This is a genomic window from Paenibacillus urinalis, assembly GCF_028747985.1.
Classification (GTDB): Bacteria; Bacillota; Bacilli; order Paenibacillales; family Paenibacillaceae; genus Paenibacillus; species Paenibacillus urinalis.
Genome location: NZ_CP118108.1, coordinates 15001 through 72671, shown reverse-complemented (window position 1 = coordinate 72671; position 57671 = coordinate 15001). Strand labels below are relative to the sequence as shown.

54 protein-coding genes, 2 rRNA genes and 1 riboswitch (2 of these 57 only partly in view) are annotated in these 57671 nt (G+C 46.6%); of the genes, 2 read left to right on the top strand and 54 right to left on the bottom strand.

The window, feature by feature from the left end:
* From pabA to pth, 28 genes are all read right to left on the bottom strand, one after another.
* Positions 1-152, bottom strand: the 5' end (the start) of a protein-coding gene (gene pabA, locus PUW25_RS00330; protein WP_047914133.1) for an aminodeoxychorismate/anthranilate synthase component II. 424 nt of this gene lie to the left of the window's left edge; only the first 152 of its 576 coding nucleotides appear in the window; it begins with the start codon at positions 150-152; its stop codon lies beyond the left edge, outside the window.
* 127 nt (positions 153-279) lie between these two features.
* Entirely contained in the window at positions 280-1851 is a 1572-nt protein-coding gene (locus PUW25_RS00325) for an anthranilate synthase component I family protein (RefSeq protein ID WP_274337861.1), read from the bottom strand.
* 235 nt (positions 1852-2086) lie between these two features.
* Positions 2087-3025: a cysteine synthase A gene (cysK, locus tag PUW25_RS00320; RefSeq protein WP_047914135.1), complete on the bottom strand. Its 939-nt coding sequence runs from the start codon at positions 3023-3025 to the stop codon at positions 2087-2089.
* A 320-nt stretch (positions 3026-3345) separates the two neighbouring features.
* Positions 3346-4287, bottom strand: coding sequence for a peptidyl-prolyl cis-trans isomerase (locus PUW25_RS00315; RefSeq protein ID WP_274337860.1), 942 nt, complete (start codon positions 4285-4287; stop codon positions 3346-3348).
* Between the two features lie 25 nt (positions 4288-4312).
* Positions 4313-5197, bottom strand: a complete 885-nt coding sequence (gene hslO / locus PUW25_RS00310; protein WP_274337859.1) for an Hsp33 family molecular chaperone HslO — start codon at positions 5195-5197, stop codon at positions 4313-4315.
* A gap of 288 nt (positions 5198-5485) precedes the next feature.
* The gene (locus tag PUW25_RS00305; protein WP_076315630.1) at positions 5486-6253 is read right to left on the bottom strand and encodes a type III pantothenate kinase; all 768 of its coding nucleotides are present in this window, start codon (positions 6251-6253) and stop codon (positions 5486-5488) included.
* A gap of 6 nt (positions 6254-6259) precedes the next feature.
* A complete protein-coding gene (nadC, locus tag PUW25_RS00300) occupies positions 6260-7123 on the bottom strand; it encodes a carboxylating nicotinate-nucleotide diphosphorylase (RefSeq protein ID WP_274337858.1) in 864 nt (287 codons plus the stop codon).
* Entirely contained in the window at positions 7116-8729 is a 1614-nt protein-coding gene (gene nadB, locus PUW25_RS00295; RefSeq protein WP_274337857.1) for an L-aspartate oxidase, read from the bottom strand. The genes nadC and nadB overlap by 8 nt, the downstream gene beginning before the upstream one ends.
* 54 nt (positions 8730-8783) lie before the next feature.
* The gene (nadA, locus tag PUW25_RS00290; RefSeq protein ID WP_047914141.1) at positions 8784-9722 is read right to left on the bottom strand and encodes a quinolinate synthase NadA; all 939 of its coding nucleotides are present in this window, start codon (positions 9720-9722) and stop codon (positions 8784-8786) included.
* Positions 9723-10023: 301 nt separating this feature from the next.
* Positions 10024-12078, bottom strand: coding sequence for an ATP-dependent zinc metalloprotease FtsH (gene ftsH / locus PUW25_RS00285; RefSeq protein ID WP_047914142.1), 2055 nt, complete (start codon positions 12076-12078; stop codon positions 10024-10026).
* A gap of 98 nt (positions 12079-12176) precedes the next feature.
* Positions 12177-12716, bottom strand: a complete 540-nt coding sequence (gene hpt, locus PUW25_RS00280; protein ID WP_047914143.1) for a hypoxanthine phosphoribosyltransferase — start codon at positions 12714-12716, stop codon at positions 12177-12179.
* A gap of 65 nt (positions 12717-12781) precedes the next feature.
* Positions 12782-14206 (bottom strand): tRNA lysidine(34) synthetase TilS, encoded by a 1425-nt coding sequence (tilS, locus tag PUW25_RS00275; RefSeq protein ID WP_274337856.1) that lies wholly within the window; start codon positions 14204-14206, stop codon positions 12782-12784.
* A 50-nt stretch (positions 14207-14256) separates the two neighbouring features.
* Positions 14257-15189 carry a serine/threonine protein kinase gene (locus tag PUW25_RS00270; protein WP_338000051.1) on the bottom strand — a complete coding sequence of 311 codons (933 nt, stop codon included), beginning with the start codon at positions 15187-15189 and terminating at the stop codon, positions 14257-14259.
* Positions 15173-15919: a VWA domain-containing protein gene (locus tag PUW25_RS00265; RefSeq protein WP_274337854.1), complete on the bottom strand. Its 747-nt coding sequence runs from the start codon at positions 15917-15919 to the stop codon at positions 15173-15175. Before PUW25_RS00265 ends, PUW25_RS00270 begins: the two co-directional genes overlap by 17 nt.
* A gap of 104 nt (positions 15920-16023) precedes the next feature.
* Entirely contained in the window at positions 16024-18528 is a 2505-nt protein-coding gene (gene spoIIE / locus PUW25_RS00260; RefSeq protein WP_047914146.1) for a stage II sporulation protein E, read from the bottom strand.
* 364 nt (positions 18529-18892) lie between these two features.
* Entirely contained in the window at positions 18893-19423 is a 531-nt protein-coding gene (locus PUW25_RS00255; protein ID WP_047914147.1) for a S1 domain-containing RNA-binding protein, read from the bottom strand.
* A gap of 183 nt (positions 19424-19606) precedes the next feature.
* Complete coding sequence (locus PUW25_RS00250; protein WP_274337853.1) at positions 19607-19951, bottom strand: FtsB family cell division protein; 345 nt, start codon at positions 19949-19951, stop codon at positions 19607-19609.
* 33 nt (positions 19952-19984) lie between these two features.
* A complete protein-coding gene (yabQ, locus tag PUW25_RS00245; protein WP_274338503.1) occupies positions 19985-20554 on the bottom strand; it encodes a spore cortex biosynthesis protein YabQ in 570 nt (189 codons plus the stop codon).
* Positions 20551-20835 (bottom strand): sporulation protein YabP, encoded by a 285-nt coding sequence (gene yabP / locus PUW25_RS00240; RefSeq protein WP_047914150.1) that lies wholly within the window; start codon positions 20833-20835, stop codon positions 20551-20553. The genes yabQ and yabP overlap by 4 nt, the downstream gene beginning before the upstream one ends.
* A gap of 127 nt (positions 20836-20962) precedes the next feature.
* Entirely contained in the window at positions 20963-21238 is a 276-nt protein-coding gene (locus PUW25_RS00235) for an RNA-binding S4 domain-containing protein (RefSeq protein ID WP_047914151.1), read from the bottom strand.
* On the bottom strand, positions 21239-21511 hold the full coding sequence (locus tag PUW25_RS00230; RefSeq protein ID WP_047914152.1) for an HU family DNA-binding protein: 273 nt from the start codon (positions 21509-21511) through the stop codon (positions 21239-21241). It lies immediately after the preceding gene.
* 298 nt (positions 21512-21809) lie between these two features.
* Entirely contained in the window at positions 21810-23309 is a 1500-nt protein-coding gene (gene yabN / locus PUW25_RS00225) for a bifunctional methyltransferase/pyrophosphohydrolase YabN (RefSeq protein WP_047914153.1), read from the bottom strand.
* A gap of 84 nt (positions 23310-23393) precedes the next feature.
* Positions 23394-25049 carry a putative polysaccharide biosynthesis protein gene (locus PUW25_RS00220; RefSeq protein WP_274337851.1) on the bottom strand — a complete coding sequence of 552 codons (1656 nt, stop codon included), beginning with the start codon at positions 25047-25049 and terminating at the stop codon, positions 23394-23396.
* Positions 25050-25187: 138 nt separating this feature from the next.
* A complete protein-coding gene (gene spoVT, locus PUW25_RS00215; protein ID WP_047914155.1) occupies positions 25188-25730 on the bottom strand; it encodes a stage V sporulation protein T in 543 nt (180 codons plus the stop codon).
* A gap of 360 nt (positions 25731-26090) precedes the next feature.
* The gene (locus PUW25_RS00210) at positions 26091-27263 is read right to left on the bottom strand and encodes a peptidylprolyl isomerase (protein WP_047914156.1); all 1173 of its coding nucleotides are present in this window, start codon (positions 27261-27263) and stop codon (positions 26091-26093) included.
* Positions 27250-30774, bottom strand: a complete 3525-nt coding sequence (gene mfd, locus PUW25_RS00205) for a transcription-repair coupling factor (RefSeq protein WP_047914157.1) — start codon at positions 30772-30774, stop codon at positions 27250-27252. The genes PUW25_RS00210 and mfd overlap by 14 nt, the downstream gene beginning before the upstream one ends.
* Positions 30775-31025: 251 nt before the next feature.
* Complete coding sequence (locus PUW25_RS00200; protein ID WP_047914159.1) at positions 31026-31256, bottom strand: anti-sigma-F factor Fin family protein; 231 nt, start codon at positions 31254-31256, stop codon at positions 31026-31028.
* Between the two features lie 164 nt (positions 31257-31420).
* Entirely contained in the window at positions 31421-31981 is a 561-nt protein-coding gene (gene pth / locus PUW25_RS00195; RefSeq protein ID WP_047914160.1) for an aminoacyl-tRNA hydrolase, read from the bottom strand.
* Between the two features lie 150 nt (positions 31982-32131).
* Here pth and PUW25_RS00190 point away from each other — a divergent pair, with 150 nt between their 5' ends.
* Positions 32132-32332 (top strand): hypothetical protein, encoded by a 201-nt coding sequence (locus PUW25_RS00190; protein WP_047914161.1) that lies wholly within the window; start codon positions 32132-32134, stop codon positions 32330-32332.
* An 83-nt stretch (positions 32333-32415) separates the two neighbouring features.
* Here the strand turns inward: PUW25_RS00190 and PUW25_RS00185 are convergent, their stop codons facing one another.
* The 13 genes from PUW25_RS00185 to PUW25_RS00125 form a co-directional block, all read right to left on the bottom strand.
* On the bottom strand, positions 32416-33369 hold the full coding sequence (locus PUW25_RS00185; protein ID WP_047914162.1) for a ribose-phosphate diphosphokinase: 954 nt from the start codon (positions 33367-33369) through the stop codon (positions 32416-32418).
* A gap of 96 nt (positions 33370-33465) precedes the next feature.
* Entirely contained in the window at positions 33466-34866 is a 1401-nt protein-coding gene (gene glmU / locus PUW25_RS00180) for a bifunctional UDP-N-acetylglucosamine diphosphorylase/glucosamine-1-phosphate N-acetyltransferase GlmU (RefSeq protein WP_047914163.1), read from the bottom strand.
* A gap of 261 nt (positions 34867-35127) precedes the next feature.
* The gene (gene spoVG / locus PUW25_RS00175) at positions 35128-35412 is read right to left on the bottom strand and encodes a septation regulator SpoVG (protein ID WP_047914164.1); all 285 of its coding nucleotides are present in this window, start codon (positions 35410-35412) and stop codon (positions 35128-35130) included.
* Positions 35413-35601: 189 nt separating this feature from the next.
* Complete coding sequence (purR, locus tag PUW25_RS00170; RefSeq protein WP_047914165.1) at positions 35602-36435, bottom strand: pur operon repressor; 834 nt, start codon at positions 36433-36435, stop codon at positions 35602-35604.
* Between the two features lie 116 nt (positions 36436-36551).
* Positions 36552-37406, bottom strand: coding sequence for a 4-(cytidine 5'-diphospho)-2-C-methyl-D-erythritol kinase (gene ispE / locus PUW25_RS00165; protein WP_047914166.1), 855 nt, complete (start codon positions 37404-37406; stop codon positions 36552-36554).
* Positions 37407-37546: 140 nt separating this feature from the next.
* A complete protein-coding gene (locus tag PUW25_RS00160) occupies positions 37547-37729 on the bottom strand; it encodes a small, acid-soluble spore protein, alpha/beta type (protein ID WP_047914167.1) in 183 nt (60 codons plus the stop codon).
* Between the two features lie 230 nt (positions 37730-37959).
* Positions 37960-38238, bottom strand: a complete 279-nt coding sequence (gene veg / locus PUW25_RS00155) for a biofilm formation stimulator Veg (RefSeq protein ID WP_047914168.1) — start codon at positions 38236-38238, stop codon at positions 37960-37962.
* A 259-nt stretch (positions 38239-38497) separates the two neighbouring features.
* Positions 38498-39403, bottom strand: coding sequence for a sporulation peptidase YabG (gene yabG, locus PUW25_RS00150; RefSeq protein ID WP_274337850.1), 906 nt, complete (start codon positions 39401-39403; stop codon positions 38498-38500).
* Between the two features lie 105 nt (positions 39404-39508).
* Positions 39509-40396, bottom strand: coding sequence for a 16S rRNA (adenine(1518)-N(6)/adenine(1519)-N(6))-dimethyltransferase RsmA (rsmA, locus tag PUW25_RS00145; RefSeq protein WP_047914184.1), 888 nt, complete (start codon positions 40394-40396; stop codon positions 39509-39511).
* Positions 40397-40400: 4 nt separating this feature from the next.
* Positions 40401-40946 (bottom strand): ribonuclease M5, encoded by a 546-nt coding sequence (gene rnmV / locus PUW25_RS00140; protein WP_047914170.1) that lies wholly within the window; start codon positions 40944-40946, stop codon positions 40401-40403.
* A 166-nt stretch (positions 40947-41112) separates the two neighbouring features.
* Positions 41113-42339, bottom strand: a complete 1227-nt coding sequence (locus tag PUW25_RS00135) for a resuscitation-promoting factor (protein ID WP_274337849.1) — start codon at positions 42337-42339, stop codon at positions 41113-41115.
* Between the two features lie 277 nt (positions 42340-42616).
* Positions 42617-42863, bottom strand: a riboswitch (cyclic di-AMP (ydaO/yuaA leader).
* Positions 42864-43090: 227 nt separating this feature from the next.
* Positions 43091-43861: a TatD family hydrolase gene (locus PUW25_RS00130; protein ID WP_193746115.1), complete on the bottom strand. Its 771-nt coding sequence runs from the start codon at positions 43859-43861 to the stop codon at positions 43091-43093.
* 38 nt (positions 43862-43899) lie between these two features.
* Positions 43900-45180 carry an HD domain-containing protein gene (locus tag PUW25_RS00125; protein ID WP_047914172.1) on the bottom strand — a complete coding sequence of 427 codons (1281 nt, stop codon included), beginning with the start codon at positions 45178-45180 and terminating at the stop codon, positions 43900-43902.
* Between the two features lie 359 nt (positions 45181-45539).
* Between PUW25_RS00125 and PUW25_RS00120 the strand changes: the two genes are divergently transcribed.
* Positions 45540-45794, top strand: a complete 255-nt coding sequence (locus PUW25_RS00120) for an AbrB/MazE/SpoVT family DNA-binding domain-containing protein (RefSeq protein WP_047914173.1) — start codon at positions 45540-45542, stop codon at positions 45792-45794.
* Between the two features lie 202 nt (positions 45795-45996).
* On the opposite strand, the gene rsmI is transcribed toward PUW25_RS00120, so the two are convergent.
* From rsmI to PUW25_RS00055, 13 genes are all read right to left on the bottom strand, one after another.
* Positions 45997-46887 carry a 16S rRNA (cytidine(1402)-2'-O)-methyltransferase gene (gene rsmI / locus PUW25_RS00115; RefSeq protein WP_047914174.1) on the bottom strand — a complete coding sequence of 297 codons (891 nt, stop codon included), beginning with the start codon at positions 46885-46887 and terminating at the stop codon, positions 45997-45999.
* A 60-nt stretch (positions 46888-46947) separates the two neighbouring features.
* On the bottom strand, positions 46948-47697 hold the full coding sequence (locus PUW25_RS00110) for a tRNA1(Val) (adenine(37)-N6)-methyltransferase (protein WP_047914175.1): 750 nt from the start codon (positions 47695-47697) through the stop codon (positions 46948-46950).
* A gap of 120 nt (positions 47698-47817) precedes the next feature.
* Positions 47818-48186 carry a DNA replication initiation control protein YabA gene (gene yabA, locus PUW25_RS00105; RefSeq protein WP_047914186.1) on the bottom strand — a complete coding sequence of 123 codons (369 nt, stop codon included), beginning with the start codon at positions 48184-48186 and terminating at the stop codon, positions 47818-47820.
* A gap of 28 nt (positions 48187-48214) precedes the next feature.
* Positions 48215-49015, bottom strand: coding sequence for a PSP1 domain-containing protein (locus PUW25_RS00100; protein ID WP_047914176.1), 801 nt, complete (start codon positions 49013-49015; stop codon positions 48215-48217).
* Between the two features lie 146 nt (positions 49016-49161).
* Positions 49162-50136, bottom strand: coding sequence for a DNA polymerase III subunit delta' (gene holB / locus PUW25_RS00095; RefSeq protein WP_090727830.1), 975 nt, complete (start codon positions 50134-50136; stop codon positions 49162-49164).
* A gap of 331 nt (positions 50137-50467) precedes the next feature.
* Complete coding sequence (locus PUW25_RS00090; protein ID WP_047914177.1) at positions 50468-50911, bottom strand: YaaR family protein; 444 nt, start codon at positions 50909-50911, stop codon at positions 50468-50470.
* 36 nt (positions 50912-50947) lie between these two features.
* Positions 50948-51277: a cyclic-di-AMP receptor gene (locus PUW25_RS00085; protein WP_047914178.1), complete on the bottom strand. Its 330-nt coding sequence runs from the start codon at positions 51275-51277 to the stop codon at positions 50948-50950.
* Between the two features lie 324 nt (positions 51278-51601).
* A complete protein-coding gene (gene tmk, locus PUW25_RS00080; RefSeq protein WP_047914179.1) occupies positions 51602-52237 on the bottom strand; it encodes a dTMP kinase in 636 nt (211 codons plus the stop codon).
* Positions 52238-52295: 58 nt separating this feature from the next.
* Complete coding sequence (locus PUW25_RS00075; RefSeq protein WP_274337848.1) at positions 52296-53798, bottom strand: aminotransferase class I/II-fold pyridoxal phosphate-dependent enzyme; 1503 nt, start codon at positions 53796-53798, stop codon at positions 52296-52298.
* Positions 53799-53956: 158 nt separating this feature from the next.
* The gene (locus PUW25_RS00070) at positions 53957-54148 is read right to left on the bottom strand and encodes a sigma factor G inhibitor Gin (RefSeq protein WP_047914181.1); all 192 of its coding nucleotides are present in this window, start codon (positions 54146-54148) and stop codon (positions 53957-53959) included.
* Positions 54149-54989: 841 nt separating this feature from the next.
* On the bottom strand, positions 54990-55316 hold the full coding sequence (locus PUW25_RS00065) for a hypothetical protein (RefSeq protein WP_143042164.1): 327 nt from the start codon (positions 55314-55316) through the stop codon (positions 54990-54992).
* A 278-nt stretch (positions 55317-55594) separates the two neighbouring features.
* Positions 55595-55711 (bottom strand): 5S ribosomal RNA (gene rrf, locus PUW25_RS00060).
* 116 nt (positions 55712-55827) lie between these two features.
* A 23S ribosomal RNA gene (locus PUW25_RS00055) occupies positions 55828-57671 on the bottom strand; it runs 1088 nt beyond the window's last position.

The window sequence follows — 57671 nt, the reverse complement described above, 5'->3', positions numbered from 1 at the left end:
GGCGAGATCAATATATGATCAGGCGCAAGCGCCTCAATTCCTTCCAGGTCTATCTCGTCATTACGACGAACCTCAATTTCCTCACCTAGCTCACCTAAATACTGTACGAGGTTATACGTAAAAGAATCGTAATTATCAATAACTAGAATCATAATCTAAGTAACCTCCTCTAATCTCTTCTCAACTAAGCACTTGTAGAGCAAATGCGACTCACGTTAGAAACGGTACATCACATTAGTGTGTATGTTCCTATAGGTGTGACTGTTTGCACCTATGCTTTTAACTCGTATGCATAGATCCAGCTTCTTCACTGTATTGTACAGCTTTCATCACGGCGCGTGCTTTGTTCTTCGATTCCCGGTACTCCCGATAAGGATCGGAATCAATCACAATTCCTGCCCCGGCCTGAATGTAACCTATCCCATCTCTTACCGTCAAGGTCCTGATAACGATGTTCAGCTCCATATCTCCATGGTAGCCAATCCAGCCGATCGAACCAGTATAGGGCCCTCGTCTGACAGGCTCCAGCTCCTCTATGATCTCCATCGTTCGAACCTTGGGAGCGCCGGTAATCGTTCCTCCTGGAAAGGCGGCTGCAATGACATCGAAGGCATTTTTCCCGTCCGCAATCGTTCCTTCGACTTGAGATACGAGATGCATGACATGGGAGTAATACTCAATCGTCATTAATTCAGGGACCCTTACCGAACCGTACTGCGCAACACGTCCGATATCGTTTCTTTCTAAGTCAACAAGCATGATATGCTCGGCCCGCTCCTTCTCGGTATGCAGCAGCTCGTTTGCCATCTGCTCATCTTCTTCGGGTGTCTTTCCTCTTCGTCTCGTGCCTGCAATCGGCCTTGCTACCACTTGTCCATGATCAAGCTTGACTAGGAGCTCCGGAGAACCGCTCACCAGCTCGAATTCTGGAGTACGTACATACCCCATATACGGAGATGGATTAAGCACACGCAGCCACTCATATACATCCTCCGGGGAGGTGTGAAGCTCCTTTTGCTGACGTAGAGACAGATTCACCTGAAATACATCGCCTTGACTGATATAATCCTGGACTTTGCGTACCGCCTGCTCGAATGCCTCCTGGGCAAAGGAGGACTCCCAGTCTGTCGTAACGTCAATAGATGCATCTCCCTGCTGCGACGCCAGCTTCATCCGATCTAACCGCTGCTCCAGCTCAGTCCTGTATTTTAAGCCACTTGCCGCTTCAATTATCTTCTCAGCTCTTACCATCATTCGTTCAGCCTGGAGTTCGGCTTGTTGAAATTGCTCTTCAAGAGAAAGCTCCGCCTGTTTAAGTACATAAACGGCACTGAAGAGCATCTTGCTCTCGTGATCGATCATCCACACTTCATCAAACCGCATCCACATATAATCAGGGAGCTCGGGATCGTCCTTCGCTACTACAGGCAGCTTCTCAAGCGAGCGAGCTATGTCATAACTCAAGTAGCCGACAATGCCACCAGAGAAAGGCGGTATCCCTTCAACACGCGGAGCAGTATAAGGACTCAGCCACTCCTCAAGTATGGACAGAGGATCTCCCTCCAGAGGTTTAGACAGCTCTGCTTCGGCTGTATCCGTAAGCTCCTCTGTCTGTGCCCTATTCCCCTTGCCTGTAATAACAGATACAGGATTAAGGCCCAGATACGTATACCTTCCGTCTTTGCCGCTCTCTAATACAAAAGCATATGGAGAAGCCTGTTCCCAAGCGGGCTTCCATGAGCCAACTCTGTCGTCTCCAGGAAATGGCTTGCAGATAACATAAGGAAGTATAGTCCAATCGCCCTTGCTCCAGGCCTGCCAGTGTTCATATGTCGTTATTACTTTATTCATGTAAATCTATATCCCCCAGCCGCCTGATCTATTGTTTGTAAGTATACTAGAGCGTGCTGCTTTTTGGAAAGAGCCGCATTGCACCATTCTTAAATTTCAGAGCATCCATAAAGAGGATGGAAATAAAAAAAGACTGCAGGCAAACTCAATTAAGCAGTTTGTCTACAGTCTGCCTCATCTCTTAGGATGACCTAAGAAGTGAGTAAAGTTGCATGATTCAAAGTTCGGATTACGATTAGCCTTCGAAGTTGTACAGCGGTGTGCTCAAGTAACGCTCACCATTACTTGGTACGATGGCAACCACACGCTTGCCAGCTCCAAGCTGCTTAGCTACTTGAAGAGCTGCGCGAATGGCTGCACCAGAGGAGATTCCCGCAAGAATACCCTCTTCTTTAGCTACTTGGCGTGCCGTTTCAAAGGCATCATCGTTCTCAATATGAACGATTTCATCATAGATGTCCCGATTCAAAATTTCTGGAATAAAGTTAGCACCAATTCCTTGAATCTTGTGAGGTCCAGGCGTTCCTCCAGCAAGAATTGGAGATGCTGCAGGCTCAACAGCTACGATCTTGATGTCCGGGTACTCTTGCTTCAGCACTTCGCCAGCACCTGTAATCGTTCCGCCAGTACCAATTCCTGCAACGAATGCGTCCAGTGTTCCGCCGATGGAGCCAATGGCTTCCACAATCTCAGGTCCTGTCGTTTCACGGTGAATCTTCACGTTCGCTTGGTTCTTGAACTGTTCTGCCATGAAGTAGTTCGGATTCTCTTGAACGATCTCTTCTGCTTTCTTAACAGCACCGTTCATTCCTTCTGACCCTGGTGTCAGTACAAGCTCTGCACCATATGCGCGAAGCAGATTGCGGCGCTCCAAGCTCATTGTTTCAGGCATAACAATAATAACACGGTAGCCTTTTGCTGCTGCTACCATTGCGAGGCCAATACCTGTGTTACCGCTTGTTGCTTCAACAATAGCATCACCTGGTTTAATGCGCCCTTGCTTCTCAGCCTCTTCTACCATGCTGATGGCGATACGGTCTTTAACGCTGGCACCTGGGTTCTGGTACTCGAGCTTAACATAAATTTCTGCGCTTCCCTCAGGCACGACGCGATTTAGACGCACAAGGGGTGTGTCTCCGATCAGTTCAGTAACGTTGTTAACAACTTTAGCCATGATAATTGACCTCCTTGAGATAGATGAAATATGAAAAAATGCTGCTGCTTCTTGGTTGTTAAATTCATTCGGGCAGGCACGCTTTAGTACAAGGTTAACCTTAAATAGCGTGTCATGAGTCTGAATTTATAAAGAATTCATACAAGATTGATAAAAATCATTTATATTCCGAGTAAATCAGTAGGTATTTCAAAGTTAATCTTATCAACCTTAGCTGCACTTGTCAATATTGCTCAAAAAAAATACTTTGACTTGGGCCTTTAGCCGGTTGTCAATGTATTTTATAACCAGATTAGTGTCTTTACTAAACTAAGCCTAGACTAGGATGCCTTATCCAGCTCTACCAGAATCTCAGCTCCATGTTTATCCCGAAGCGACTTCTCCACTTCAGAGAGCGGCCCTGCTTCATTAAGCGCGAGCATCCGCCGAATATCCTCCATTGCCTGCTCACGAGTCATCGCGTTCTCTTCGTTAATATCGTTAAGCCGGATAATAATATAAGCGTCATCTATGAGAATAGGACCGGCAGCCTCACCAATGTCAAGTTCCCTGGCAACCTCCATCATCGCCTCAGGCTGAAATGGATCATCCTCATCAATCAGTCCAAGCCTGCCATTCGTATCCTTGCTGTATTCATCCGTCGACAGCTCCTGAGCCAGCGCTTCAAAGCTCTCTCCCTGCTCCAGTCGTGACATGACCTGCTCCGCAGTCTCTGCATCATTCACTTGAACCATGGAGAGGTCGAGCTGTCTGCTTGGGGTATAGCTGTCCAAATGCTCTTCATAGTACTGCTCAACTTCTGTTTCACTGACTTCGATACCAGCAGTAGCGATTTTCTCGAGCAGAATGTGATAGGTAGCCTCTGCCTTCAGGTCATCTATACTAAGACCGAATTGAGTGAACATCTCCTTGTAGTAAGCTTCCTCTGAGGTGTAGCCTTCCATCGTCTCCTCCAGTTCAGCCTCGACCTCTGCTTCGGTTATCGTTAAACCCTTCTCCTTGGCTTCTTCCAACACCGCACGACGATTCAGCATCTCAGTAAGCATGTTCTTCCCGTATCTTGCCTTGAGCAAGTTCACCCATTCTTCCTCTGAAACATCCTGTCCGGCAATCCGGGCTACAGTCTCCTCCTGATCCTGCGTCTGAGAATCGGCTTCGTCAGAAGCCGTGTTCAATCCCTGAAGGATGAAAGTACCCATCATTACAACTGAAGCGGTCAAGACAACAACGGTTACCCACAGTCCTTTTTCCTGTTTCCTCATCCCATCTCATCTACCCCATAATGGATTAGCTTTTGGCTTGCTCAAGTATTGCTTCCAGGTCCTCTTTCTCAAATTGATAAGCTTCATTGCAGAAGTGACATACAACCTCTGCCTTGCCTTCCTCGATCAAGTTTGTCAGTTCTTCTTCTCCCAAGGAAATCAGTGTCTGCTCAACGCGCTCACGAGAGCACTGACATTTGAACTCAATATCCATTTGATCCCGAATTTCCACATCCGGTAAGATCCGGCGCAGCATATCCTCTACTTCTAGTCCCTGCTCAAGCAGAGTGGTTACAGGAGGCAGCGAACCAAGGGAATTCTCAATCTCTGTGATCTCGGTATCGTTTAACCCCGGCAGCAGCTGGATAATAAAACCGCCCGCAACAATGACCGAGTTATCTGTATCAACAAGCACACCCAGACCCACTGCAGACGGCGTTTGCTCTGAAGTTGCGAAATAATACGTAAAGTCTTCAGCAAGCTCGCCGGAAACAATCGGGATACTCCCCCGGTAAGGCTCCTTCAAACCAAGATCCTTGATTACATGAATGTAGCCTGTAGTACCGACCGCTCCGGCCACATCGAGTTTGCCCATACTGTTGCTCGGCAAGTGAATATGAGGTTCATTTACGTAGCCGCGAACCTCTCCCTTCGCATTCGCATCAGCGACGATCTGCCCGACAGGGCCTTCACCCTTAACTTGCACTGTTAGCTTCTCTTCTCCCTTGAGCATAGCACCCATCATTGCCGCAGCAGTTACTGTGCGTCCCAAAGCTGCCGTTACGACCGGAAAAGTATCATGTCTTCTGCGAAGCTCTTCAACCAGTTGGGTTGTGCTCACCGCAAAAGCGCGTACACGTCCTCCTAATGCCGTTCCACGTACTAGATAGTCCTTCTTGTTGTTGTCCATGGCTGTATAAATGCCTCCTTAATATTAGATATATCCTAAAAAAGATTGACTCAGATTATGCAAATCCCGAAAGCTGCAACGCCTATAACTTCTATAATCTAGATTTGACGATGACCATTGTCTCACAAGACAGGCAGCCAGTTCTTGGCTGCCCTGTATGTTTATCATGCAACGACGTCAATTCAATCATGCTTCGTTATTTCTTTATTGTAATCGAAAAAGATAATGGAATAAAGGCAGCCAAGCTCTTGCCTCCTTCCATTATCTTTTTATAGAGAACAGGTATAATTATCCCTTGTTTCTTTCATATATAATTCGAAGCCCTTCCAGGGTGAGCATGGGATTTACCTCTTCGATCGTTCTGGTCTCACTTGCGATCAGCTCTGCCAGTCCGCCTGTTGCAATGACCTTGGGCTCAGCCTTCATCTCGTCCTTGATGCGCTCCACGATTCCATCCACTTGTCCGGCATAGCCGAATATAATTCCGGCCTGCATTGCATGAACGGTGTTGCGCCCAATCACTTTCTTGGGCTTCTCCAGTTCAATCCGGGGCAGCTTGGATGCACGCTGATATAGCGCCTCTGTAGAGATTCCAATTCCCGGGACGATGGCCCCTCCCAAATAGTTGCCCTCTGCATCAATACAATCAAAGGTAGTGGCTGTACCGAAATCGACAACAACCAGCGGACATTGATAACGATCGATAGCCGCTACGGCATTTACGATACGATCTGCACCAACCTCGCGCGGGTTCTCATAACGGAGATTAAGCCCTGTCTTAATACCCGGCCCTACCAGCAGCGGTTTTTTGCCTACATATTTGATGCACATCTCCTCCAGCACATTCACGAGCGGCGGGACAACAGAAGAGATAATCACGCCTTCTATATCGGAAGCAGAGATGCCTGACATCTGAAACAAGTTATGGATCATGACTCCATACTCATCTACAGTCGACTGCCTGGAGGTACTTATGCGAAAATGGTGAAGAAGCTCCTTCTTCTTGTAAATACCGAGTACAATATTGCTGTTTCCTACATCTACGACAAGAATCAAAGAGGATTATCCTCCTTTCTTTTCATTCAGATCTAAACTGATATCCAGGCTTTCAAAAGAGTAGGTTAGTCTGCCGACTGAAATAATATCCACTCCCGTCTCAGCAATACCACGAATCGTAGCAAGCGAAACATTGCCCGAAGCCTCTATTTTAACATGAGGTGACCGGCTGTGGATACGCTGAGTTGCTTCACGCATCATCATGAGGTCCATATTGTCCAGCATAATGATGTCAGCACCTGCTTCCAAGGCTTCGTCCAGCTGTTCAAGCGACTCGACTTCGACCTCAATCGTCATGGTATGGGGGATCGCTGCTCTTGCACGTTGGACGGCCTCTATGATCCCGCCTGCTCCCTTGATGTGATTATCTTTGATCATAACCGCATCGTACAGTCCAAACCGGTGATTATGACCGCCGCCAACCCGGACTGCATATTTCTCAAGCAGACGATGACCCGGTGTTGTTTTCCGCGTATCGACCAGCCTTGTGCTGAGTCCATCCAGGGCATTCACATAGGTACGAGTTCTTGTCGCAATACCGGACATTCTCCGCAGCAAATTCAGAGCCAGCCGTTCTCCCGTCAGAAGACGGTGCGTGCTTCCTTCCACTTCTGCTAGGATCGTTCCCTTCGTCACTGCATCGCCATCCTGGACGCAAGCCTTAAACGTGAGCTCAGGATCTACAATTTGAAATACAAGCTCAGCGACTGTAATTCCGGCAACGATCCCTTCATCCTTGGCGTGAATGACAGCCTTGGACTTATGTCCTGCCGGGATGGTCATCATGGAAGTGACGTCACCTGCACCCACATCCTCCTGCAGCCACCCTTTAATTGATTCCTTCAATACTTCATTATATCCATTAAGCATGACTTACTTCCTCCACAATGTCCCGATCTCGCTGCTGAACCGTATGCATCTGCCAACGATGATCATTTCTTACGGGATAATCCTCACGATAATGGGCTCCACGGCTTTCCTGGCGGTATAAGGCCCCCTCTGTAACCAGCAGTGCACAAGTCAGCAAATTTGCGAATTCGTATTCTTCCTGCTTATCAAGCTTTGTATTAAAAATAGAGCGTTCCTGCTCCAGCAGGATTTTACCCTTTAACAATCCCGATTCGGTTCGGCGCAGCCCTACTCGTCTAATCATTACCTTCTGCAGAGCCAGCCTCCGTACATGTACAGATTCCGAAGCACCCGCGGTAAGCTCACGCTGAACGCGAAGTACAGAGGTATGGTGCTTGGTGTCAGGCAGCTGTCTAATTCGATCCACAATACGTTTGCCAAATACGATCGCCTCAGACAAGGAGTTACTCGCCAGTCGGTTAGCTCCATGCACCCCGGTTGAGGATACTTCGCCGCATGCGAATAGTCGAGGGATGCTGCTCTCTCCGTGCAGGTCGGTCTTTACACCGCCCATCATATAATGAGCCGCTGGTGCTACAGGAATCCAGTCTGCTGTCATATCAAGACCATAGCTCATACAAGTCTCATAGATCGTTGGAAAACGGCGCTTAATGAGTTCTGGCGTCTCATGTGTAATATCCAGATAGACATGCGTTGCATGAGTGTCTTCCATCTCGCTGACGATGGCACGAGCAACGACATCTCTTGGTGCAAGCTCCAGCTGAGGATGATAGCGCTCCATGAACCGATCCCCATGGATATTCCGCAGCACGGCCCCTTCTCCTCGTACAGCCTCTGAGATCAAAAATCTAGGCGCCTCGGGATAACATAATGATGTCGGATGGAACTGGATGAACTCCATATCCCGAATCTCAGCTCCTGCCCGGTAGGCCATAGCTACACCGTCTGCCGTAGCCACCTCAGGGTTCGTTGTATAACGATACAGCTGACCTGCTCCACCGGAACAGAGAACAACGGCATCTGCTCGCACGAACGTACGCTGACCATTTGCAGCCTGGACAAGCGCGCCGATACACTCTCCAGCTTCTGTAATTAGATCGATTACAAAATGCTCATCCCATACGTTAATCGACGGATGATCTGCTGCTTCTTTAGCCAGAGCCCTTACAATTTCATACCCTGTCGCATCCCCATTGGCATGTAATATCCGGCGATGACTGTGAGCGCCCTCCTGTGTCAAAGCAAGCGCGCCGTTCTCAATATCAAACGCCGTACCCAGCTGAATAAGCTCCTGTACCCGGTCCGGCCCTTCACTGACGAGTACCTCCACTGCTTCGCTGCGACATAATCCCGCTCCTGCAGTTAATGTATCCTGCATATGATAGGCCGGTGAGTCATCCTCAGACGTAACGGCTGCAATGCCTCCTTGTGCATACCTTGTATTGCTCTCAAGGAGTGTTTTCTTCGTAATCATAAGAACCTGATGATCTCTGCTCGCTTCAATCGCTGTGTAAAGTCCGGCAATGCCTGAGCCAATAATCAGAATATCGGTTTCCATACGAGGCAGTTCATTCAAATCGAAATTAACCAAGTAAGAAGGAATCATCGTTTGCTATCTCCTGTCTCTTTATAAAAAGTAGACTGCTGAAAACATAGTGAATTATTTCACCTGCAACATACGCTCAAGGGACAAACGAGCCCGATCGGCCACATCCTGCGGCACATAAATCTCAGGCTTCATGGTTTCAAGTGCCTTCGCCAGCTTCTTGAGATTGTTCACCTTCATATTCGGGCAGACCAAGAACTTCGTTGCAAAGTGGAATTCCTTATCCGGACTATCCACTCGAAGCTGATACCCTGTTCCGTCTTCCGTACCTACAATAAATTCTTTGCATTCTGAATCTCTGCAATATTCCAAAATAGCTGTCGTACTTCCCACAAAATCACCCATCTCAACGACTTCTGGACGGCATTCTGGATGAACAACAAACTCCGCATTCGGATATTTGGCACGCATTTCAACGACATCCTTTACAGTCAGCATGTCGTGAGTGTTGCAATAGCCTTCCCAGATGATCATCTTCTTGTCTGTATGCTGCTGTACATAATGGCCCAGATTTTTATCAGGAACCCATATAATTTCTTCTGCATCCAAGGATTGAATGACTTTAACCGCATTGGAAGAAGTACAGCATATATCTGTCTCTGCCTTAATCTCGGCCGAGGAGTTTATATATGTAACCACCTTCGCATTCGGATGCTGTGCTTTCAGCTTGCGCAATCCATCCACATTTACCATGTCAGCCATGGGACAGCCGGCTCTTTCATCCGGAATAATGACTTTCTTGTCCGGTGCCAGAATCTTCGCGCTCTCTCCCATGAAGTGAACACCGCAGAACACAATAACATCGGCATCAGTCTGTGCTGCCTTCTGAGCAAGCAGGAATGAATCACCCCGAAAGTCAGCTACCTCCTGAATTTCATCACGCTGATAATAGTGTGCCAAAATAATTGCATTGCGCTCTTTCTTCAACACCTTAATACGTTCCTTCAGTTCACGATTCATTTCTGCCTTACGCTCTAATGCTAATGCTTCCACTTGAAGACCCTCTCCCTTATATAAGCAATAGATAAAAAACCGCTTTCACCTTTGTGATGCCATCGCTTGTTATTCGATTCACAAAGTACGACATACGAATACCATCGGTGGATCAATTTCATTCTCACTTGAATTTCTGAGGCAATGAAGCTGATTCAGGTTTACACCTAATTTACAGAAGGTTCCTCTATGTGTCAATTCACAAAATTGTCGCAAATTACGGGTCAATGTCCATGTTAAATCAAAAAAACCGGAGAACGCTCGTGCGTTCTCCGGTTTAATCTCTTTTATGACTCATTCATTACGTCGTTGGTTTGTTGTGATCCGGTGAATTTGTATCCCCAGACTCTGGGTTAGATGATGTTGTGTCAGGCTCTGTCTGACTCGGACCATCATTGGAAATATCACCAGGCTGAGATCCGTTGTTCTCTTTACCTTGAATGCGGACACGCACATCACCAACATTATCGATGACAGGCTCGCCGCTCTCGGAAGAGCCTCCGGATGAGTCAGAACCCTTGTCAGTAATGGCACCTTTCTCAATCAACTGCTTAATGTCTTCAAGATCAAGCGTTTCTCTCTCAAGAAGAGTTTCAGCAATCAGATGCACTTCCTTGGAATACTTGTTAAGCAATTCTTTAGCTTGCTCATAGCATTCTGTGATCATGCGTCTCATCTCTTGGTCGATTTCATGGGCAATCGCATCACTATAGTTAGGCTCGTGTCCAAAATCGCGTCCCAAGAAGACTTGTCCTTGAGAGTTACCAAATTGAAGCGGTCCGAGCTTCTCACTCATACCATACTCCATAACCATGCTGCGTACAATGCCTGTCGCTTGTTGGAAGTCACTGTATGCACCGGTTCCGATTTCACCGATAAAGATTTCCTCTGCAGCACGTCCGCCGAGCAAACCAGTAATCCGGTCAAGCAGCTCTGGCTTCGTAGCAAGCATACGATCTTCTTTAGGCATCATGATAACATATCCGCCTGCACGTCCACGTGGGACGATCGTTACTTTATGAACCATATCGGCATGCTCCAAGAAATATCCGACAATCGTATGGCCCGCTTCGTGATAAGCGACAATGCGCTTCTCGCGATCGCTGACTACACGACTCTTCTTCTCTGTACCAACAATGACACGGTCAATCGCTTCATCCATCTCACGCATGGAAATGTCTTTACGATTACGTCTTGCAGCCAGAAGTGCTGCTTCATTCAGCAGGTTCTCCAGGTCTGCACCGGTAAACCCGGTCGTACGCTTCGCAATAACGTCCATCTTAACGTCTTTCGTAAGTGGTTTGTTGCGCGCATGTACTTTCAGAACTGCTTCACGGCCTTTAACGTCCGGACGGTCTACCGTAATTTGACGGTCAAAACGTCCTGGGCGGAGAAGGGCTGGGTCAAGAATATCTTGACGGTTCGTCGCAGCAATAATGATAATACCTTCATTTGCACCAAAGCCGTCCATTTCAACGAGCAACTGGTTGAGCGTTTGCTCACGCTCGTCATGACCGCCGCCGAGTCCGGCACCGCGCTGACGACCTACCGCATCGATCTCGTCAATGAAGATGATACATGGTGCATTCTTCTTCGCATTCTCAAACAAGTCACGTACACGGGATGCACCGACACCGACGAACATTTCGACGAAGTCAGAACCCGAAATACTGAAGAACGGTACGCCTGCTTCTCCTGCAACTGCACGAGCAAGAAGCGTTTTACCTGTTCCCGGAGGACCGTTAAGCAGAACCCCTTTTGGTATTCTTGCGCCAACTGCCGCAAATTTACGAGGATCCTTCAAGAACTCTACGACTTCGACAAGCTCCTGCTTCTCTTCATCAGCTCCTGCGACATCCTCAAAAGTAACCTTCTTCTTCTCTTCGTTATACAGACGTGCACGGCTCTTGCCAAAGTTCATCACTTTGCCGCCGCCGCCCTGTGCCTGATTGAACAGGAAGAAGAACAGGACAAACATCAAAATAAGAGGGATAAACGATGTTAGCAGTGTCAGCCAAATGCTGTCACCCTTCATCGGTTGTTGCTCAAGTTCAAAGCCATTGGTCTCGCTGGCCTCAACGATTTCCTGTACAGCAGTCTCAGTGTAAGGGATATACGTAATGAAATTTTCTGGTTCCCCTTCAGCTACTTCATTATATTGACCTGTTACACGATATGTGTAACCGTCAAATTGGAGGCTCAGATTCTTTACGTTGTTAGCGGATAACTCCTGCCGAAACTGATTGTATTTAGGGGTATCAGCCGCTTCATTTCCACCATTAATTACCTGGTAGATACCGACCACTACTAAAAATAAAATTAAATAAAAGCCAGAATTCCGGATGAACCGATTCATCCCCTACCTCCTCTCAAGACACTTAAGTTATTTTAACATAGCCATTCTGCCCTTCTCAACAAAGGGAGGAACGTTATCCTTACTTAATGGCTGGGATATCAGCTAGTGTAAATTTCCGGTTTCAAAATCCCGATGTAGGGGAGGTTCCGGTATTTCTCTGCATAATCCAAACCGTATCCGACTACAAATGCATCAGGCAGCACAAAGCCTGTGTAGTCAGCCTCCAGATTGACTTTTCGGCCTGAAGGTTTGTCAAACAAGGTTACCACTGTCGTTGACTTGGCTCCTCTGCGCTGCAGAAGATCAATTAAGTGAGTCAGTGTAAGACCGCTGTCAATGATGTCCTCCACAATGAGGACGTCTCGGTTCTCAACGCTCGCGTCGAGATCTTTAATGATTTTGACAACGCCTGACGACTTGGTCGAAGCTCCATAGCTTGAAACAGCCATAAAGTCCATTTCAACTGGAACAGTAATGTTCTTCACCAAATCAGCCATAAATATAAACGCGCCTTTAAGTACACAAATAACTAAAGGATTGCGATCTGCATATTCCTTGCTCAGGATTTCTCCCAATTCCTTAATCTTGCTCTGAAGCTCTTCTTCACTAATCAATACTTCTTGAATATCGTTCTGCAACGTCGCGAACCTCCTAAGTTATACTATGAAAGTCTTACCTGCACCATTACTGTCACTCGGGCCCACTAAAGTTCCTCCACCAGCATTCGAATGATGGACGTAGAATCTTCACTTACCGGGAAATGAATCGAGCGACGTACGCCCGGAATCCAGATGATGTTTCCGGCACCATCGCATATTACGGGAATACGAGAACGCAGGGACGGCGGAATTTTGGCATCTATAAAAATATCTTTAACCTTTTTGCTTCCGTTTAATCCCATCACTTTCATGGTATCTCCAGGCAATCGCGAACGAATCGTAAGCGGCCATATGAATGTATTCGCATCAAACAGCGCTTCACTAGCAGAAACCGGCCTGAACCCATTGTCCAGACAGGATAAATGAAGTCTTGTGCCAATCTCAGTAAGATCCAATTGAGCGTCTCCATCCAAGAAATCCAACTGGTAATTATAATGCTCTGATACAGAAGACCTCTGGGTAGAAAAAATGATATTATCATATTCCCGAATGCAAACAATTCCTTGGCCAATATCGTGGCTCCACGTTGTGGGCTCATGCTGAACCGCACCTCTGCGAATGGTTTCAATCCTCGAAAAATCAACAAAATCATCGTTCGAAGGCAGATAATTTAATATTAATTTAATCAACCTCCGTTGTAAAGCGACATGTAGCTCCTTAAAATCAGTCACTTTAAAAGACAGGCTGCCCTCTGAATTTTGAACCATTTCGGAATACGTCTGCCGGGAGATGGTATCCATATAATCATCTTCAACACTCATGACCTCAGCCAAGCGATTCAGTGACTCTGTAAACTGACCATTATATTGCCCCAAAAAAGGAAGTACATCCAGTCTAATCGCATTTCTTCTGTACTTCGTACTCATATTGCTGCTGTCAATAACATAGGGCAGATCATATTGTTCACAATGATGAGCCAAGTCCGTCTTGTTAATACGTAGACAAGGTCGAATAAGTTCCACGTTTTTTTCAAAACGTTTAATTTTTATTCCGGTGAGTCCCGAAGGACCGCTCCCTCTTAGTAAATGAAGCAGTACTGTCTCCGCCTGATCATCGGCATGATGCGCCAGAGCAATACTATCCGCATTATATTGGGCAGCGATCTGATGAAGAAATTCATATCGCTTCTCACGTGAAGCATCCTGAGCATTCCTTCCGCTGTCTTCGACATACTGCGGTATATTTACCCTTGTCATCTCGAACGGAATCAATAGAGACTCGGCAAATTCTCTCACCATCTCCGCTTCCTGATCAGACTCTCTCCGAAAACCATGATGAACATGAGCACAAATCAGAGTAAGCGGTGTGTGGTATTGCGAGATTTGGTTCAGGATATGTAAAAGAGCCACAGAATCCGCCCCTCCGGATACTGCGACCACGATCCGGTAACCCGGCTGCCATAAACCAAAAGCCTCTGCCGTTTCTAGCACCTGAAGTGCCGTCTTGCTCAGCTTGTTGCGTCCTTCCATGCTGCTCCTTCTTTCTATCAATCAAGGTTAGCCTATGTACCTCTAAACCATCAGCGGAGCAGGAACATAATCGCCCCGGCCATGATTAGAGCAGATAATGCAAACGATGGAATTAACCATCTAGGAGCGGGCTCAGATCTGGACTCTCTTTGCCGTTTAACCGGTCCATACACATGCTTCTTCCAATGCAGAAATGCGATCTCCGCATTTTCAAATTTCCCTTGAACCGCTGGTGCAAGCCAGCCTTTATATGGAGAGAGCCTCTCGCTGCGCTGAATGAGTGCAGACAGTGGACCCATTCCCCTCAATTGGGGGAGACCTTCTCCGGCAAGCTGCTGTAACTCATCTCCCTCCAAGAGATGAATGAGCAGGAGTGCAAAGGAAAATACATCATATTCAGGATCTGCCACACGGCTTCCCGCGTTCCAGTATCCTCTATCATACCATTCTGTAAACTGCTTGACACTGCGTCCAACTGGACTTACTCCGCCGTAATCAATGAGCTCAACTTCCCCATACCGGGTGACGAGTACATTTTGCGGCTTTAGATCACAGAAGATATAACCCAGGCGATGCAGCTCGGCCAGCTTCTTCAGCAGTCTTAACCCCGTAATCGTAATCCAGTCCGAGCCATGCTTCTGAATAAAATGATGGATCGGTTCTCCTCGAACATATTTCATCACATAGAAAGGAATATCGATACCATTAATCCGGTAATCATCCACTTCCTTAAGATAGGAAGCGGACTTATGTCCAGCTTGTGAATACTGACCTTCGAGCGATGTCAGGACATTAACTTCTGACTGCAAGTCTACTCCATTAAAGCCCATCTTCAACGCATACCGGCCTCCACCCGGTTCACGCTGAACCAAATAAACGATCCCGTTTGCTCCCTTACCCAGCGTTCTCAGGATAACATACTTGCCCTGTTTCCATTTGCCGGTTACCACCGTTCCAGGAGAAAAATCAGGATCCAGCGGCATAGTCACCCAGCATCCCTTCTTTAGTCCCTTGATCATAAGATATAAGCTCGTGTTCGTTTAGTGTACCATAACGGTAATAATCCATCACCTTTAATATTGCGGGTCCTGTCGGGGTTGCTCCCCTCATCTGGAGTCTGTTAAACATCGAGCGTAGGGCATGAACATCGTTCGTCCAAGGGATATCATTGACGGCATCCTCGCCCCCATGCTTTCCCGGAAAATGAAATACAGAAATCTGACTAATGCCTTCACGCGCTTGAAGGCTCAGCATTAAATCCCGGATTCCTTCTTCAACAGCAGGAAGCTTGGGCTTCATGCTCGCACTAGCATCAATTAAGAGCGCGACCTGCAAGGGAGTCGTTTCACTCAAGTTGTCCATTACCTTCACAACCTCCGCGCGCTGTTGCGGTGGCAGCTCCGTTAATGTCCCCTTGCCTAAAATTTGCTTCAGCTCTTTATTAACCGCCAGCTCAATTGTCTGAACCACCGTTTTGCGTGTCATCATCTGCATCGTCTTGGCCAAATGAGGCGTACCAACGATACGGCTGATCCCCCCGCCGGCCTTCGCGATCTCATCGATCTCCTGACCTCCCAGCTCTCCAATGGTCCCGTAATCCACTACTCCGACCACATTGACGGTAATGCCCTCCTCCAAGGCATGCGCCGCTGCAAGAACCGGACTTGATCCAACATTCGAACATCCATCTGTAATCAGCAAAATCTGCTTCATCCTTCATTCCCCTTTCAAATCAACTGGATCATTCCTATTATTTCCAGTGTTGATTTGATTCAAACGGGGGATTTTTTTCTTTTCTTCTATATAATAGAGCCTGATCAGCTGACTGTTCTCGGCCGCTCCATTCGATCCATTCCCGGAATACGCAGGGTTGCCCATTCAGGTCTGAAGTGATCTACTTTGCCGACTACAACCGTCATGTCATCATGAATTTTATTTTGCTGATAACGAATGACTCTCTCTAGCAAAATATCGGCAATTTCCTGTGGATCTTCGCTATCCAGTTCCTGGATCATCCGCTTCATCCACATTTCTTTATTCACCGCATAGCCGGGTGCATCATAGATGCCATCGGTCATCATAATGACGATATCCCCCGGATTCAGCTGGATACTGACAAGATCAACCTCAATATCTTTAATAATCCCTATCGGCAGATTGCTTGCAGACACAGGGATAACCTCATCTCCCCTCTTGATAAAGCTTGGTGTCGACCCAATCTTCAAGAAAGTGGACTGGGCAGAATATTGATCGATCAGTGCCATATCCACTGTGGCATAAATCTCTTCCGGAGATCGCAGCATCAGAATAGAATTGACAGACTTAATGGCCAGCTTGGCATCCATTCCCGATTGAAGCAGCTGCTCCAAAATGTTAAGGGCTGTGCTGCTCTCCATTCTTGCTCGTTCTCCATTGCCCATCCCATCGCTTAGCGCAACAGCAAAGGTACCGTTCCCAAGCTCGACTGTGCTGTAGCTGTCACCAGACAAGAGTCCTCCTCCCTTGGCTGCTCCCGCTACACCTGTGGTAACTTCATAGGTTTTTGCCGAACCGAAGGTAACCGTCGCCAAACCCTGTTTTGGTAAAGTCATAACCTCCTCTACTACAGCAATGTGTTCATCTAAAATATCGGACAGCAGTGGTGCAATAATTTTGCGGCATTCATCAAATCCTTTCGTATACGCATGTACGATCTCAATCTCGACATGACCTGCGTCCAGGTTAATGATGTCGATGCTGTGAATGGATAAACCGAGCTGCTCCAAAGCAGAACGAATCTGATCCTCCTGCTTATGCATAATCGTCGTTTCCCGTTGAATCTCACGTGCCAGGTCCTCCATTACCTGAGACACGCCGGACAATTGCTCGGCAACCAGCACACGGCTGTCGTATATTTGCCGCTTCCATTGCATATTATCTTGGTATAGCCCGTACTGACGCTTCATCACGTCTAAGACAGCCTCCGTCTTGGCACAGGATTTCGTCCAGGAAGCAGGAATATCCTTAGCTTCAAAGTCTGGATTCTCTTCAATGGCCGACATCATCTCCGTCATATACTTATATGTCTGATAGAACTTCCCGTCCCAGCACTGAGACTGCTTGAAGCAGGCAGCACAAGTCCCGTCAGCCACCGCATTCATGAAATGCTCCATGTCCTGTTGTCCCTGCTTGATCTCAGGTGCCTCCGACATCTGATCAAAGCTCTTCGACAGCTGCTTAAACACCTGCGAGAATCTCGTTACACGTTCTGCTGTCAGATCTCGGATCCGCTTCGCATACTCATGCTGATTATGACTATGATCCTGCGTGCCAGGTACGTATTTCGATATGACATTTAATATACTCTTCGGTGTCAGCAAAAAGAGCAATATCGCGGCACAGCTCTCATAGGTGGATGTGATCACATCTCCTGTTCCACCCAGATAAATGGCTAGAATGGAGGAGCCAAGCAGCATCCCTAGAGAGACAGCCATCTTCTTCCCTTCCTTCAGCATCCCCGCCAGCATACCGGAGAAAGCAAGCAAGCTCATCTGATAGATCGCTGACATATTGGCCAGACTTAAGATCAGTCCCGTGATTACCCCGACCGATGCGCCAAGCGGTGCACCCCCTACTAGGGCAAAAACCAGAATAAGATATCGTGACAGTACATTCTCTGCGGATAGATTATATACCGTAAAACCGACAGCCCCTGTCATAACGGATGCCAGTAGAATGATAAGACACAGGATCTCCTCGCTGCGGAGGTTTACATTCTTCTTGCGATAGGTGAACACGGGAATGGCTTGAATAAACACAAGAGTGAGCACGAAGCTGAGTACGGCATCGATGGTCATCATTAGGACCGCGTACCATGTGAATGAGGGTCCGATCAGGACGGTAAACAAATTGACCATAAAGGCTGAAGTGAATACCATCACCGGTGCGTAAGACAGCTCTGTTTTGCCAAAAGACGAGAGTCCTCGATAGAGCAGATAGAAAATGCTGACCTCGGCGGCGATCGTAAATAGTGTGGGATAGGGTGCGAAAAACCCTCCGGCCAAAATAGCGATCCCTACCGGGAGCAAAAAATCTCTTCTCAGGAACATAATGACGGCGAAGTAGGCTATGGCAAAGGGAGACAGCTCGTCCAATATCATAGCCTTTCCGAGCAAAAAACCCATTACCGTCAGCAGAATCATCCATTTCTTCTCCGCAATGAACTGTACGGCCTTCAGCGATCCCGCCCAGGATTTGATTCTCGTGCCCGCTTCTTTACGAATGGCTTTGCCTCCTTTGCCTGTTCTCAGTCCAGGGAAAGGTATTACATTCCACTTGTCCATTAATTTGGCACCCCAATCGTTTGATTTGATGGTACCCATTATAGTCAGCTTGTTCTGTGAAAGTTTGTCAGAAACACAGACCGTGCCAAAAGAAATTTCCGACAAAAACAGGGAGTGTGCGAAAGTTCAGAGAAACGCAGGCGAATGAAGCGCCTGTCTAGGTTCGTCCGTTCCCACTCGAATCAAGTTACTCTATTCTGCATGCACCCTTCCGCCTAAATTTGCTAGCGATATGAAAAGAGAATACCGGAATTCGCTTGAAACCTGTCGGACGATTCTTCACAAGCGACAAAAAAACCACAGACTCTAAAAGTCTGTGGTTCTTCCATACGTTACAATCTATGCGTAAGATCAGGTTGATAACTTACATACGTTTCGCGCCGCGGCCTCCACGTTTGCCTTCCGTGTTCTTCTTCAGCGACGAAATTCGCTCTTCACTGTCTTTTAGGAAGCGTGACATTTTATCCTCGAATGAAGGCTTGCCAAACGAAGGCTTGCCGGAAGAAGGTTTGTAAGGACGCCCTCCCCGTTCACGATTGTTATAGCTACCGCCGCCACTACCGCTGCCGCCGCCGCCAAATCGTTCTCTGTCTCCACCTGTGCGTTCCGGTCTTGGTGCTCTTGGCGGACGAGCTTGTTGTTGTACTTCACCTGCAGGACGATCTACCGCCTGCTTAATGGAAAGTCCAATTTTGCCGTCTTTATCAACGTTAATAACCTTAACGGTTACGGCGTCATTGATCTTCAGGTGATCATTGACATCCTTAACGTAATTATCGGCGATTTCCGAGATGTGAACGAGACCCGTGACACCTCCTGACAGATCCACAAATGCTCCAAAATGCGTGATGCCTGTCACTTTGCCCTCTAACTTGGTGCCCACTTCAATTGCCATAGAATAAAATGATCCTCCCTTAAAATTATACAACCCGATTTTTGAATCTGTTGCGGTATGTCAATTATACCTTATGCCACAAAGCAAGGTCAACTGAGCGGACGCCTGCTTTAGAGCCTATTTTACGGTTATATATGCATCAAATACCAGTAATTCTGTCTGATTACAGAGTACCTGCCTGTCCTATTCGTCTACTGGATAAATGGGTGTCTCGCCTGGTAGAAACATCCCGTATTTCTTCCGTGCCAGCTGCCCAATATATTCTGGATCCTGCAGCCGCTCCACTTCGTTGGACAGTTCAGTCTTCTCCTTCTGAGCCTCAGCATTGACCTTCGTTGCCTGCTCAAGCTTGGCACTCTTGTCCGCCATTTGAACAGACTGACTATAGAACGTGTATCCGGCCCACCCTGTAAAGCAAATCATAAAGGTGAGCCACAGCATGATTCGCCTGCGCGCCCCCGTCGTTTTTGATTTTTGTGTATTTCCTTGAGATGTACTTCGAGCATGACGTCCAGACGGTTTACTCATCCGTGGAACCTCCTTCATCCTAATCAGGGTGGTCTAGAACCAATAGGTCCACCACTCTTTGATCCGAACCCATACACGTTGCAGCCACATCGGCGTCTTCCATCTGCTGAGCAGTGGTCTAAGCGGCCAATAGAGCAGCTTCAATATCGGTCTGAACAACTGGTACAGCATCTTGATGATAAAAATAAACGCAGCCATGATAAATCCGAATAAAATGCGCAGGATTCTTAGTATCCCTTTGATCGGAAGAACGATCAGTACATTTAATATCCGGTAAACCACATATGCCAAACGTTTTACAATTCCAATTAACATTACCACAAATTTTTGGATCGTAACACTTAAAACCAAAAAATAGATCCAAACCCCTATGAACAGACCTAAAAAGACATAAAACCTCAAGTCTCCATGGTTAACGGAATAGAGGGTTCGAAATATAAATAAGGCTGCAATCAGCCAGTACATCAAATCAAGGATATGAATGCTCCACCGCGGAAATCTTAACTGGCCTGACAGCACCCGGTAACTGTCATACACAATTCCCATAATCCCTCCGGAGAGGAGCATCCACCCCAGTGTAAGCCACTGAAGCTCAGGATTCATCGAAACAGCTTGCCAAGAAGCCCCTTACCAGATTTAACATTAGAACCGGGATCTAGATATACAAGGGAGCTGACGTACCCTTCAATTGAGAGCAATCCTTCCTCCAAGCTGAGGTTCTTAATATGTAAATTGTTGCCCCGAATCGTCAGATGTCCGAGCTCTGTCTTGAGCAGAAATTCCTCACTGTCAAAGCTCTCTACATTCATGACACCCGTAATATCGAGCAGCTTCCGATTCTGAATCGACATGCTGTGCTGTTTCAGCTTCGTTTGTTCCATCATGGCATGTACCCCTCCCTTCTTACACCTAGCTTATGGGCGAGATACAGAGATTAGAACATACCATGAATAGAAAAAAGCACTCTATCCGACCAAGGGATAGAGTGCTCTTCCATGATGTTGACGGCATTTAAAAAATTCCATTATCCTTGGCGATGGCTTCTTCCTTCACCACAGAGAACAAGCTGGATGCCTCTTCCTTACGTGTACTCTCGGCTAATCGCTCGACGCGAACCGTAACGAGCTTCTGCCCGAATTGGACCGTGATCTCGTCGCCCACCTTAACACTTGTGCTGGGCTTCGCCTCGCGTCCATTGATCAGCACTCTCCCCTGCTCAGAGACATCCTTCGCCACGGTACGGCGCTTAATTAGCCTGGACACTTTAAGAAATTTATCAACACGCATTTACTTTACGGCTTCTTTAAGTTTATTGCCCGCTTTAAAAGCTGGAACGTTAGAAGCAGGGATTTCAATCGCTGTTCCTGTTTGCGGGTTGCGTCCCGTACGTCCGGAACGTTTGCGAGTTTCAAAAGTACCGAAACCGATCAATTGAACTTTATCGCCGCTTGCAAGTGCATCCGTAATTTCACCCAAGAAATTGTTAAGTACAGACTCAACGTCTTTTTTAGTTAATCCGCTCTTTTCAGAGATGTTGTTAATTAGATCTGTTTTGTTCATGATTAAAAGCCTCCCAAATTAAAGAAAATGATACGTAACTAAAGCCGTAGCGCACTAACGCTGTCCTGTCACGTAACTTTACTATTTTTCTATTCTTGCTTATACCGTAAAAATCCTTCTGTGACGGATCTTTTTTTGTGACAACCCCGGTATTTGTCCCATGGTTTGATCAAGAATACGATATTTTAGGGGCCATTGTCAAACAAGGCCGCCTCTCGCGAAATAGGAATGCTATTCCAATTCCTTATTCGCTGAATCCATTTCTCCACATGACCTTGGAGCGATGAAGCAGGTTCCATCAAAAATCCTTTAGTACTTGCTTCGCTTCCTGCCAGTATCCTTCCATCTCATCCAAGCTGCTGTCATGGACCGTACGTCCCTGCTCGGCCAGCCGCTGCTCAATGTAGCGGAATCTGCGGCTAAACTTGCGGTTTACGGCAGACAGCGCCTCCTCCGGATCAGCATCAATGAACCTTGCGATATTGACGGACGCAAACAAAATGTCACCGAGCTCCAGCATTTGCTCCTGTGGAGACTGCCCTTCGGCAATCGATTCCTTCAGCTCAGCCAGCTCCTCCTCGACTTTGGCGATGACGCCGCTTACGTCGTCCCAGTCAAACCCGACTTTGGCCGCTTTCTTCTGAAGCTTGTACGATTTCATCACAGCAGGCAGATCTCTTGGGATCCCCGCCAGGGCCGATGTATCTTCGCTCTCTTGCCCTTTGCGCTTCTTCTCCTCAAGCTTCATCGCTTCCCAGTTCGCGAGCGCCTCGCCTGCATCCTCTGCTTGGTTATCGCCAAAGACGTGCGGATGACGGAAGATCAGCTTATCATTCAGCGTTTCAATCACGTCATATACGTTAAATGAGCCCAGCTCCTCCTCCATTTGGGAGTGAAGCATAATTTGGAGCAGCAAATCTCCAAGCTCCTCCTTCATGTGGTCTGGGTCATCATCATCGATGGTTTCCAGCACTTCATAGGTCTCCTCAATCAGATTCTTGCGGATCGAAGCATGCGTCTGCTCGCGGTCCCATGGACAGCCTTCCGGGCTGCGGAGAATGGCCACAATTTCGTGCAAACGGCTGAAGGTACGTCTGCGCAGCTGCTCATCGTCTCTTCTCGGTACATAGATCAAGGATAGATTGCCGTACCCTTCTACCCGATCCAGCTCATATAGCGGAACTTCATGAATTTGCTCCTGACCCTCCACCCCGAGCGCATGGCAGGCATAGACCAGAGTATCGTCAGGATAGACCTCCATCAGGCTCAGCTTCACATCGGAAGCGGTAAACATATCATACACCTGTCCTATCACCGTATGGAGCTGAGGATGAAACAGGCTTGCGTCAATGACACCGGCATCAAGCAGCTGAAAGCCTTCAATCGGATCAAAGCCGAGCCTAGTGAAGGCTTCATCCAGGAAGCTCTCCCCGCCGAGTACCGTCAGCTCTATTCCCCGCTCTGGACAACGCTCCTTCAGGAGGCGAACTGTAGCTTCCGCTACCATGGGGTGTCCGGGTACAGCGTACACGATCTCTTCCCCTGCGGCCGCTCCGGCTGCCAGCTGGATCAGCTCCTCCGTAATCGCATCATAGACCTCGGGGAAAGAACTCTTGGCTTCATATATATTATCGAAAGAAGTAATCGTTAATTGTAGATCTGACAGATCATTAAACACCGGATGATCGAGTGTCCGTGCATAGACATGCGGCGCTTGCTTCAACCTCTTCAGTATTCCAAGCGTCAGCTGGTCTTCTCCTCCCGAACCGAGACCAACAACCGTGATCGCTCCGCTCATAAGCATTACCTCCAAAATAGTTTAAGTCGTATTAACTATAACACAGCCCGACAGCCTGCATGCAGTCATCAGGATGCAGGCGGCTCACAGCAGCTTCAGCTTCTGCAGCAGCTGTGTGAGCTTCGCTCCCTTCGGCAGCACGGCAATCTCTGCTGCCGTAATCAGCTTCGTGCGGATGGCTCCCAGCACGAAGACAAGCACGCCTGCTGCAACACCCAGCAGGCTCTGGACGAGCGCGGTGATTCTCCCATCCGCGCTAAGCCCCGCGACGCTTGTGCACAGCACAGCAGCGCCTGCGGAGACCATCGCCGCGAAGACAGCCATCGCGGCGGTCACCAGCGCCGGCTTGAGTAACGCGGCGCTGGGGGACACACGCAGCTGCAAGAGCCTTGCCAGCAGCAGCGCGTTCATGGCGGCTGCAGCGGCAAAGGCTGCCGCAGACGAGATGGCCGCTCCGCTGATTCCGAGCGGCGGCACGAGTATGAGGTTCAGCAGCGTCTTAATCGCTGCTGCTGCCAGCATGATAAGCGCAGGCGCTTTGGCGCTGCCGAGCCCCTGCAGTAAGGCAGCAGCGATGACGCTGACGGTGCTCCCTGCAGCAGATAACGCGAGTATACGGAGCGTGATCGTCCCTTCTGCGTTCATATACAGCATGCGGTTAATCGGCTCTGCCAGCACCATAATGCCAATCGAAGCGGCAAGTCCAATCAGCCAGAACCACTTCAATGCCAGACTGCTGTGTCTTTGAATTCCCGCTTGGTCCTGTCTGATCTTGGCCTCTGCCAGAGCAGGCACGAATAATACCGATAAAGATGTAGCCAGCATAGTCACAAGCTGGACCAGCGGCAATCCCCGATTATAAATGCCGAATGTCTGCATCGCTTCCAGATCATTTAGTCCTTCCTGCTTTAACAGCCGAGGGACGGTAAAGGTATCTACCATATTAATTAAAGGCACAGCAACCGAGCCGAGAGCAACCGGGATGGCATATCTCAGTACTGTCCGGAGCAGCGCACCCGTGGATTTTCCCTCCGGAGCCAAAGGCTGTGTCCCTATTCGAGGACTGCTCTGACTTTGTCGAAATCCCCTTGACCGAGATCGTATCAGCCAAAATATCCACATCACGACTAGACCTGCCGCGCCCCCTGCTGCGGAACCCAGCATAGCCCCAGCGGCAATATTCTCTGCACTGGCGCCATATCCCATGAGCAGAAATAATACAATTAACATAACAGTCACACGTATCGTTTGCTCGGTAACCTGAGACACCGCAGTCGGTACCATGTTCTGAAGACCTTGAAAGTAGCCTCTCAGCCCTGCCATCACCGGCACGAATAGCAAGGAGAGAGAGGCTGCCCGTACCGATGAAATAACCTCACTGTTATCGATCAGACGACCAATCAGCGGTGCACTCCAATAAGTAAGGACACAGAGACATCCTCCTACGATGGCAAGCAGTATGGTGGTCGCCTTCAGTACTTTACGGCCCTCTTCTTCGTCACCTCTTGCTTCTGCCTCTGCCACAAGCTTGGATACCGCAATAGGAAAGCCGGCGGTCGCCAGTGTAACGAGCATGATATAAAAAGGATAGACCGTATTGTATATACCGAATACGCCGTCTCCGGCAATATTTTGCAGCGGGATCTTCTGCAGTGTCCCAATCAGTTTGGATAAGATCGCAGCGCTGCTTAGAATAAAAGCACCTTGAAGCAGCTTTTTGCCCGAATTGGATGAGTTCATCTATGTATACCTGCTTTGTTATAAAATAAAGGTGAAGTACATGATCTCTATTATACGAGCATTTTGCATAAATCCCAAAACAAGCTTTAAAAAAGCAAAGAACTCCTGCCTGTTAGAAGGCAGGAGTTCTTCTGCACGCTACTGCTCCATCTGTTTCCCAAGAAATGCGGCAGCGGTTTCAGCCATTTTGGTCTCGAGCTGAGACATTTTAGTGGATTCGTCCTTGCTGTACATAATGACTGCACCAATCGGGTCTCCTCCCGATATGATCGGTGCTACAACATAGGATGATAAAGGTTCGATATGATCTTTAGCTAATTCATAAGATCCGTTGCTGTTCTCAAGCAATGTCTTGCGGTTATCCATTGACGTTTCTACCATATGACCAATCTGCTTATCCAAATATTCCTTCTTCGATCCGCCTGCCACAGTAATAATCGTATCCCGATCTGAGATTAACGTTACATGGCCGGTACTTTCATACAGTGATTCTGCATACTCCTTCGCAAAATCGCCAAGCTCTCCAATGGGAGAGTACTTCTTCAGAATGACCTCGCCGTCACGGTCCACAAAAATCTCGAGCGGGTCTCCCTCGCGAATTCGCAAAGTACGGCGAATCTCTTTCGGAATAACCACACGACCAAGATCATCAATACGGCGGACGATACCAGTAGCTTTCATTTACATGTTGCCCCACTTTCTCGAGAAGATTTTTCAACTACTGTTCCTTTTATGAGGAGGGTCCAGGGTAGTTAAGTGTGATTTCTATATAGAGTGAACTAAAGAAAAATATGTTCATCACAGGTAACAGACCGGCCCTAATGTGCTGGGCCCCCTGCAGTGATTTCAGGGTTAGTCCTGCCACCAGATCCACCTCTGATCAAAATAATGACGATGCAAAACTTTAGTTCAATCTATCTAGACCATAGTATTCTTCTGTTCCCAGTTCCTTATACATGAAATATACAATAAGTTCCTAAGTGCAGAATCCGCTCTCATCCAAAAAGAAAAGGCGCGGTTTCCCGCGCCTCAGCCTTGTTCTTATTTACCATCGGTATTCGATTCTGTACTCTCGCCTTCTGTTCCCGAATCGGCTGCGCCCTCGTCACCTGTCGATCCTTCTTCAGAACCTTCGGTTCCAGCATCAGTTCCCTCAGTTCCTTCGGTGCCTTCCGTACCCTCTGTACCTTCGGTACCTTGTTCAGCAGCCGGATTCGCAGGCAGTTTGATCTCGCCTTCAATGACTCCATCCACTTCATTCGTCATAAATTCCTGAACTTCCACGTTCACGACAGAGCTCTTGAGCAGCTTCGTTTGCGCTTCTGTTAACTCTTCAAAGGTCGGCTCTGTACGTTTCTCGACCTTAATAATATGGTAGCCGTAATCCGTTTCGACCGGCTCACCAATGACACCCTCCTCTTGGGTTTTTGCCGCTTCCTTGAAAGCTTCTACCCAATTCGTAACCGGTGTGTCCTCATACAATCCACCGTTTTCTGCCGATCCCGGGTCTTCAGAATACTCTTTGGCGACGGCAGCAAAATCTTCACCTTTGTCCAGCTTGGCTTTGACTTCCTTCGCAAGTTTAAGAGCTTCCCCTTCCGGGCGAGCTTCCCCTGACTCAGGATCTGTGTTGCTGATCAGCACATGACGAACACTTGCTGTAATAAATTGATCTTTACTAGCTTCATACTCTGTCTTCACCTGCTCGTCAGTTACATCCTGTGACTTGTACTCAATCAGGCTCAAGACACGTGTCATGTAATTCTTAAGCTCGTCCTCTGTCACTTCGTAATCCTTAAGCATCTGACTCCAGGCTTCGTCTCCGCCAACCTGAGTCTTCATTTGAGTGATCTGGGCTTCTGCCTCTTCAAGGCCTTTTTCCCCTGCTTCTTGAGACACGTCTTTACTCAAATATTCATACGCTACCTGCTGTTTCACAAACATCTCGCGCATTTCATCCATCTGCAGGTAGGCTGCAATCGTTGGATTCATGAATTCCATAATCTTGAGCTCTGCATTGAATTCCTTCTCCGTGATTTCGCCGCCTTTATATTTTACAACCACACTGCTCGTGTCGCCTTCAATTGAATTATTAAAGCTGGTGCTGCCTCCTCCCGCATCATTGCTTCCGCATGCTGCCAGAAGAGATATCGATAGAGCGCCGACAGCGGTCACCGCGATCGTCTTCCAGGTTTTTCTGTTATTTTGCAACATCCTGTAGTTCCCCCTTTGATTTGAATGCATCCTTCATGGCTGCAAGAAACTTCTCTAATGTTTGGAGCATTTCTTGATCACTCAGACCCTTGCCTTTAATATGGACGATCATGCTCTGTCCTTGTTCAAATTGTACACGTCTTTCGAATTGATTGCCAATCCTTGCAAGCTTAGCGCCATCCACTGCTTTTTCGCGTCCTTCATAGAACTTCACAGAGATTTGGTCCCCGCGCTGCACAATGGTCTCGATCCCGTATTTCTTGCCGTATATTTTGAGTCTGGCCACAGACAGCAGATTCGTAACAGCTTCCGGCAGATCTCCAAACCGATCAACCAGCTCATCCTCAAGCTCCATTGCATCATCAAATGCAGCGAGCACAGCAACCTTCTTATAAATCTCGATCTTCTGAATACTATCATAGATATAATCAGAAGGCAGATACGCATCAATACTAATGTCAATGGACGTGCTCCAGCTCTGCTCCTGCGGTGCTTCTTCTCCGAGCATTGTTACTTTGCGTCGATTGATCTCTTCTGACAGCATCTGAGAGTACAGATCAAACCCGACAGAGGCGATGAAGCCATGCTGCTCTGCACCGAGCAAATTCCCGGCCCCGCGGATAGACAGATCGCGCATCGCAATTTTGAATCCAGAGCCAAGCTCTGTAAATTCCTTGATGGATTGCAGTCTTTTCTCCGCTACTTCAGTAAGCACTTTGTCTCTTTGGTACGTGAAATAGGCATACGCAATCCGATTCGAACGCCCTACCCTGCCGCGCAGCTGATACAGCTGGGACAAGCCCATTTTATCCGCATCATGCACGATCAGTGTATTCACGTTTGGTATGTCAACCCCGGTCTCGATGATACTGGTGCTGACCAGCACATCAAATTCACCATCCAGGAAATCAAGAATCGTTTTTTCTAGTTCAGTTTCGGACATTTGGCCGTGACCAACCCCCACTCTTGCCTCAGGGACAAGTGCGGAAATCTCTGCTGCCATCTCCTGTATACCTTGGACTCGGTTGTACAAGTAGTACACTTGACCGCCTCGCGCCAGTTCCCGCTCAATCGCTTCACGAACAAGCGTCTGACTATGCTCAACAACATACGTTTGTACGGGAAAGCGATTCTCCGGTGGTGTTTCGATAACCGACAAATCTCTTACCCCCAGCATGGACATATGCAGCGTTCTCGGAATCGGCGTAGCTGTGAGTGTAAGCACATCGACATTGGTCTTTAGCTTCTTCAGCTTCTCTTTATGCGTTACACCGAATCGCTGCTCTTCATCCACAATCAGCAACCCGAGATCCTTAAACACAAGATCCTGAGAGAGTAAACGATGTGTACCAATGACGATATCAATCGTTCCTTGCTTGATGCCTTTGGCCGTCTCGTTCTGCTCTTTGCGTGTACGGAAACGGCTAAGAACACTGACATTAAACGGATACCCGGAGAAGCGTTCACGGAATGTCTCGTAATGCTGCTGAGCCAGAATGGTCGTCGGTACAAGAACAGCAACCTGTTTGCCTTCAATCGCCGCCTTGAATGCAGCACGAATGGCGACCTCTGTTTTACCGTAACCTACATCTCCACACAGAAGTCTGTCCATTGGACGACCCTGCTCCATATCCTTCTTGATTTCCTCTATAGCACGAACCTGATCCCGCGTTTCGTCATATGGGAACATGTCCTCAAATTCCTGCTGCTCTGCGGTATCCTTATCAAAGGCATACCCAGGAGAGGATTGCCGCTCTGCATAGAGCTTAATCAGGTCATCGGCTATATCCTGGACAGAGCTGCGGACTTTATTTTTAACACGGGTCCATTCATTCCCGCCCAGCTTATAGATCTTCGGCTCCTTCTCTTCTGAACCGACATACTTCTGAATGAGATCGATCTGCTCGATTGGAACAGACAGCTTGTCGCCGCCTGCATATAAAATATGCATGTAATCTTTATGGATACCGCCTACTTCAAGTGTGCCGATCCCCATATATTTACCGATTCCATGATTTTGATGTACGACGTAATCTCCAACCTTGAGCTCACTGTAGCTCTTGATCCGCTCTGCATTGTCCACATTGCGCATCGGCTTCCGTACTTTGCGCTGTTTTTGAGAGAACATCTCTCCCTCAGTAATAACAGCCAGCTGAATAGAAGGCATTTCAAATCCGCTTTGCAGATTCCCAATGACCATGTTTGGCTCATGGATGTCATAGTCCTGCAGCACTTTACGCATTCGATCGAGCCGTTCCTCGCCGCTGGCCATCATAACGACGTTGACACCTGCTTTTTGCCAGCGCTCCATCTCTGCCTTAAGCACATTCATTTGGCCATGGAAATCCTGCATACTGCGGCTGACCATATTTAGGATGTTCTGCGGCTGTGTGTGCGGTACCTGACGAAGGAAGATGGATACGAATAAGGTCTGGAACGGCCGATGGTACAGCACCTGATCATGGTCAAGAGAGAGCGTAAGCTGCGGCAGCGTTTTGCCGTTTTGCAGCAAATGAACACTCCACTCCGATTCATCACGTTCGAGCTGTTTCCCTGTCTCCAAGAGTCTTGCCGGCTCATCCATGATAAGAATGGTATCCTCAGGCATGTAGTTATAGATGGTCTGCTTCTCTGGATACAGCTCTGTTACATATTTATAGATTTCAGGAAAATAGACATGCTCGCGCAGCAGCTCGATTTCACGATGGATCTCCTCGCGCAGACGCAGCTTCGCTTGGCGGTCCGTTGTTTTATCGAGCTGCTCTTCGAGCAGAATCACTGTTCGATCCGCAGCCTGTTCCATTCTCTCCTGGCTTGCAATCAGTTCCTTACACGGTGTTATCCTCACTTGCTCTACTCGGTCTATTGACCGCTGGTCTGCGGGATCAAATGTCCGTATCGAGTCAATTTCATCATCAAACAGCTCAATACGATAAGCCAGCTCGGCCGTGAGTGGGAAGAAATCAATGATTCCTCCGCGTACACTCATCTCACCTTGAGATTCAACGCGCTCAACGCGTTCATATCCGAGCTCAACCATACGTTTGAGAAATTGCTCCAGCTCAATCGTTCCGCTCTGCTTAAGAGTAATCTCTGCACTTGCTATCACCTGCGGAGCAGGAAGGTAGCGTCTTGCGCCAGAGAGTGGAATCACAACAATGCCCCGAAAACCGGCTGCACACTTCAGTAATACTTCAATGCGCTGAGCAAGTGTTTCAGGACTGGAAATTGCTGCTTCTGCAGCAATCAATTCATTGGCCGGATATAGCAGCACTTGATCGGCAGAAAGCGCTTCCTGTAAGTCTTCTGCCACTTTCTGTGCCGCAAACATATTATGAGTCACCACGAGCATCGGTCGATCCAGCTGTTTATGCATAGCAGCCATCATAACCTGGCGAGCTGAACCCGACAATCCGGAGATGAGCTGCTCCTTCATTCCTGACCGAATACCGGAAGTTATCGATTCAAAATCGGAATCTTTAGTAAAAGCTTCAATAAGTGCTTGTAGCAAAAGGGGCACCTCTCTTATAACTTACTTTACTTTTAATATAACCTGTCATTCTCTTTATAACTGTAAACATATGGATAATGAATCTGATTTCATCATAATCTTTTTTGACGGACCTGACCAGCAAAAGTGGGCGGGCTGCAGCCAGATAACTGAAAAAAAAGCCTCAGCAAACGCTGCCAAGGCCGCAAGGCTGGATGTATAATTCCCATCCTTAAAGCACTGTTCTATGCTTCTTGATTCCCTATTCACCGCTATTGCAGCGGGCTTGTTAACAGACAAAGCTCTGGATTCACCAGGATCGCCTCATTACAGTAATCGCAAGTGATGTTAACCATCATTTCGCCTTTTGAATTATAGGCTATTATATCCCTTCGTTCCGCAGGGGTCAAGAAATGAAGACCCAGCCTTGCTTCCGTTACTTCGGATGAATCAATCTGTCCAATCGAAGTTCCACAATGCCTGCAGACATAATGAATTGGCATACTCTTATCCTCCTGAAAAGAAATGATATCTTCTATTCTTTCCAGAAATCACGAGTTTATAAAGCTTGGATGAAACAAGTAATCAAATTTACAATGTCTATTCGACTTACATCCGCCCGGCTGAATTAACCAAATTCACATCTTGCTATTTGGTTAATTCATCCTTATCCATTAAATTTCGCCATCGTCCGCTCAAAAGTATCCTTCATCGCATACTCGAGGGCGTCACAGGTTGCTTCAATCATAGATTCAACCGCTTCCTGCTCCTTCTTCGCGAACTTAGACAGAACATAATCTACAATCGCGTAGCCTGGCTCCGGTCTCGAAATACCCATACGCACACGATTGAACTGCTGTGTCCCGGTATGCTGAATAATCGATTTAATTCCGTTATGGCCGCCTGCACTGCCTTGGTATCGGAGGCGGATCTTGCCTACTTCAGTGTCCATATCATCATAGACTACAATAAGATCTTCAAGGGCAACCTTATAATAATCCATATACGCTCTAATGGATTCGCCAGAGAGATTCATATACGTCATTGGCTTAATCAGCACTGCCTTCTCCCCTTGTATCATTCCTTCTCCGATAAGAGCTTTGCACTTGCTCTGATTAATAGTAATACCATGGCGCTCTGCCAGAGCGTCGAGTGCCATGAATCCTATGTTATGCCTCGTCTTGGCATATTCGGAACCGGGATTGCCAAGTCCCACTATCCATTTCATATGAGAGGCTGCCTCCTTCATATTTCATATTGCTTCCCAACCAGCGCACTAATCTTGAACAACCAATTGGACTTACACGAAGTTTCACTTTACAATAAAAACAATTGTTTAGATTCGATCAGCATAACAGCAAGAAAGGATGAACCGGTCATGCGCCATGATATTGAACGTTTAACGCAGCCGTACCAATTTCAACACCATTTGGAACAGGCCATACCGGTGCAAGTGTATGACCACGGCAACCATGTCGAGATCGGATGCATTACCACTTACGATGAGCCCTTTGTTGAAATTAACGGTGCTCTGTTTAACCGATCTTATCATCAGTTCATTTCAAGGCCCGGATATTAAATAATAACCGGGATACGCCGACAGGGGTTACATTGTCGTCCTAGACGACAATGTAACCCCTTTTTCTTATTTCATGCAGATCTTTATTCGATTTCAAACAATTTACTAATCGACAATTCCTCGTGAACCCGAATGATGGCTTCGCCAAGCAATGGAGCGACGGATAGAACATTCAGTTTCTTCGTTGGATTCGGATGTGTAATCGGAATCGTATCCGTTACAATAACTTCCTTCAGCGGTGAATTCTCCAAACGCTCCATCGCAGGGCCTGACAATACAGGATGCGTACAGCAAGCGTACACTTCTTTGGCTCCGCCTTCCATAAGTGCATTGGCACCAAGCACAATTGTACCCGCAGTATCGATAATGTCATCGATCAAGATCGCTGTCTTGCCTTCAATATTACCGATAATATTCATCACTTCACTAACGTTAGGCTCTGGTCTGCGTTTGTCAATAATCGCAAGTGGAGCATTCAGGAAGTCCGCCAGCTTGCGTGCGCGTACAACGCCGCCATGGTCCGGAGACACAACAACTGGATTCTCAATTTGCTTGGAACGGAAATACTGTGCCAAGATCGGAACCGCCAGCATGTGGTCTACCGGAATATCGAAGAAGCCCTGAATCTGCATAGCATGCAGGTCCATCCCGATGACGCGTGTCGCTCCCGCTTTTTCAATCAGGTTAGCTACAAGCTTAGCCGTAATCGGATCTCTTGAGCGTGCCTTCCGATCTTGTCTTGCATATCCATAGTAAGGAATAACGACATTGATCGTTTTGGCAGATGCACGTTTCAATGCATCAATCATGACCAGCATCTCCATCAGGTTGTCGTTTACTGGGGCACAAGTCGACTGAACAATGTAAACATGACTACCACGTACACTTTCAGACAGCTTCACTTGAATTTCACCGTCGCTAAAACTCGTAGTATGGGATTCGCCCATAGGAATACCAATGTAATCAGCAATTTGGTGTGCAAGCTTCGGGTTCGAGTTACAAGTAAATATTTTTAATTTGGAATCAAAATAAGTCATAAAATAAAAAACCTCCGTGCTGGTTCATTGGAATCTATTTTTAGATCTGCTTGTGTCTAAACGTCGGCGCTGCTTCATCACGAAATACAGCAAAAATTAGGAATTAGCGTTATTCTTCTTGGCTTTCGCACGTCCACGAATCTTCTCTGCATAGCCAGGTTTATTCTCTTGACGCGATCTTGCAATAGCAAGGTCATTCTCCGGAACAGCATGCGTAATGGTCGAACCCGCAACAACATAGGCGCCTTTACCTACTTTGACAGGAGCAATCAAATTCACATTACTGCCCACGAAGGCATCATCTTCAATTTCAGTGACAGCTTTATTATATCCATCGTAGTTCACAGTTATCGCGCCGCAGCCGATATTCACATTCTTACCGACTTTTGCGTCGCCAACATAGCTCAAGTGAGAAACCTTCGAGCCATTGTCAATGGTCGCATTTTTGATCTCGACAAAATCGCCGACCTTCACTTGTTCTCCAAGCTTGGCCCCCGGACGCAGATACGCGAAAGGCCCTACTGATGTTTCATTACCCACTTCGGCATCGACTAATACGGACTGTTTAACGGTAACGTTATCGCCAATGACACTGTTCTCAATATCTGTATTCGGACCGATGACCGATTGCTCTCCAATCTTGGTGTTGCCTTTGAGCATCGTTCCAGGGTACAAGACAGTGTCTGCGCCGATCTCAACATCCGCACCGATATAGGTGGAAGAAGGATCAATAATGGTTACCCCGTTCAGCATATGCTTGCGTGCAAGACGTTCGCGCATAAATCCTTCCGCCTCGGATAGAGCAACACGATCGTTTACACCAATCGATTCTGCTGCATCATAGGTCATGAAGGCTTCAACCGTTTCGCCCGCTTCACGGAAAATACCAACAACGTCAGTCAGGTAATATTCTTGCTGTGCATTGTTGTTCGTAACTTTATCCAGAGCTTCAAACAATTTGGCATTGTCAAAGCAATAGGTGCCTGTATTTATCTCTTGAACTGCATTCTCTGCATCGTTGCAGTCCTTCTGCTCAACGATCTTCGTTACAGATCCATCCTCGCCCCGAATGACACGGCCATAACCAGCCGGGTTGTCCATATGAGCGGTCAGAACGGTAGCTGCAGCACCGCGGCTTTCATGCAGCTGCATCAAGCCTTCGAGTGTTTCACTTGTAACGAGCGGAGTGTCGCCGCAAATGACAATCGTAGTTCCTTCCTCAGAACCTAGCAAATCCTTAGCCTGTTTAACGGCATGTCCCGTGCCAAGCTGCTGCTCTTGTAATACGTATTCTGCGGAAGCTCCCAAGTAAGATTGTACAGCTTCTGCTCCATGTCCAACCACGACAACGTTACGAGTAACGCCTGCACGTTTTACGGTGTCCAGAACGTGGCCGACCATCGGTTTGCCGCATACAGGATGCAACACCTTATACAATTTGGACTTCATTCGTTTGCCCTGCCCTGCGGCAAGTACAATAGCCATTTTCTTCAACATCCCGACCTCCTGCGCTGAAATTGTAATGTTATCCATTCTGCTGTTACAGAACGAAAAGGATCCCATTCCTCGTTCACTTTGAAAGGAATAACGGTCTAGTCAACATTAAATTGGGCACAAGCAAGTACCCCATAATCCATATTATGGGAGGTAACGAGTCCGTGCTCCAATATTGCTCATTAATGAATATACTTCATTCTTGAAAAAAAGAAAAGAGAGCCATAAAATGACCCTCTTTTCTTTCGAACCCCAATAATGTTCTTAAGCGCCTTCTTCGATAACCTCTTCCTCAGTTGCAGCACGTTCGTATTCAGCTAAAACAGCCGCTTGAATCTTCTCGCGTGTACCGGAAGAAATCGGATGGGCGATGTCACGGAATTCTCCATCGGGAGTCCGTTTACTTGGCATAGCAACAAACATTCCGTTGTTACCATCAATAACGCGAATGTCATGAACGACGAACTCATTATCGATCGTAATCGAAGCTATAGCCTTCATTCTCCCCTCAGAGTTGACACGGCGGAGTCTGACATCTGTAATCTGCATGTGTGTTCACCACCTTTTTCCATCGGAACTTGGTGTATAATTCCACACAACATACAGAAACTCCTTCTTTTTATTTCCATAAAAATGTCCTAATTTAAGGAATTTTTTGAGTTTTGGTGCAATTCGAGAGCTATTCGACAAAACTTGCGAAAGATCGATAGAAATCCCTCTGTATCAGGGAAGTCGATGTCACTCGCTTCGGTTAAAATAATTGCCTGGTGCAACTGAGATTTGCTTCGTCTTGGGATCCACTGCTGTCAGTGTGGCCAGTGAAACATAATCATGAAGCAGACGCTCTTCTGAATCCACTTCCCCCGACTCAACAAGCACGCCGACCCCGGCCACTTCAGCATTAAACTCCCTCAGCAAATCGATCATCCCTTGCACCGTTCCTCCGGCCTTCATAAAATCATCGACGATGAGCACGCGAGACTTCTCTGGAAGAGCCCTTCTGGACAGGGACATCGTATGCAGGCTCTTATGAGAGCCGGATACATAATTGATACTCACAGCTGAGCCTTCTGTCACTTGATGATCTCGTCTAACTAGGACTACAGGAAGATTGAGCTGTGAGCCTACAGCATAAGCAAGCGGAATGCCTTTGGTCTCTACCGTCATCACGGCATCAATTTCTCGGCCTGCAAATGCGGTAGCCATAATCTTGCCGATCTCGTTCGTTGTAGCCGGTTGACCCAGCAGATCAGACATATATAAATATCCACCAGGTAAAATCCGATCAGGCTGTTCGAGTAATTCACATAAATTCTGTATGAAGGATAACGAACGTTCATAGGACATCTTGGGCATAAACTTCACCCCACCCGCTGCGCCAGCGAGTGTCTGCAGGTCTCCCATTCCTTCATCCTCAAATACTTCCTTGATAATGGCAAGATCTTCACTAATCGAAGATTTCGCCGCACCATAACGCTCTGCAAAAGTCGTTAAGGGAATCAGTGTATGTGGTCTCGAAAGCAAATATTGTGTCATTTCTACTAAACGAGCGCTTCGTTTTAATTTCTTCACGTCGATTCCTCACGATCTATCTCCAAATCCGAATGTTTACAATTCAATATATCATTTTTGTACGTATTTGTACAACAATCAATTCGTTTTTATACTATAAATGGAAAAAATGAAGCTTATGTCAGTAATCTTACTGCATAAACTTCTTTACAGAATCCTCGAAGGCCATTATAGATTCTCGGCACCTTCGATTCTTTTGAAACGAGGCCGAATACCGTAGGTCCACTTCCCGACATGAGAACACCATCGGCTCCAAGCTTCATCATTGCTTCCTTCAATTGGCCTACCTCTGGATGCAGCTTCAAAGTTACATCCTCTAATGCATTACCCAGTTCCTTACAAACCCCTGCAAAAGACTGATTGCGAATGGCATCTTCCATTCTTTTGGCGGATGGATGCCTCTGAATCTGATCGCTGCGTACACGACCATATACCTCTGCAGTAGAAACGTTAATCGGCGGCTTCGCCAGCACGACCCAGCATTGCGGCGGATTCGGAAGCTGATGAAGCTGCTCTCCTCTTCCAGTAGCTAGTGCCGTTCCTCCCGTAATACAAAAAGGCACATCCGAGCCTAATTCTGCACCCAGGAGCCTCAGCTCTTCATCGGATATATTGAGACCCCACAACTTGTTCAAGCCCCGCAGGGTGGCCGCAGCGTCACTGCTGCCGCCTGCAAGACCCGCTGCTACGGGTATCTTCTTATCGAGATGAATGTACACGCCTTTTTTAACGTCATATCTGTCCTTCACCAGCTTGGCAGCCTGGAAGGCCAGGTTCTTCTCATCCAGGGGGATATACCCCGCCTGACTCGAGATCATAATCGTGTCCCGCTTGATTTCAGACATTTCAATCCGATCCGCAAGATCAACCATGGTCATAATCATTTCTACTTCATGATAACCATCGCTTCTTTTATGTAATACATCCAACATCAAATTAATTTTCGCAGGAGCTTTTTCATAAATTTTCAAGGCGACTCACCCACCCTCAGCTATTCCCTCAAGACAACTTAACATATTATATCAAAAGCAGACTGTCAAGTCATATTGTTCCCTTCATAAATGTGGCTATATATAAAAAGCCCCCTGCTGTATCCAGGGGACCTTCCTAATTATCCTTGACCCTTTCGTGCTGCCTGCTCTGCAAGCTGTATAGCCCTCTTCACCATATTGCCTGCATCCTTGGCTTTGATCCCGCCCCAGCCTTCTTGCTGAACAGTATCATAAAAGCCCAGGTCCTTGGCCAGCTCATACTTGAGCTCTTCTGACATTACACTGCGTCTTCTGCGGCTCATAAGGCTTCCTCCTTATTAAAGGACTCATAATTTCATGTTTCGGTCGTTAGTATGTGTCTAGGCGGGTTATTATATGCGCACTCGTTTAACGCCCTCCTTAAGCCGTACTAACCCCTCACACTTAATAAGACGGTGCTGGCAGCTAATCCTCTCACTTATGCAATAAAAAATATGCAATAAAAAAAACGGCCCCGTCCATAATGGACGAGAGCCGCCTTGAGAAATCAAGCTTACACTTCGTTGTACGATATTTCGCTGATGACTTGCTCAGGATCATATACTGAAACCTGTACTGCTTCAGTCAATATATCGGCGTAACTGTAAGACACCCGTTTAAACGTTTGCTGTTCTTGATCTAGCTTCACAATAAAAACAGAAGGGTACGTTTCTTCCAATACACCAGTACGCTCAATTGTCTTACGGCGTCCACCGTTTGCACGAAGTAGAATCTTCTGGCCAACATGAGCGTCGAGACTGCGTTTGATATCCAATAGCGAATTTTTAGCCATGGCTAACGACCACCTCTTTCCTTGTCCATTATACAAGGTGTTTCAGAGTTTGTCAAATCATCAATTATATCAGCATCAAAAATGTGTTGTCAACGAATATTTTAGCAACGTTATTGCTTTAATTAAGTACAGCTATTTTTGGATCGAAAAAATTCCCAATTCACTGATCATCAGCTCAATTCTCCCTTGTTATACGAAGCAGAAAAAGACCCCTTAGAAATAAGGAGTCCCTGTGAATTAAATACTTATTCTGTAAGCTTCAGATCGCTGCTGGTGTGACCTTAAGAGTGGACAAATCCTGAAGCGGAGGTAAGCCTATCCGATAGCTTCCTCTGGACTCAAGCCCGCCGACACCGTCACTGCCGCTAATGGTGTGATGGATAATATCATTAATGTTAATCGTATCCTTCACGGAGGTGAACGCCGCCTTCGCTGCCACATATACAGGATCAAGCGCATGTATTAATACCCGGCTGGGGCTGCTGGCAAAATTCGCACCTGCACGGATCAGTGCTTCAAAATGGGACTGACACGCACCTGCAACGATCGTCAGCGCATCCAAATGCCATTCATATTGTCTGGCTACCTGAACGGCTGCAATGAAGTTAGATGAGTTCTTATAATGATTGATGTTATACAGATCATAGGGCTGTCTGCCCTTTAGTACTCCATCATGCCCCGTGATGACGACAATATCAGGGCGTGAGCGCGGCAGGAGCCGATATAGTGTATCTGCCATGGAAGCTTCATGTACATAATGGCCTTCTGCGGGTACACGCAGTCTTTCATACAATGCCATGCTTTTCTTAAGATAATTAGGGTCTCCATCCAGATGGAGCACCTTGCCAGGCATTTCAAAAAAAGAAGGAGACTCTGTCTGTGTGTTCTTGCTCCACTCATCAACTAACCCCGCCTGGTTACGCTGTGCTTGCTCCAGACGGTGCTTCTGCAATAGCGAGTAAGATTCGTTTGCTTTAATATGTGCCAGCCGCGTCTTGTTCGTCTCAGGCTCATACGGCACTCTGATCAAATCATTCAGCGGAGAATCCGCAAGGAGCCTAAATTCGGTTCCTTTAATGACTGCCTTATCCTTCTCGAGGCCCTCCACTCGGAACGTGACATCTCCCCCATACGATTTCCGAACGACCAAGTCTCCTATATTCATCAACGTTATCACCTCTAACCCTATGTTATGGGCGAGGCAGGGCTTTGGTTCATCTCTTTTTCGTATTTGGCGAAGGGAGGACCGCTTGTAGGGCTATTTAGAGTCTTAACCCTTGATTCCTGCTTCCAGCAAGACATCACTTAGACGGGCGTACTCTTTAATACTGAGTGTCTCTCCGCGTCTTGTAGGTTCAATCTCAGCCGCCTCCAGCAGAGGCTCCAGCTGATCTCTATTTTCTTTGGTAAAGAAGCGGCTCTTCAAATTATTTGCGATGGTCTTCCGTCTTTGTGCAAATGAAGCATGAATCACCTCGAAGAAAAACTTCTCATCCTTCACTTCAACCGGAGGCTTCTCTCTTACCTTTAACTTAATAACGGCAGATTCAACATTAGGCTGCGGGATAAAAACCGTATGAGGAACGATACATACCAGTTCAGGCTCGCTGTAATATTGCACCGCGATGCTTAGCGTCCCATAATCCTTCGTTCCTGGAGAAGCAGCCATTCGTTCTGCAACTTCCTTCTGAATCATGACAACGATGCTGTCGAGCGGGAGCTTCTCCTCCAGCAGTCTCATCAAGATCGGTGTCGTTACATAGTAAGGCAAATTAGCAACGACGCTGACCTTATCCATGCCCGCGAAATTTTTTGCAAATAATTCAGGAAGATCTGTTTTAAGAACGTCTCCATGATGTACATATATATTAGAGTAAGGTTCCAGCACTTCGGTGAGGATCGGTATCAAGCGTTGGTCTATTTCGACAGCAGTTACCGTCCCTGCACGCTGTGCAAGCTTCTCTGTTAGAGCACCGATTCCCGGTCCGATCTCAAGTGCACCTTTATGTTCATCCAGATCAGCAGCATCCACAATTTTATGGAGTATATTTTGATCGATCAGAAAATTTTGTCCCAGGCTTTTTTTGAAAGAAAAACCGTGTTTCGCTATGATCTCTTTCGTTCGTCTTGGCGTTGCAATCTCATCTATATTTTTCACGTTCTCATGATCCCTCACGTTCTATTTGCTCTAGTGCTCGTACAAATTCCTCACGACTTATCTGAAACATCGTCAGCCGCTTATGCAGCTGCTTGCCATTACAATATCCTATGCCCAGAATGTTGCCCAGCATCATACGCCGATTTGCGGCGTCCTTATGGACGATGAGTCCGGCTTCAATCAGATCTTGCCAGTCTATGAGCGGCTTAGCGCCATCATAGGTTGTATGCACCTTGGACAGTGCTGCCCGAATGGAGTCTGGAGATGCATTCTCCACACCGATATCACCTTTGCGGGTCGCATCCTGCTCCTTAATGAAGGCATGCTTCACGCCAGGAATCTTGTTTGATATGATTTTGCGAATTCGCTCACCTGCATGATCAGGGTCTGTAAAGACGATAACACCTCTTCTTTGCTGAGCAAGCTCGATCTTCTTAAGTATACGGGCATTTATAGCAGAACCGCCGGTCTCAATTGTATCTGCATTCACTGCACGCTTGATGGCTACGGTATCATCTCTGCCTTCAACGACAATGATTTCTTTAATCATGACCACATGACTTCCTTTCTAAACAAAAAGAGAAGAGGAAAAACTCCTCTTCTGCATGTAAGAGGCAAACGATAGACTTGCTGTCTAAACTTTCGTTTACCTTATATAGCATCACCTAATCTTGATGTTAATACTATAACATCAGGGACGCATTGTAAAATATATTTTAATTCAGTTCCGGCTTCACCGGACCGATAACGTATACAGTTTTACCTTTTTTGCGGCCAAAATTGAGAGCCTGCTCCAAGCTGTCATAATACACATCAATTTTGTTCCCTTTGATTGCGCCGCCTGTATCTTCAGCACGACGGAATCCTACACCTTCAATGTATACCCACCATCCAAGAGGGATCACATCGGGGTCAACTGCGATGGTACGTCCTTCCTGTACACGTGTGCCGGAAGCCGTCTTCGTACCAATGCCTTCTTGCTCTGAGGAATAAGCTGTCATAGATACATTGCTCAGCACTTTTTTGGCCTTGAATGTAACTCCATCCTTCGTGACAGAATCACTGTCAGTTGAAGCAGATACCTTCTTCACTTTATCAGCCAGATTTGCTGACGATTTCGAAGAGGATGCATTTGAAGCTTTAGAAGTAGCTGCAGCTTCGGTTGTACTTACAGCGGCAACCACCGTTTCCTGAACTGGCTCAGGCTTCTTCTTCGTTCCAACGGCAATGACCTTGTCGACACGGTTTGTTTGAACCTTCTTGCCCGTCATTTTCTTAGACACCAATTCGCCATCCTGGAAGGTCTTCTCGATCGTCTGGACGATCACGCCTTCCTTACCGCTCTGAATGACCCGGTTATCACCCTTGTACAAGCTTGGGTCAGCCGTCTTGATTACCTTGAACGGAACCGAAGCTTCTTGTGTCGCTGTTTGCTTGGTTACCCGGACTACTCGAATATTAAGATCCGCCTTCACCGCAGTGTCAGCAGCGGGATATACTTTATCATCTTCTAATACTTCGATGCTATGAGCAGCGAGTGCTTCTTTAACTGTATCCTGTGTCGTGTAAACTTGCTCTGTCTCACCATCTGCCGTCACGTTAATCGCTACGGCCCGGTTAATTGTTACTCGATCCCCATCTTCAATCTCATCACTCAAAGACATCGATACTTCGTCATGTGGACTGACTGCGATTGAATGCTCATCCAGCACTTCACTAAGCATTCCTTCACGTGTTTCCAAGGCTTGAACCTTGCCGTCCACGACAATTGAGATTTCTTTGCCTCCCTGACCATACAAAATGAGTGAGATCATGACTAACAGTGCGATTGAGAAGATTGCGACTAGTGTGATCTGACGCAGATTCTCATGCTTCCATCGCAACGCGAAAGACTTGCTGGATGATGGTGACTCATGGGTCTCCTCTAGTTGGAAATTTCCCACTTCCTCCGTCCTCCTTCATAGTCCCGCCGTCAAGAGTATTGCATGATTGTATTTGACGCGACTATACCGATTTGTCTACAAAACCGGAGAAACTCCCGTCCGATTCTGCATCATGTGCCACTCTTCGCAGCATGATGTCACCTCCTGTTAACCAACAGTATGACGACAATGTAACTTTTATTCTCCTAAAACAAAGAAGCCAAAAAAGAGTTTAAGAGGAACTCTTTCGTGGCTCCGATAAGTTCAAATGAGAATATCGGAAACATCATGCACGAGTTTTGCCTCTTCAATACGCTTACGGAGTTAGCTGTCGGGTTCGGGCGTAAGAGTCGCCCCCGCTCAGATCCAGGCTGCTCATGGCAGCTGTCCTTTACGTTCACCCCAAGACTCAAGTGTTGAAATCAAATACAGTGGTCAGAGCAAGAGAGACAACTCTCTTAATTCCATCTTCTGACTAGCAGCAGACCACTATATCGGTTCCCCCGTTCTTTGTTAAATTACAAAAGATTCAGCGAGAATGACTCATGAAGTGAATTCAAAGTGGTAAATCAACTGAATGTAAAATTGACTTTACCAACAATCAACAATTCACTGAAACGATGATATCCTGTTTCGATACATGTTGTAAAGCAGTATTCAACTATGTTTTTCTAAATAATTGGTTAAAAATTTGTAATAATCAGCGAAAAAGTCTTACAAAAAGTTTAATCGCTCCGTTTTACTCACTTTTTCGTCTATTTTCCTCTGTCTTTTAACGAATGTCAAATCGTTCCAGTGCATTTGCGGTCGTAATCTCTGTCAATTCTTCCACAGAAATACCCTTCAGCTCGGCTGCCATTTCTGCTACCAAGGCCACATGAGCTGACTCATTTCTCTTGCCGCGGAATGGATGTGGAGTCAAGTATGGAGCATCCGTTTCGATCAAGAGCCGGTCTAGCGGTACCTTTGCAAGCACCTCTTTGGGCTGCTTCGCGTTCTTGAACGTAATCGGCCCTCCGAAGGAGATATGAAAGCCCATATCCAGCGCCATTTTTGCAGTTTCCCAGCTGCCTGAGAAGGAATGCATCACTCCGCCCACTTCATGCGCCTTCTCTTCACGCAGAATTCGAATAATATCTTCATGTGCATCCCGGTTATGAATCACAATCGGCATAGCGATCTCTCTAGCCAGTCCGATTTGTTTGCGCAGCACCTCATGCTGAACCTCTTTGGGAGAAGTATCCCAATGATAATCCAAGCCAATTTCACCGATTGCAACAACCTTCTCATGTTTACATAATGATGCAATCCATTCTAAATCTCCATCCTTCATCGTGATGGCATCGACAGGGTGCCAGCCTACTGCCGCATAGATAAAATCATAGGTTTCAGCAAGTTTCATCGTAGTAGGAATCGTTTCCCGATTAAATCCTATATTAATCATTCGGGTAACCCCCTTTTCGACAGCGCGCTGAATCACTTCCTCGCGGTCAGCGTCGAACTCAGGTGCATCCAAATGGGTATGTGTGTCGAATAACATCATATATTCTTACTCCTTTCAAAGCTGTATCTTGTCTCACATTATTTGAACATGCCGGCAATTTCCGGTGGAAGCTTGGGCAGTGCATTCATCAGCTTCTCCTGTGGGAAGTATAAATGATAATTCCCTTTTTGCATGCCGCTAATGGAGCGAACAATCTCGGATACTTCGGATATATCTCTTTGTCTTTCCTGCTTGTCTAGAATAATGATCTGTCTCTTGCTCTCCGCAATATCAGGTCGGAACACATCATACGGCAGATCGGTAGGAAAATCAATTTCAAGGTCATAGGCTGGATTCAAGCCTGCCTTGAGAAATGCATCTTCAATCCGCTTGATATCCTTCTGCTCAATATAATCCACTTCCACATACTTATAGAGCTTACGGTCCAGGAACCGGGTACAAAGCTCACTCAGAATCGGATCCTTCTCGTAGGTCCATTCATTAAAGGCAGCTTGAATCGTGGATTCATCGATACGAAGGTAGTCTGTGACCGACACATCCCCCTTAATCAGATGAAGGAGAGGTCTGAGCATGAAGTCAAATATGTACCCTTCTGCTACAAGTTCCTTGGCTCTTCTAAAGATTTGACGCAGGACAATTTCGGAGCTTCGAGTGACCGGGTGAAAATACACCTGCCAATACATCTGATATCTCGACATTAAATAATCCTCTACGGCATGCATTCCTGAATCTTTAACGACAACTCTCCCCTGGTAAGGACGCAGCATTCGAAGTATGCGGTCAAGGTCAATAGTTCCATAATTCACTCCGGTATAATAGGCATCTCGCAGTAAGTAATCCATTCGATCGGCATCAAGTGGACTAGAAACCAGATTAACAACTATAGGCTTGTCATACGTCTTGGCAATAACCGAAGCGACCTTTTGGGCAAAATCAGGACCTACGGTACCCAGTATCCGCCCTACTTCTGTATCTCCCAGTATGATTTTACAGGTCCATTCTTCATGATCCATATCAAACGCCTCTTCAATGGAGTGAGAAAATGGGCCATGTCCAACATCATGCAGCAGAGCTGCGCATAGAGCGACAAGCTTCTCTTCTTTTGGCCAATCGGGATATTCATTCCGTTCAAACTGCGATATGATCTTCCTTGTAATTTCATACACACCTAAAGAATGAGAGAAACGGCTGTGTTCTGCTCCATGAAAAGTCAAATATGTAGTCCCCAATTGTCGAATTCGGCGAAGACGCTGAAATTCAGGGGTATTGATAAGCTGCCATATGATCGGATCCTGAACGTGCACATAGTTATGAACAGGGTCTTTGAATACTTTCTCTTCGCTAAGCTTTTGTTCCATCGATAATCAGCTCCTTTTTCAACCTAATTTCTTATAACAAAATTCAATTGTGTGCAACTAAAGTCGGATTTCGACTTTTTCCATACAAATCACTTCATATATTCGACATTATACGACAAAGTTTGTCGAATGATGATGCAGTTTTGATTTCCAAATCGACACGCGTTATAATAATAGATAGATACTAGAAAATCATCGTTAATACCAGTACTCATTCCCTTTCTTCATACAATGTTAACTTAATTCTTCATTTTCAATGTTGACTGATTTGGGAATGGTTGGTATGATGATTAGCATAAAAGATAAAATAATGTCGAATCATGACAGTAATAAGCGATGGCGAGAGGAGTTAGTATAAAATGATGAAATCTACAGGTATTGTAAGAAAAGTTGATGAACTGGGCCGGGTTGTTATTCCTATCGAATTGCGCCGTACACTCGGTATTGGTGAAAAAGATGCTCTTGAAATCTACGTAGACGGTGAGCGCATCATGCTTAAGAAATATGAGCCTGCTTGTATTTTCTGCGGCAACGCTGAGAACGTAACTTACTTCAAGGGTAAAATTGTTTGTCACGAATGTATTTCTGAAATTCCGGCACCTGTGACAAATTAAGTAAAATAGGTTATAATCAATTTTGGATAGAGAAAAGCATACTTTCAATCAGTAATCATTACGATTCCTTTAATATAGATGCTCGCTTTTCTTGTGAATATATAATTGTTATTTCTAACCTTTTTCATATCTCCTTAGACACCTTCCTCGTCAGATCCAATCTGCCGAAGAAGGTGTTTTTTCTTTGTAATCCGCATAAGGTCTATCGTCCCTCTTTTAATAAAGCATTATATACATCCCTTTTGGATAGCTCGCGGTCTGCAGCCGTACTCTTCATCGCATCCTTGCGAGAGAGGCCTTCCTTCTCATAGTGCTCCACATGCGCTGTAAGACTTAAATGCTGCCACCACTCGTTCTGCAGCTCTTTCTCTTCGTCCTGACTTCTTCCCTCTACAATCAAACAATATTCACCTAGGGGCGGATGCTCCTCAAGCCACTCTATACACTCCTGTAGATTCCCTCGCACATATTCCTCGTGACGCTTGGTCAGCTCTCTGGCGAGCACTGCTCTGCGGTTACCCCATAACTCCTGCATGACGGTCAACGTTTTTTGTACCCGATGCGGCGACTCATAAAACAGCAGGGTGCCCTGCGATGCGCCGAAACTTTTCAGAATAGCCGTAATGTCCTTTTTCTCACGGGGAAGAAATCCGACAAAGGTAAATCTCTCGGTTCCAAGACCAGACGCAATTAGTCCGGACAGAGCAGCATTCGCTCCTGGCACCGTCACCACGGGAATGTCTGCATGAATGGCAAGACGGACCAGGTCTGAACCAGGGTCAGAAATGGCTGGCATACCAGCATCGCTGACGAGGGCTAAATTTTTTCCTTCTATTATATATCGAATTAATTCAGGTCCACTGGCTTCCTTGTTATGCTCATGATAACTAAACAACAGCTCAGGGCTAATCTCATAATGAGTTAATAGCTTACGGGTTTGTCTTGTGTCTTCCGCGGCAATGATATCACATGACTTCAAGGTGTTTACCGCCCGATATGTGATATCTTCCAAATTACCGATGGGCGTACCTACAAGATACAATGTACCTGTCCCTTCTTTTTGTTCAAAGCTCTTCTGTACTTGAATACTCATTGCTAACTCCTCTCCAGTTCCACGTTTCATGGATGCTGCTTCTATCCAATCCAGCGCTAGTCATGTACTCGGATAGTAAATATCCATAATTTCTTTGCAGTATTCCCCATTTTCGTTATACACGATCAGCGGCGGCAGCATTCTGACATCCGGTTTGCCATCTCTTAAAGCCTCAATGAGCACCATATTCGCTTCTTTATCGATTCGTGGATGAACCATGCGAATTCGTTTCGGCTCCAACCGATATTTACGCATTAAGGTGATGATCTCACCGATTCTCTGGGGTTTGTGTACCATGGATACTTTTCCGCCTGTACGTACTAAATGCATACAAGCCTTCAGCACCTCCTCCAAAGTACAATGGATCTCATGCCTGGCGATCGCCTGATGCTCATTCAGTGTAATATCACTGCCGTTTAACGGCATATAGGGTGGATTAACAGTAATGGCATCATAGACTCCATAACCTGTAATGCCAGAGAGTGCTCTCAGGTCCCCTTCCCGAATCATGATCTGGTCTCCGAGCTCATTCAGCATGACACTTCGTCTGGCCATATCGGCAATTCTAGGCTGAATCTCAATTCCTTCGATCGATGCTTTTGTTCTTGTGGACACGAGGAGTGGAATGACCCCATTCCCTGTACAGAGATCCAGGACCTTTCCCCGCTTGGGAAGGCCTGCAAATCTGGCCAGCAACACAGCGTCCATTGAGAAGCTGAATACCTCGTCGCTTTGAATAATACGCAAATCATGAGTTAACAGATCATCCAATCGTTCAGATGGCTGTAGCTTAATCTTGTTTATGCTCATTTTGATACCTGCCTGATTTATATTAATGGATATACCCTTGATTGAAGCAACTAAAGGTATTATGAAATGATTCATGTTTGTATTGTTAATAGAAAAGCCGTAGGGTATCCCTACGGCTCGTTACTTATTCAAAAATGACAGACAGAACAAACAATCGCCCTCTGTACGTAAATGCCCATAATAAACGTTACAAATATGGAAACCTTCGTAATACAATCTTGCCAAATTATCGTAACCCTCTCCAACCACCTCTTCGGTAGTCTCGGCTGCGGGTACTAATTGTACAGGATTTTTGGGAGCTGGTGCAGGTGTCTCCGAAGAGGACTCCCGCTTTAGGACCTTGCGCAACTGTTCATTTTCCAGCGTCAAACGTTGATTCTCTTCGAGCAGTTCCTTTACAATCATTTTTAACTCGCCAAGATCATTATGCATTTGTCCCATTTGTGTTTCCATTTCAAGAATGTGCGCAAAAATCGATTTTTTCTCCAAGATCCCACCCCGAAAGCAAACATAATGGTTACTTGATGACGACGTCATCCATAGAAAGCTCTTTTACTTTGTTGATTTCAAACAATTGAACATGTACCTTGCGGTTGCCTGCGTGAATGCCAACAACCTTGCCTTCACCTAACGAGGTTACGACAAGCTTACCGACAGCCGGCAGCTCTTCCTTGACGCTCTCATAATTATCATGCTCAAATTTCAAGCAGCACATAAGTCTGCCGCAAAGTCCGGATATTTTGGTTGGATTCAGGGACAGACTCTGATCCTTGGCCATCTTAATGGATACCGGTTCGAAATCACCCAGCCAAGATGAACAGCAGAGTATCCGTCCACATGGACCGATCCCTCCCAGCATCTTCGCTTCATCACGAACGCCAATTTGGCGAAGCTCAATCCGTGTCCGAAAAATACTGGCCAAATCTTTAACTAACTCTCTAAAATCGACACGTCCTTCAGCCGTAAAATAAAATATGATTTTATTTCGATCGAATGTGAATTCCACATCGACAAGCTTCATCTTAAGTCCGTGCTCTTTGATTTTATTTAAACAGGTGCCAAATGCGTCTTTTGCAGCAAGCTTGTTCTCTTCCACCACTTTGGCGTCCGAGTCACCTGCAATGCGAATTACCTTCTTCAGAGGTAATACAACGTCAGATTCACCAACAACTTTCTTTCCTATAACGACTTTGCCGTACTCAATCCCTCTCGCTGTCTCTACGATGACGCTAGAATCTTTTTCAATAGGAAGATCGAGGGGATCAAAGTAATAAATTTTGCCCGCTTTCTTAAAACGGACACCGACTACATTATACAAAAAAATTAACCCCCTTGTATGCCAATAAACCTCTATCGAAGCCTGAAGACAGGGCCGCAATCGAGAAGCGTATCATGTTAGGACTGTGCTAGGGTATAGAATGAACGTCCCTGAGATCGAGTCACCTCATACTTGCGCGCTCCACCTCAAGAGGCTAGTCCAATTAGTAGTTGTTCTACACATAGCTGACCATTCACATTATACCGAAGCTTCTTCCTGCATTCTGCAGCCAAGTCCATATAGGACACCCATTGTTCGGTTGTACGAGTCATAGCAATGGTAGAGAGTGTATTGAGTTGATCTATAAAAATAACGTTCTCCTGCTTACCGTAAATAACATAAAGCATGTCCTTGAACCATAAGTGAAAGAGTTCAAACATCAGTTCAAGATGTTCAGAAAGCCCTGTCTTGAACAGCTTCTGCTGGGCAGAAATCAGCGCAATATCGCCTCTGGACAGAGATTCTTTCCCTAATTGTAACACTACATTTCTAATTTCTGCAAACCAATTCTGGTCAAGCAAATTCTTGCAAGAATCAAGTCCGGCGCTTAAAAATGAAGCTGTTCTGACGAGCGCGGGAGCATATCCTTCCTTCTGCAGCATCTCTTGAACCAGCTCTGGATTCAATGCCTTAAAGGGGATCTCCTGCGTTCGAGATAAAATCGTAGGAAGCATAGCTCCCTTGTTGCTCGTGATCAGTATTCCTACTGCCGGCACCGGCGGCTCCTCCAGGAACTTCAGCATGCTGTTCGCAGCCTGCACCGTCATTTTATCCGCCTGATCAATAATATAAATCTTAGGATTATTTTTTTCAGACCGATAGGCAAAGATTTTTTGCAAATCGCGAATCTGATCTATTTTGAGGCTTGCGCCTTCAGGCTCTACATAATGGAGGTCTGGATGATTCCCATGCTTCACCTTCCGACACTCCAGACATTCACCGCATGCATCGTCTGCATTTTGAGTGCAAAAAATAGATTGGGCAAATGCTGTTGCCATCTGACGTTGTCCGCTGCCGGATGGACCGCTGAATATATAAGCATGACTGATCGCGTTCTTGCGGAGTCCGCCCTGCAGCATTTGTTTTGCTGTATCTTGCCCCAAAATTTCACGAAATGACATGAGTTCCTCCCCTATAAAAAAGCTGCTGCGGTCTAGAACTTCACTTGTTACACACCAAAAGTCAGCATGAGATATTATATATCATTTAGAAGAGTAGAACCAAAAAGATCATCCATCTTAGCAAAACCTCGAAAGAAGGATATCCTTAGTTCAATCCTCTAATCTTCATTATACCATGACACGCAGCCATTTTAATTTTAGTATTCACAAAAAAACATTTTCCATTTCTTCAGCCAAAAAATCAATCGGCTTATTTAACGCCTGCTCTTATCTACAAAAAAACAAGCGATCGAAATCACTTGTCTTTGGTTACGTCATAAGCTATGAGATTTTAAAAGCTCAAGTTAATCAGCATTCCCCGAATTTCGCCGATTTTTTGCAGAAGCTCTATCTTCCCCTGCTCACTCTGAAGCAGCTCCTCCGCCATAGCAACCAGCGCGGCATCCACTTCATCAAGCAGCAGATACTTCTTACCGCGTCCACGGCGGTCCCAGCCTTTGGTCTGCTTCGTAGCTATGCCTCTTCTTACCGTATCATCTAAGAATCGCTTAACCAGCTGCTTATAGGCCTTGAGCTCTCGTATGGTCATCGATCTCGCTAATCGATCCCCTTGCAGCTGGATTTCATTCAACCGCCGAGTCAGCTCTGCCTGAGAAGCTCGTTCACCCTGCTGCTGCATCATATCCGCAAAACCTTTATTTTGCACAGGCTTCGTATTATTCTCATTCGAATTGATGCCGCTCTGAAGTGGTCTGAATCCTGGATTGATTTTCACAAGATATCCCTGCTTTCTGTTGCCAAAAGACTGCTCTTAAAAATGTTCAAATCGATCAACTGGCAGAACGAACACGGTCGCTCCTCCTACCTGAACCTCTACAGGAAGGGGTAAATAAGAATCGGTCGTTCCGCTCATTGGTGTAACCGGAGTAACGAGCTGCTCTCTTACCTTACAGCTGCTGCGGATCACGTTCATTACGGATTCAACCTGGCTGTCGTCCACCCCGATCATAAATGTGGTGTTCCCTGCTTTCAAAAATCCACCTGTACTCGCCAGCTTCGTCGCCCGGAAGTTCGCTTTGACCAGTGCACTAGATAAACGATTGCTGTCTTTATCCTGAATAATCGCAACAATAAGTTTCATCTTGAAACGCCTCCTCTAAATAATGTCCTGCTCAGCACTAATGCTTCAACCTGCCTTAAACCATGGATCAAGCTTTAGAATAAAGCATAAGTCACTACTCTATTCCAGAGTAGGCCACTCTTGCCCAAAGGCAGCGTAACCTTCAAAGATATGATGAGTATTCCCCCATCTAAGGGAGTTCGACAAATAATGAAGAATAAAACTTAGTCCATAAGAATCTTAAGCTGCAGTGATAACCCATACTAAGATCCTAAAAATTTGATTCAAAGCGTACCTGAGAGATGTACAGTACTTCTTAAATACTTAATAATTAGACATATACCCTCAAATATCCTCTATTACACACCTTAGCTTCGTAATTAAGCTACAAAACACCTCTTCTTGTGACAAAGAAGCATCAATAACCTGAATTCGATCCGGCTCTTGCTTCGCGAGAATTAGATATCCCTCTCTTACCTTGTCATGGAACGACAGGTTTTCCATATCCAGCCGATTCACCTCACGCCCTTGATTGGCAGCAATTCGAGCTAATCCTTGTTCTGGACTAATATCAAAGTAAAGTGTCAAATCGGGTGATAAATGATCTGTAGCAAATTCATTAATGGAGCGAACCTCCTCCATACCAAGACCTCTGGCATATCCTTGATAAGCCAAACTGCTGTCGACAAAGCGGTCAGACAGGACCATCACGCCCTTTTGAAGAGCGGGAATGACTTTCTCTGCAAGATGTTGCCTGCGGGCAGCTGCATAGAGCAATGCTTCGGTGCGAGCATCCATCGTTGTATGCTCCGGATTTAATATAATGGAGCGGATTTTCTCTGCTATATCAATTCCACCGGGCTCGCGTGTCATTAAGTATGGGATTTTCTTGTCTTCTAGATACGCAGACAGCTTCTTAATCATGGTTGTTTTACCGGAGCCGTCTCCACCTTCAAATGTAATCAATTTTCCTATCGGCAATGTGTATCTCTCCTAAACTACGTTTTCAACTTGATCTATTTGAAATATTCAGTGTTCGCTAGCTTTTTTCTTGTATAACGAGCAGCTGATTTAAACTCGAATCACGCGTCCCTTGGCATTTGGCCCCTGCATTGCGAAGTGCAATTAAGCGCTCTTGCATAGCTTCACCAATCAGCTCTCCTGGATACAGGATCGGAATACCAGGCGGATAAGGAATCACCATCTCCGCTGCTCTGCGGCCAGCACATTTGCTGAGTTCAACAGATTCGGTATCTTCTTCCGTTCTGGTTCGCATATCAAAAGGGACGGGACAGGAATAGACATCAGATTGCAAAATGTTCCACGTGGAAACAGGACTGTTGTTTGCTTCTGTGCTGTCTTTATTTCTGGGCTCCTTCTCTAACGATATATGCATGAGTGCACCTAAAAGGTGCATGGCATCCTCTTCTGTAGAGCCCAGGCTAAACAGGAGGACGACGTAACGGTCGTCGCTCATCTCTGGCATGCAGCCGTGAGCTTCAAGCTCTCGCTGCAGCTCGTAACCGCTCAGGTCCCCTGACTCGTCATATATGACAAGCTTAAATGGATCCTGAGCGGTATAGCCTGCAGCCGCTGTCGCCGGTGGCTGCAGTATACCGTAGCGCGGCATCGACTGTATGCCGCGCTTTGCTGTATCCACGGCAGCGAGGCCAGCCGTGAAAGCCTCTGCGCCGTGCACATGAAGATGCCGGCGCGCTAAGTCAAGCGAAGCCATAAGCGGGTACGAAGGGCTTGAGCTCTGGATCATGGACAAGCGCTGCTTCAGCAGTGTCCGATTGATCCGCTCTCCCTGTACATGCAGCATGGCTCCCATCGTCATCGCCGACAGCATTTTATGCGTGGATTGAACCACACCATCTGCTCCAGCAGACAACGCGGATGCCGGGACATCCGGGTGCATTCCATAATGTGCGCCATGTGCTTCATCCACAAGAAGCGGAACGTGGAATTGATGGCATATTGCTGCAATGGATTGGATAGAGAAGCCCATTCCATAATAATTCGGCATCGTAATCAATACAGCCTTTGCTTGCGGATAGGCTTCAAGGGAGGCCCTAACCGTCTCGACCGAAGGAGCTGTAGCTAACCCGGATTGATGATCCATCTCCGGTAACATAAAGACAGCCCGAGCTCCGGCCAGCATTAACCCGTGTAATACCGATTTATGAACGTTCCGCTGAACAAGTATAAGATCACCAGGTTCTGTACATACCGTAAGTAGTAAGGCGATATTCCCTGAAGTGCTGCCTCCGACGAGCCAGTAGCTCTCTTCAGCGCCAAAACAATCTGCCGCCAGATGCTGAGCTTCTAAAATGACACCCTCAGGATGATGTAAATCATCTGTTCCTGTTATTTCGGTCACATCAATACTCAGGATGTCTTGCATGAATCGGCTGTATGCATCTGAGTATACTTGTCCATTTTTATGACCTGGAACATGATAGGTTCGTTGTTGAGATGATTTGTATTTCAAAAGTGCTTCATATAAAGGTGCTCTATGCTTATCAAGCTGGTTTCCCATAGATCATAAAACCTTTCCGTCATTATCCTTCTTCCATTGTAAAACATTTTAAAGGTATATCATATCAAACTTACTCTGGACCCATCCATTTAATCTAGAAAAAATAAAAAGGCCTTACTCAGACCTTTAAAAATAAGTTCATAATTATGACTTGTCTATTATACATTATTTTGATGCAGCCAAATCTGCTTTAACTGATGAATAAAAAATGGATACTTGGCGTCCTGCGCGTCAGTGTGTACCATCTCGGTCTCACAATCTGTGCAAATAAACTCAGAGACTATAAAAATGCCTTCCTTCTTACGCTGCTCACAAACAATGCACGTGTGCTCCATTTGTTGTGTTTCCATACGATCCCACCTTCATTCCTTTTGCTATCAGTATGGTACAGTTTCTACTATTTTAAACCTTTTCATAGTGAAACTCTACTTTATTTCCATAACCTATGCTATTCAACCTAATACGTATAGGTGTCTGTACCCAATTATGCGTAACATTTAAATTTTTCCAGACAGCCATCCGATATATAATATATAAATTCGGTCTTTTGATTGCTATGTAGCTCGTATCAAGAGCCGTTCTCTGCTATGAATAGGAGGTTATGAATGGAATGTCCGCGGTAATCGGAGATCAGGCTACTTACTATCAATATCGTCTTATCCGCAAAATCAATATATCCAGGCCAGCTTTACTTAGTTACTTAAGCTTAACATTCATTATGCTGTTCGCCTGCCTCGTCTTCTTTACTTGGTCTGGGCTTTTGTATTTTCTGTTGTCCTGTGTAACCATGGTATGGATTCATTATTTAGTATCTCGTTCTATCCTTCTTCTTCGTAATCGGCAGCTTCATCGGTGGCATTGGTCCTGGAGAGCTCCCTGGATAGGACTGATTCCTTCCCAACATATTGCTTATCCTCTTTTTAGCCGTATTCATTTACATATGACCTGGATCGGTCTAGTCTTTGTCTTTGTTTTTATCGTCGCTTCTCCTCCCTCATTTGCGATGAGCTTGTTATTTTGGCATGTATGGCTGATGGCGCCGCGTCTCACGTGCCTCCTATGGCTATTCAGACAAAGAAAAGACGGCTATTTAAAAATATCCCATCTAGAAGTTGCCTACTATATTCAATGAAATAGAGCGGATACGGCTCATTCTATACATATAAAAAAGACCTTCACTCTCGTGAAGGTCTAGTTACTGTCTACGGTCTTAGGTTTAATAATGGAAGGGTCCTGTGTGGGTACCAATACCGTCAGATAGCCATTATGCAGGGATAAATGAACACGGGTGCTATCTTTTACGAAAATGCGAGGGGCAGAGTCCGTGTTGCTCGTATCCTCGGCCGCCGTATCCTCTTTCCAGCCCCACTCTATAATTTCATTAATATATTCTTGAGGTATATCTGTATTCTTCCCTACACCAGGCAGAGTGTATTGTACATAATCCATTTCTGGATTGTTCGATGCTCGATCCATTCGATTGGCTTCTTTAGGTACGGGAAAGGTATTAACATTCACTGCACCCTCGTATGAGTCCCACGATGTGCCCTGGCTGCAGGCGGTAAGGATGATAGTGAAGCAGATGATAGCATAGAGACATAGCATTCTGTAACGCAGTCGAAATTCCCCCTTTGTTGCGAAGTGACACGATCTCTATGTTAAAAGAACCCTATTCTATTATAACTTCTCATGTGTTTTAATCCGTAACAAAAATGTTACTACCTATTACATAAACGATTCATATATATAAATAGACAAAATAAAAAAACCACCGTCGTCATCGACAGTGGTTCTTTGCTTGGCGACGTCCTACTCTCCCAGGACCCTGCGGTCCAAGTACCATCGGCGCTGGAGGGCTTAACGGTCGTGTTCGGGATGGGTACGTGTGGAACCCCTCCGCTATCGCCACCAAACATGATTTTTCGAAGCTTTCGCTTCTTGAAAAATCGTTATAACAAGGATTTACTCCCTGAAAACTAGATACGAAACAATGTGCGATTTATTGCTTTCCCCATTATTGGGGTGTTTTTTGGATAAGCCCTCGACCGATTAGTACTGGTCAGCTCCATGCATTGCTGCACTTCCACCCCCAGCCTATCTACCTCGTCGTCTTCAAGGGGTCTTACTAATTGGGAAATCTCATCTTGAGGGGGGCTTCACGCTTAGATGCTTTCAGCGCTTATCCCGTCCGTACATAGCTACCCAGCGGTGCTCCTGGCGGAACAACTGGTACACCAGCGGTACGTCCATCCCGGTCCTCTCGTACTAAGGACAGCTCCTCTCAAATTTCCTACGCCCACGACAGATAGGGACCGAACTGTCTCACGACGTTCTGAACCCAGCTCGCGTACCGCTTTAATGGGCGAACAGCCCAACCCTTGGGACCTACTTCAGCCCCAGGATGCGATGAGCCGACATCGAGGTGCCAAACCTCCCCGTCGATGTGGACTCTTGGGGGAGATAAGCCTGTTATCCCCAGGGTAGCTTTTATCCGTTGAGCGATGGCCCTTCCATGCGGTACCACCGGATCACTAAGCCCGACTTTCGTCCCTGCTCGACTTGTAGGTCTCGCAGTCAAGCTCCCTTGTGCCTTTACACTCTTCGAATGATTTCCAACCATTCTGAGGGAACCTTTGGGCGCCTCCGTTACTCTTTAGGAGGCGACCGCCCCAGTCAAACTGCCCACCTGACACTGTCCTCGCACCGGATCACGGTACCAAGTTAGAACCTAGATACGATCAGGGTGGTATCCCAACGTTGCCTCCACAGAAGCTGGCGCTCCTGTTTCCTAGGCTCCCACCTATCCTGTACAGATCGTACCCAAATCCAATATCAAGCTGCAGTAAAGCTCCATGGGGTCTTTCCGTCTTGTCGCGGGTAACCTGCATCTTCACAGGTATTAAAATTTCACCGGATCTCTCGTTGAGACAGCGCCCAAGTCGTTACGCCATTCGTGCGGGTCAGAATTTACCTGACAAGGAATTTCGCTACCTTAGGACCGTTATAGTTACGGCCGCCGTTTACTGGGGCTTCGGTTCACAGCTTCGGGTTTAACCCCTAACCGCTCCCCTTAACCTTCCAGCACCGGGCAGGCGTCAGCCCGTATACTTCGCCTTGCGGCTTCGCACAGACCTGTGTTTTTGCTAAACAGTCGCTTGGGCCTTTTCACTGCGGCCCCCTCGTGCTATTCACACTACCGGGGCACCCCTTCTCCCGAAGTTACGGGGTCATTTTGCCGAGTTCCTTAACGAGAGTTCTTCCGCGCGCCTTAGAATTCTCTTCTCACCTACCTGTGTCGGTTTACGGTACGGGCACCTTCATCTGGCTAGAGGCTTTTCTTGGCAGTGTGAGATCATGACCTTCGCTACTGTAATTTTCACTCCCCATCACAGTCCAGCCTTAATAGTATGCGGATTTGCCTACATACCAGCCTCACTGCTTGGACAGACATCCATCAGTCTGCGTCACTACCCTACTGCGTCCCCCCATCGCTCGTAACGATTTACGGTGGTACAGGAATTTCGACCTGTTGTCCTTCGACTACGCCTATCGGCCTCGCCTTAGGTCCCGACTTACCCTGAGCGGACGAGCCTTCCTCAGGAACCCTTAGGTTTTCGGCGGATCAGATTCTCACTGATCTTTTCGTTACTCATACCGGCATTCTCACTTGTATGCGCTCCAGCAGTCCTTCCGGTCCACCTTCACGGCTGCATACAACGCTCCCCTACCCCTGATACATAAGTATCAAGCCATAGCTTCGGTGGTGTGTTTAGCCCCGTTACATTTTCGGCGCAGAGTCACTCGACCAGTGAGCTATTACGCACTCTTTAAATGGTGGCTGCTTCTAAGCCAACATCCTGGTTGTCTGTGCAA

What these genes read in the sequence shown, in the direction of transcription:
- PUW25_RS00230 (WP_047914152.1), bottom strand. Translation starts at nt 21,511, where the DNA reads ATGAACAAAACAGATCTAATTAACAACATCTCTGAAAAGAGCGGATTA.
- pth (WP_047914160.1), bottom strand. Translation starts at nt 31,981, where the DNA reads ATGAAATGGATAGTGGGACTTGGCAATCCCGGTTCCGAATATGCCAAG.
- PUW25_RS00125 (WP_047914172.1), bottom strand. Translation starts at nt 45,180, where the DNA reads ATGGAACAAAAGCTTAGCGAAGAGAAAGTATTCAAAGACCCTGTTCAT.
- PUW25_RS00130 (WP_193746115.1), bottom strand. Translation starts at nt 43,861, where the DNA reads ATGATGTTATTCGACACACATACCCATTTGGATGCACCTGAGTTCGAC.
- spoVG (WP_047914164.1), bottom strand. Translation starts at nt 35,412, where the DNA reads ATGCAGATTACAGATGTCAGACTCCGCCGTGTCAACTCTGAGGGGAGA.
- PUW25_RS00315 (WP_274337860.1), bottom strand. Translation starts at nt 4,287, where the DNA reads ATGAGGAAACAGGAAAAAGGACTGTGGGTAACCGTTGTTGTCTTGACC.
- yabQ (WP_274338503.1), bottom strand. Translation starts at nt 20,554, where the DNA reads ATGAATCCTGAGCTTCAGTGGCTTACACTGGGGTGGATGCTCCTCTCC.
- spoVT (WP_047914155.1), bottom strand. Translation starts at nt 25,730, where the DNA reads ATGAAAGCTACTGGTATCGTCCGCCGTATTGATGATCTTGGTCGTGTG.
- PUW25_RS00220 (WP_274337851.1), bottom strand. Translation starts at nt 25,049, where the DNA reads ATGAACTCATCCAATTCGGGCAAAAAGCTGCTTCAAGGTGCTTTTATT.
- PUW25_RS00085 (WP_047914178.1), bottom strand. Translation starts at nt 51,277, where the DNA reads ATGAAACTTATTGTTGCGATTATTCAGGATAAAGACAGCAATCGTTTA.
- PUW25_RS00160 (WP_047914167.1), bottom strand. Translation starts at nt 37,729, where the DNA reads ATGAGCCGCAGAAGACGCAGTGTAATGTCAGAAGAGCTCAAGTATGAG.
- PUW25_RS00210 (WP_047914156.1), bottom strand. Translation starts at nt 27,263, where the DNA reads ATGTTGCAAAATAACAGAAAAACCTGGAAGACGATCGCGGTGACCGCT.
- veg (WP_047914168.1), bottom strand. Translation starts at nt 38,238, where the DNA reads ATGGCTAAAAATTCGCTATTGGATATCAAACGCAGTCTCGACGCTCAT.
- PUW25_RS00265 (WP_274337854.1), bottom strand. Translation starts at nt 15,919, where the DNA reads ATGAAGCAGATTTTGCTGATTACAGATGGATGTTCGAATGTTGGATCA.
- PUW25_RS00110 (WP_047914175.1), bottom strand. Translation starts at nt 47,697, where the DNA reads ATGAGCATAAACAAGATTAAGCTACAGCCATCTGAACGATTGGATGAT.
- hslO (WP_274337859.1), bottom strand. Translation starts at nt 5,197, where the DNA reads ATGGACAACAACAAGAAGGACTATCTAGTACGTGGAACGGCATTAGGA.
- PUW25_RS00075 (WP_274337848.1), bottom strand. Translation starts at nt 53,798, where the DNA reads ATGGGAAACCAGCTTGATAAGCATAGAGCACCTTTATATGAAGCACTT.
- yabN (WP_047914153.1), bottom strand. Translation starts at nt 23,309, where the DNA reads ATGAGCGGAGCGATCACGGTTGTTGGTCTCGGTTCGGGAGGAGAAGAC.
- yabP (WP_047914150.1), bottom strand. Translation starts at nt 20,835, where the DNA reads ATGATGGAACAAACGAAGCTGAAACAGCACAGCATGTCGATTCAGAAT.
- PUW25_RS00250 (WP_274337853.1), bottom strand. Translation starts at nt 19,951, where the DNA reads ATGAGTAAACCGTCTGGACGTCATGCTCGAAGTACATCTCAAGGAAAT.
- PUW25_RS00255 (WP_047914147.1), bottom strand. Translation starts at nt 19,423, where the DNA reads ATGGCAATTGAAGTGGGCACCAAGTTAGAGGGCAAAGTGACAGGCATC.
- nadB (WP_274337857.1), bottom strand. Translation starts at nt 8,729, where the DNA reads ATGATTCCTTCTTACTTGGTTAATTTCGATTTGAATGAACTGCCTCGT.
- PUW25_RS00270 (WP_338000051.1), bottom strand. Translation starts at nt 15,189, where the DNA reads ATGCCGCTGGATCCTGATTTTTCTCCTGGAACGGTGGTAACCGGCAAA.
- PUW25_RS00185 (WP_047914162.1), bottom strand. Translation starts at nt 33,369, where the DNA reads ATGACTTATTTTGATTCCAAATTAAAAATATTTACTTGTAACTCGAAC.
- holB (WP_090727830.1), bottom strand. Translation starts at nt 50,136, where the DNA reads ATGTCATTTCGTGAAATTTTGGGGCAAGATACAGCAAAACAAATGCTG.
- PUW25_RS00070 (WP_047914181.1), bottom strand. Translation starts at nt 54,148, where the DNA reads ATGGAAACACAACAAATGGAGCACACGTGCATTGTTTGTGAGCAGCGT.
- PUW25_RS00235 (WP_047914151.1), bottom strand. Translation starts at nt 21,238, where the DNA reads ATGCGTGTTGATAAATTTCTTAAAGTGTCCAGGCTAATTAAGCGCCGT.
- PUW25_RS00325 (WP_274337861.1), bottom strand. Translation starts at nt 1,851, where the DNA reads ATGAATAAAGTAATAACGACATATGAACACTGGCAGGCCTGGAGCAAG.
- yabG (WP_274337850.1), bottom strand. Translation starts at nt 39,403, where the DNA reads ATGAATATAGGAGACTTGGTCGTTCGGAAATCGTATGGGGGAGATGTC.
- nadC (WP_274337858.1), bottom strand. Translation starts at nt 7,123, where the DNA reads ATGCTTAATGGATATAATGAAGTATTGAAGGAATCAATTAAAGGGTGG.
- cysK (WP_047914135.1), bottom strand. Translation starts at nt 3,025, where the DNA reads ATGGCTAAAGTTGTTAACAACGTTACTGAACTGATCGGAGACACACCC.
- PUW25_RS00200 (WP_047914159.1), bottom strand. Translation starts at nt 31,256, where the DNA reads ATGCCAATTCATTATGTCTGCAGGCATTGTGGAACTTCGATTGGACAG.
- rnmV (WP_047914170.1), bottom strand. Translation starts at nt 40,946, where the DNA reads ATGATTAAAGAAATCATTGTCGTTGAAGGCAGAGATGATACCGTAGCC.
- ftsH (WP_047914142.1), bottom strand. Translation starts at nt 12,078, where the DNA reads ATGAATCGGTTCATCCGGAATTCTGGCTTTTATTTAATTTTATTTTTA.
- PUW25_RS00120 (WP_047914173.1), top strand. Translation starts at nt 45,540, where the DNA reads ATGATGAAATCTACAGGTATTGTAAGAAAAGTTGATGAACTGGGCCGG.
- tilS (WP_274337856.1), bottom strand. Translation starts at nt 14,206, where the DNA reads ATGGAAGGACGCAACAAGCTGAGCAAGACGGCACTTCAGGTGCTAGAA.
- spoIIE (WP_047914146.1), bottom strand. Translation starts at nt 18,528, where the DNA reads ATGGACAAGTGGAATGTAATACCTTTCCCTGGACTGAGAACAGGCAAA.
- rsmI (WP_047914174.1), bottom strand. Translation starts at nt 46,887, where the DNA reads ATGAGTATTCAAGTACAGAAGAGCTTTGAACAAAAAGAAGGGACAGGT.
- glmU (WP_047914163.1), bottom strand. Translation starts at nt 34,866, where the DNA reads ATGTTGAAGAAAATGGCTATTGTACTTGCCGCAGGGCAGGGCAAACGA.
- PUW25_RS00190 (WP_047914161.1), top strand. Translation starts at nt 32,132, where the DNA reads ATGCGCCATGATATTGAACGTTTAACGCAGCCGTACCAATTTCAACAC.